The sequence below is a fragment of the Rhodopirellula baltica SH 1 genome (assembly GCF_000196115.1).
In the GTDB taxonomy this organism is placed as follows: Bacteria; Planctomycetota; Planctomycetia; order Pirellulales; family Pirellulaceae; genus Rhodopirellula; species Rhodopirellula baltica.
Genome location: NC_005027.1, coordinates 2,364,533 through 2,422,203, shown reverse-complemented (window position 1 = coordinate 2,422,203; position 57,671 = coordinate 2,364,533). Strand labels below are relative to the sequence as shown.

The following is a 57,671-nucleotide window of genomic DNA, read 5'->3' as shown; positions in this document are numbered from 1 at the left end:
AAGGCTTGAGGTTTCAGGCCGTCTTCGGTGGCGCACATGACTTCGGGCCATGAGCCTCTTTCTGCGGATTGGGCGATGAAGGGAGAGATCACTTTCCACAACATCTTCATCGGCAAACTGGCGGTATCGTTGAGCAAATTCGTTCGCGATGCACCGGGATGGCAAACCCGAACCTGAACGTGCTTGCTGGACGCTTCCACGCGTCGCTGAAGCTCGTAGGCGAACATCATTTGAGCCAACTTGCTCTGCGCGTACGCGTTCCACGCGGTGTAGTTTTTGTCGAAATTCAAGTCTTCGAATTGGATCTTCTTCAAGCCCATTTTGTAGGCGTTGCTGCCGACGACGACGATGCGTCCATGCGATTGTTCGATCCAATCGAACAGCAGTCCGCACAGCAAGAAGTGCCCGAAGTGGTTCACGCCAAGTTGGCTTTCAAAACCGTCCACGGTGATCTCTTGTTTGGCCACCTGGGCGATCGCGGCGTTGCAAATGAGTGCATCGATTTGAGGGACCGTATCGAGTAGTTCCGAAGCCGCTTCTCGGACCGAATCCAGCACTGCTAAATCCAAACGCACAAAGGTCACGTCGGCGTCCCTGCCAAATTCCCGTTTCAAGGTTTCGATGGCTGCGGCTGACTTGTCGGCGTTGCGGTTCATCATCACCACCTTCGCGCCTTTGGACAGCAATGCACGAGTCGCCTCGAATCCCGCACCAGCATTGGCACCGGTGATGACATAGGTTTTGCCTTGGAGTGATCCGATTCGGTCGGGCGTCCAGCCTTGCGGGCCAAAATGTTTTTCGGTGGGCATGTTTCCATCTCTGTTTTGATAGGCGTTATTGAAGAGGAGCTATTGAGGCTGAATCAACTGGCGAATCGTCGATTCGAATAAGCGATGAAAGTCGACCTGATGGCCTCGAAACTCTTCTTCTTGCATGAGCGTTGATACTTGCTCGGACGGGTGAGCAAGCGGCCAAAGTCCGGCGATCACGGCATGATGCTGAATGATGAATTCCTGCACGGCAGCAGCCGACATGTTTGGCTGAACCGATTGGATGGCCGCCACGCATCGTTCGAGCGAAGGAAGGAGGGATCGCTTGAATTCTCGAAGGAAGTCCGTTGTTAAATTGCGTTCCAGCACGGACGCCAGAACGACCGTCAAGCGACAGAAGCGGTCGCGACTTCGAATCGCCTCCGTCAGCGATTTCGCGATTCGTTTTGGCGTGGGGGAACGAAGTCGTTTCAGACGGCTTTCGACGTCGAGCAACCAATCGTTGAGTTCTTCGCGGTACAGGCTGATGAAAACCTCTTCCTTCGTGTTGAAGTAGTGGTAAAGGCTTGCCTTGCCCAGTCCCGCCGTGGCAGCCACATCACGCATCGAGATGTCAGCGAGCTCTTTCTCATCAAAGAGCGTGGCTGCGGCCTCCAGGATGGCCGCAACACGCTCCGCCTTTTGGCCCGGTTGTCGCGCCCTTTGCCAGTACATCGGCTGATTCTCCTGTTTTGTCTACTGAGTAACCGACCAGCAGTCGGCTGTTAGTCGACCGTCGGTCGGATGTGCGGTCATCCGACCAAAGAGGATATGCGGCGTCAAGGCTGTAGGTCGGTAAAAACAGAGAATGCCAACACATTCATCAGGCAATGTCACAATCAGAGGTGGCGTGCTGCTGACTATCCGCTTGCCATTGAAAGTTTCGGCCCATCTCAAACCGGCGAGCGTTGCACGTTCGGCCCGGTGCCTCCCGTTCCATTCGGTCCAAAAAACGCTAACCAGAGATGATGTTTCAGTCGTGAAACAGGTCACCTTTCGGAGCGAAGCGTCGGTGGTCCAGTAGCGATTAAAACAAGATTCGAAAGCAGCACTGGGTTTCCACACTTCGCTCAGTCCGTCAGTTTTCTGTCGCAGAAAACTGGATCACTCTCGACATCTTGCCAAAACGAACGGGAGACCGATGAAGGATGGAACTCTGATGAGCGACGATTCGTGTTCTTCAGCTGACCCTTGGGAGAACACTTATCCCCACGAATGGACGCTGATCAGAGAAGGGAAGTCAGTGGTGAGGGACAGTGCGTCAGAGAATGAAGGGATGCCGGTTCGGCTGTGTTTCGACACAACCTGCAATGCCAGTGTTGCAACTGGCGTCGCCTATCTTTTCAATCGGACTCGTACCGATCCTGGCCCGGCTTGCTGGGTCTTTTGAACTTCGAATAGATCGATTGCATCGAACATGTCACTGAGTTTGGGGAACCCATAGGTTCGATGACTGAAGGGACCTTGGTTCGAGATATGAGCTCCGACCGGTCCGAGTTCCGCCCAACCATCGTCATCGGCGGCTTCCTTCACCGCGGTTCGAAGCGTGTTCATGAGCTTCGTGTTCTTTTGCAGCGACGATACCGAACTTTCCCGCCTCTTTTTGGGCGGCGCTTTCTCGGTGGGTTCTTCGTCCAAGTAGATGAAGTGGCTGCAGGCCAAGACAAATGGTGCAGGCGAGTTCTGACGTCCAAATCCGATGACTTGCTTGCCATCTTCCCGCAAACGGCAGACCAGCGGCGTGAAGTCGCAATCCGATGAAACCAATCCGAAGGTGTTGACCTGTCTCGTGTAGAGAATGTCCATCGCGTCAATCAGCAAGGCCATGTCGGTTGCATTCTTGCCCTTGATCAAATCAAAGCACTGAGTCGGTGCGATCGCGTACTCGTGTAGCACATTGATCCAACCTTCCAAGCCTCGTTTGGTCCAGTTCCCGTATGCCTTTCGAATGTTGACGATACCGTAGGTGGCCAGTTCAGAAATGATGAATTCGATCTTGGAGGACGGTGCATTGTCAGCATCAATCAGCAACGCGATGCTACCTTCGGGATGGGCGTTGGGCATGAATGTTGGTCGCTCCAGCGGAACGGGGGAGTCGGGTAGCGACGCAAAAGGGCGATGCGTCTGAAAAGCAAGGCGTCGTCGAGATGCATCCCGCGAATGAAAACGGCATGCAAGCAGAAGAAAACCAATCGCCAAACGGATCAACGTAATTTCTCTGCCAATCCTCGCTTCATTGTAACGACCTCAATTGCGGTCAGGCATTTTGTTCGACTCTGCTGACTCAAGTGCACCACAATCCTCTTTCTTCCATCAAGGCTAGATAGAGGTTGAGACCGGCAACTCCAGTATCTGCCTCATTGGCGGGTATTCACTCAACCCAACCAGCGTCGCCATTGGTCGCGTTCGTAGTGGCTTCTGAATTCGCGGCAGTATTGGTCGATCACGGCAAGGATGAGGGGGCGACGGTGTTTTTCGGAAGCGTGATTGACGTTGCCACGCCGCGTGACGGCTGGGGATTCGGCGCATGCCATCGCCAAGTGGTTCAACAGACCCGCCGCTGTGCGTTGGCCTCTAGCGACCAGCCGTGCATGGTCCTGTCGGTGAGTGCGAGAACTGATGGATCCGACGGAACTTCGACCACCGATCACCATGGCTGCACAACGTTTTTCGAGGCCTGGAAACAATTCACTCTTCGAACTGCGTGTGTCGACGGCATTGCGAATTAATACGTTGTGTTCAGCTGGCGATGGTTGTTTTCGTTGTTGCTCGACGTCTTCGACATATCTTTGAGTGTTCTGAAAATGATGTCGTTGCAGTGCATCAAGTCCGAGATGACAGCGGCCCAACCAATGATCCGGAAAGGTCACTTCCTCGGACAACGCACGAAAGCTCAGGGCATCCATCCAGCCCGCTTGGTTCAACCGCAATCTCGCGAAGATCTCGATCGACAGTCCGGGGCACCTCGCCAACATTTGAAGGTTTTGCCGGTACATCACCGCCGCATTGTCCATCGCGATCCCGAGCGTCAGTGTGGCGTTGCAATCAACAGGTTGAAACAAGACACCCGCTCCCTTGGCAGCGACGATGGTGCCTTGGACGCAGACGAGGTTGCGATCGCGGGGCAGTGGCTGTTCAGGCGTAGCGGTTGCATCAAACACTCGCGAGATTTGTTCGCGAATGTCTTTCGTCCAATGGCAATGCAACGTTGAGAGATCCGCAGCGTGACTTTCTTGCACCGGCTGGATGGCCCAACGGGTTTTGCCGCCCTTTCCGAGTCGACCATCTGGTGAACTGGTCAGGTTTTGAACGTCGATCCGCGAGCGGCTGATGACTTGTGCCGAAGCCGTTGTCTCACCCAAATCAATCCCGCCTCGATAGGCTTGGTTGATCAGGTTCGCGTCTCCGGGCCGGGTCTCGACGACTTGGTAGATGTCCCCATCGTCGCCGATCAAGTGTGTGACCACGCCAGCGTAACCACTCAACGTCAAGATTGGTTCAGCCACCACGCCGGTCAACCGCTTCAGCGCATTGGGTGAGAACGGACGTCGAGCGTATCCGAGCTGAGACTTCGGGACTGAGTCGGCCCGAATCAAACCGTGAGCGGCTTCGATGGCGGTGGTTGTGTCTCGGCAAAGTTGATCGCAATCCGCGTGTTCGTCACCCGCGCGCAGTCGCTGGATTCCTTCGGCCATGCGAATCAGGCTGGCGGACAAGTTCACCAAGCCTTCGGCGCGGGATTGATGGGCGGCGCGAAGCAATGTGGACTGGATAATCAATCCGCTGGCCCGTGCGCCACTCACCAACAGGCTGTCGATTGCCTGCAAGCTTTGTTGGGCCGCACCTCGTATGCCGTCGGTGATTTCGACATCGTCGCCGTCGGACCCGGGTTGGCTCGGAGCATCATGGTCCGTTTTGAGATCGGTTTTCGGCTCCGCTTCATCGGCGATCGTCAGTGAGGTGACAACGGCGAGAAGATGAAAGCACTTGGGAGACAACAGGCAGGAGCAGGACACCATCTCACTGTTGAGCACGGTCTGCTGGTCGCCCAGATGCAACTGAACCGTCTCATCTCCAGCAGAAATGGTCCATCCGCCGTTGGCTTGTTCCCATTGCCAGTTGGATGCCGCTGCGGGATTGCGATCCAAACGTTTGCGAACCCGACCGGGCGCCGCTTCGATGATCTCGGCGAGCAATTCTGCAGCGATCGAAGGGAGTTCGGGATTCACTCGATTCCTCCCAGACCAGCGGACGGGTTGGTTGCTTGTTGGGTGCCGCGGATTTGGTCGCCGACCCAGCGGGCCAATTTTTCTGGACTGACGGCTGCAACCGGCATGCCCGCACCCGCCATCATCGCCGCGTAACCTTGATGGAATCGTGCCACTCCGGAGTCGTCGAGCGATGCCAAGCCAAGGCATTTGACTCCTGCGTCGACAAGCTCGCGAACTTCGGCGATCATCCGACCGACCGACACGCCTTCTTCAAAATCGGAAACAAGAATCACGATGCTTCGGGACGGGACGGTCACTCCCGCCCGTGCCGCTCGAAGCCCCAGCCCGATGTCCGTGCCTCCGCCGACCTGGACTTCCAACAACAGCGACAAGGGATCGGCGACTTGTTCGCTGAAGTCGAGCACTTCGGTACTGAAGGCCAAGAAGCGAACCGAAAGTGCGGGCAGAGCATCGAACACGGCTGCCACCAACGCGCTGTAGATGACCGACGCTGACATGGACGCTGAGACATCCACGACAAACGTCACGTGCCAATCCATCTGCCGTTTCGACGGCGAGTGAAACATCAGCTTTTCAGCGACAATGGTTGCCCGTCCATCGGCTCGTCGATGGCAATTGGCAAGGTTGTCGCGAAGGGTGCGGGGCAAGTTCAGCTTTCGAGCTCGTCGCCGTGTCGGTCGCGGGGAGGACAGACCGTTCATTGCAGGTTGCAGTCGCACCGCAAGCTCGGAAGCCAATTGTTCGGTCAAACGTCGGGCCAACCGTCTCAGGGTAGCGACCTTGGACTCGGGCATTGCGCCCGCTAACGAGAGGACTTGTTGCAAAAGTTCGAGAGATGGGGTGACGGTGTCGGGGTCAAGCAGTTCGATCGCGGTGGAGCGTCCGTTGCCCGCAGCGGTGCCCAAGACTTCTTGGCACAAATCGCTACCAAACAGAGCCTCGAGGTCTTCGGCCCACTGGGCTGTTGTTGGTTCCGGTGCCTCGGTGCCGCCACCCATTCCCGAAGGTGCGTTGGCTAGACCGCCACGAGAGCCTTCCCCATGCCCTCGTCCATAAAGCTGATCGAGTGACGACGCACATCGCATCGCCAGTGGTGTTCCCGATTCGGGCGGCAATCCAAAGATCAGCCGCCATCGATCGGCCAAATTCAGTTCGTCGTTGTGGCGATGTGCCTGGGAAGGTGAGCTCTCGGACGTCTTGGAACTGATCGAAGGGGGGGCCCCTTCGCCCGGCGATTGGTTGTCGAAGCGAAACGATTGCAACCAATCGCGGCACTCGGGGTAGGCCGCGTCGATCGCACTTTTTCCCGCCAAGTCGGCTTCTCGCAATCGTCCCAGTTCATCGGTGATCGCCGCGGAATCGCCTTCCTGGATGGAGGACAACGACGCGCCACTGCTATCCAGGTTTGACCCGCGTTCGTCCAGTTCCGACAAGCAGACTTGCAGCAAACGCTGCCGATCGGCTGGGGAAAACTCAGCGAACGCACCCCGCAAGGAAGGCAACCGCGACAAGAAAACGTCGTCGCCCATCTCGGCGATACCCGAATGAATTCCACTCAGCCAAAAGGCGTCGCTCTGCATCTGCGGCAGCAAGACTTGAGTCGCACCGGCGAGTGCGTATTGAAGACGCTGGCGACCTTCGCGGTTCCCGGTTGAATCCAACCAGCCTCTCGTCAGCGCGGTCCATTGGTCGCCAGTTTCGGTTGCACGGAAATCATCCGGGGATGTGTCCAAGCGAGACAAGGCTGCCGCCGCAGCACCTCGCATGCGATCACTCCCCGTGCGTTGGGTTCGTCGACACCAGTGTGCGATCTGCACTCGGCATGATTCCGAGGTGCTGGTTTGATCGCCGCTAAGGGTGACAGCCTGCAAGTCGCCGGTCAGCCAATCCAGCAGATCGACGATTGCCATCACATCGGCGGGATCATTGGATCCACCGATGCCAGAGAGTCGCTGCAGGCAGGTTTGCAAAAGTTCGTTGATTTGCGTTTCCGCATCCGGCAAGGCGAAGGTCTCGACCCATGGTGGGTAGGCGGCGTTCTTGTCCGACGGCAGGCCTGGCACCTGACCAGCGTGAATTTGTGTGATGACTGTGATTGCTTCCACTAACTGAGACAGACCCGCTGCCTGACGGAATGAACCGCTGAGCTGTTGCAATGCTTGGCGAGCCAGCGTGACCAGTCCGCACTGAGTCGCGATTTGCAGACGATGCAAAATGTTGGCGGGCAACGTCTCCGCCTCTGCTTCCGATTGGCCAGGAGTTTTGCCGACTGCCCTCACCATTCCTTCGACCACCTGCCGCAATGTCACTCCATATCGTGAGACCGATTCAATGGTCGCGGAGGTGCCCTGTTGCCATCCAATCTGCCATCGCTCGACTAAGTTTTCCCGGTGTCCCTGTTGGACTTCGTCGACACGGACCGCGTAGGGAATCCCCGCGGCATTGAAGCGACGCAGCACCACGGCACGCGCTCGGTCACGAGGGCTGCGGAGCACATCCAGTTTGATCTCTTTCGTTTCGCTGTCTCGCTGTGAACGTGATCCGCGTTGATAACGATTGGATGAGCGGGGGGATGTTGGGTGGGAGTCTTCTCCGAACGATTCACGGCCCGGCAGTTTCAACGCCGCGAGTTGGTCGTCGATTTCAACGGCGAGCCCACACCTGGGAGCCAAGGGAGTCACACAACCGGTTCGATGACCGATCAAGACGGATTCAGCAGCACTCGCAACGGCGCGACCGCGTCCCATCAAGTCACCTTGTACCAGGCAGCTTTGGATCGCTTCGACCATCTCGCCACGACCTGCAACGGGCAAACCACGAAGTCTCGCCAAATCCCGCATCATCCGTAGCGACTCGCAAGCGTCGGGCATTCCCGCGACGTGTCCTTGTTTTCGCAAATGCCGACAAATGGCGGTGACCAATTCCGCGGACGCTGCATCGGCCTGTTCCGCAGTGGATGATTCCAACATTCGCTGATGCCAGACGGGATCGCGAACTCCTGCCGGGTAACCGCTGCGTTCATCGAGTTGCTCGAAAGAGTAAGGCACGAGCGATACACCAACCGATGCGCTCGATTCAACCGAAACACCATCCAACAATTGTAGGTCCTGTTCTTCGGAAGATTCGATCACCGACGGAAGCAGAGCGGCGGCATGGAATGCACCCACGACGGCAGCGGAGTGAGCGGGCGCCTGGCGAATGGCGGTTCGCATCGCGGCCTCTCGGAGCAAATCACGATGCGAAACGACTGGCGAACTCTCACGCACTGCCCATCCGAACATCAGGCCGGCACGACGGATCGATTCGTGATCCGAACCAAAGCCAGGCGATTCAACCAATCGTTGCCAAAGGCCACCGGTATCGGTCTCTCCACAGCGACGGAGCAGTTCATCGAGTCCAGTCGTAACAACGTCGTGATGCCCGTGATTTTCGAACGGGCCGGGAACGTCATCTGTCGGTTCTTCGGAATCCGAGTGGGCAAGCTGTGATTTTGCAGCGACCGACAGATCACATGCGACGACGGGAATCCCGCGTTGTTTTGCCCAGCGGATTGCCACCCATTCTGGCGAGAAGTCAGCCAAGGGATAGAAAAACAGACCATGCTCCGGGTGCACGGCTGAGATTGCGACGGGGGCGATTGTTTGTGGATCGGCGAGGTGTTCGATCCAATCCTGCAGATCGCCTGGCAATTCGACCAACAAACATTCCGGTGCGAAGTCATTCAACATTGCGGGCATGGCACGGGCGAGTGCTGCCGAATGATGTCGGACGCCGATCAGCCAAGGTGTTCGGGATTGGAGAAGCGGTTGCATGAGCGTGAGACCTATTCTTCTTCCAGCACGCCGCGCAGTTCCACCAAACGTTTCCAAAGTGGGGACCCGTCTTCGGCGCGGCGACGAACGGGGCCGTCCCAGTACGCCAGCAATCGTTCGCGATCCTTTGCCTCGTCTTTCATCACCACCCCAAGCAAGTGTCCCGGCATGCGAGAGACGGGATCAAATCCACTCGGGAAGAAGACGCATTCGCGGGTGATCGCTGTCGCGACGGCCACCGCTTCGGCTGTGCTCATGACCGTGCTCGGACGCGAAATTTGCCAGCCCTCGTCGCTGCGTCCGTTCCGCAAATCACGAAAAACGGTGACCAGCAATTCGACGAGCGATTGGTCCACCGTTGCCTGCGCGCCGGTTTCCGCCAACAACGCTGCCGCCCGGGTGGAAACGAGTTCACGTTCGCGGACTTCATCAGCGATCGGGGCAATGGTTTCAAAATTGAATCGCCGCTTCAACGCGGCGGACATCTCTGACACGCCTCGGTCGCGGAGGTTCGCAGTCGCAATGATGGAAAAGCCAGGGCTCGCGAAAACACTGTTTGCGTTGTCGTCGCCGGCCTGGTCCATCTCGGGAATCATCATTCTGCGTTCACTCAGGATGGAGATCAGAGCATCTTGGACTTCCGGCAAGCAACGCGTGATTTCTTCAAAGCGAACGACTTTGCCGTCTCGCATGGCGGTCATGACTGGTGAAGGAACAAGTGCTTCGTGAACGGGGCCGCGATCAAGCAGCATCGCATAGTTCCAACCGTACTTGATTTGGTCTTCGGTGGTTCCGGCGGTCCCTTGGACGGCCAATGATCCGGTGCCACTGATCGCCACGGCAAGCAATTCACCCAGCATGGATTTCGCGGTGCCAGGTTCACCAACCATCATCAACCCGCGTTCGCCAGCGAGTGTGACAACGCATCGTTGCACGATGTCTCGCGAGCCCACAAATTTTTCGCTAATCACACACGACGTTGCCTTGGTTTTGCCAACCTTCACTCCGTCGCTGCCGCAGATGAAATCCACGACCGCTTGAGGAGACAGGGACCAACCCTCGGGACGCGGCAGGTTGTCCGATTCGCGAAGCGCTTTGAGTTCGTCTGCATATCGAACTTCAGCGGGAGGCAATTGAATGCGGCGATCGGACGTTGGACCATCAGGCGTTGAACGAGCGGAGGTCGTTGTCGTTCTGGACTTTTTCTTTGCCACTGGGTTCCATCTCGGTGAGTGTGTATCAAAATTGCGGATGCAATGGAGCGAGCCTTCTCGGGCGATCCTACGATGACCTGCGTCATGCGTCGTCACGCTGCACGACCGATTGGTAGTGCAGTGTCGATCAAGCGATCTCTAGCCCGGCATTGCTTCTTCGTACTTGGGCGTGTCACCATCCTCGATCCGTTGCCAAGCCTTTGCGAATTGATCGGGGAGTGTTCGCGGGCACACAATCAGGCTCGCGTATCCGCCTCGCAGGGGTTCTGAATTGGTGTACCCAAACAGCGGTAGCTTCCACGTTTCGATTGGCAAGTTGGGCAGTTTCAAGGCTTCCCATCCACCTGGCAGGAACACGTCGCGACCGGCGCGGCTGCGTTTGGCGGACACAACGTACTCGCCCGCAACCAATTCCTCGCTCGCTTTTTTGAATCTTGCTGTGGTCCAATCATTCCAAGATTTGATGTTGACGGCGGTGCAATCGGGAAGGGCCAGGAGTTGCAAATACAACGTCGCCGCATCCTCGCTCAACTTGCATTTCTTTGCTGCGACATTGACCGTTTCGGGAGACGAGACTCGAGGGTCCTGCTCCCATGCTCCAACCGTCAGAGTCGGTTGCCGGTTGTGGTCAGCGATTCGCGTCATCTCATCACTTCGCATGATCTGTGTGAAGTCGGCGAAGTGCAGATGTCGGGTTCCGTCGGTTTCCCAATCGAACGTCAAAGCAGCCGCTACGTGCAAGGCTCCTGCGTCCGATTCGTTCTGCAATTGAGCGGGCCGGAACCACATATCCACCGCCGGTGGCAAGATCGCACCCACGACCAGTCCGCTGTCAAAGGTGTGGAAACCACCCGGAGCAGGTTGGCATTTCGCAATCATGGTGGAAAACGTTTCGATGGTGCCCTCCACGTCCGTTTCTTGATCTGCACGGTAAGGCTGTGTCCTGCTGCACCCCATCGGCAAGGCTGTCTTTGGGTTGAGCAAGTGGTCTCGGACCGCATCGATCAGTGCAGGGATTTTCGTTCGTGCTGGATCGCCATGAGGCAGGCTGTAGTTCAGGTAGCGAATGGCAGCCGGCAAGATCGGCAACGCTTCTCCCAACGAGAACGTCAAAGGCGGATTCAGCGATCCTTCTAAAACTTCTCGATGTCGTTGTTCGTTGTACCCGAATTCAAGTTCACGTGTCATCAGGACAGGGGAACTCAACGGGGCAGCCAAAAATTCGCTGAACAACTTGATGTCGAAACGGAAGTAACCGCCACGCAAGTTTTGCAATTGACCGATCACTTTTGTCGGCAACTGGACACTGGCCTTTTGGGTTTCTTTCCAAGCTTCCACCATGAAATCAAAGCAGCGATCGATGTTTTTGCCGAGAGCTCCCGCGCAATCACGGCGACATCCATTTGCAAGAATGGACAGGGGGACAGGATCAGCGTCAGCGGCTGTCACGGCAGTCTTGATTTCGTTGACCTTCCAACCGTAGTGGGCTCGCAGTTCTTTGGTCAGCTTCTCTTGCCCGTAATGGACGGTTCGGAAATTGGCCATCCATCCCAGAGCAACTTCAATCGGCGAGACTCCCAAGGTTTCGGCAGCGTTCGCCAGCTTTTCTGTTGAAACGAGTGGCAAGGTTTCGACGTTCGAAACGGCTTCGAGAAAGTGCCGAACGGATTTTCCCGTCCATCGTTTTCGCAGCGGTGCGGAATCGATGATCGCATAGGACTTCGGCGGTTTGGGCTCACCCGACTCGCTATAAGAAAGCACCACGACTCGATCGGCCATGTAGCTATGGATTTTGTAAGCCAGATGACGAGTCTTGCCTTCGATGAACGCGACCGCGCGATCATCATCCAGGCCTTTTCCCGCTTTGGCGAGTCTCTTCGCGACCGCTTCATCGGGAACCTCGGCGACATGGACGACCATTTTTCCGGGGAGGTCCAAAATGCCGCAGTCCGCGACGAATCGCAGGGCGTCTTGATAGGGACCGGCAATTCGTTGCTTCGGTGGCACACCGTCGTCGGCGCCACGATGAGCGTTGTCCCAGAACGCCTTCCAAGCGGCGGAGGCGGCATCGTCGATCAGGCCGAAGAAAACGCCTTGTCCGCGAGGCTGCTTTTCCACTTCACCTCCCGCGAAAAATTTGGTCGCGGCGACCAATTGCTCAGGGGACAACGCATTCCGATGGGCACCATACGAACTGGTCGGGACCTGGATGGAATCGAGCGGGATTTGCAACTCCGTCAGCCCGTTTCTGACAGCTTGATCATTCAGCGGGTCGGCCGCCGTTTGAGTGCTGGCCAATTTCTTGGCTTGTTTGGCATCATCGGCCGTTCCATCCACCTTGCTGATGAGCTTGTCGAGTGAAAGTTTCTCAACCGCAGCAATGCGTGAGATGCGAGCAATCCCCTTCACCAAACGCGGTGGCGCTTTCGCGAGAAATTTCTGAACGGCTGCGGCACCAGCTTCGCGATTGGGATCGGGGCTTTTAGGGTCCACCTTGGTCTTCAAGGCTTCGTGTTCAATGGCACCTGCTTCGAAGAGTTGCTTGGCCTGTTTCAGACTGATCTTGCGAAGTTTGGCGGAGCTTCCGGCGCTGCGAACTTGATAATAGTGATAGAACAGCGTGGGCAGCTTCATCGGTTGCCCCTCGCAATACCGTGTGACGTTGCCGGAAAGGTTGGCGATCTTCATCCCGCTGTCGGCATCGACCAATTCTTCTCCATTGGAAACATACCAATGTGAGTCGGTCGCAGGCTTGTCAATGATCGCTGTTGCGAACGTGATGCCACCTCCTTGTGCCGGAGGGCTGGACAAGACAATTTCTCGTCCGTCGATGCCGCGACTTTCATAGCGATGATCGCGTCGCTGAACGACACGAAAGCCAAATTTTCCATCCGCCACTCCAAGAGGCGATTGTTTGATTTCCGGAGGAGCGGGCAGCCAATGTGACATTTGCCAATTCACCATGCCTCCATGAGGTGCCTGGTCTTCGAACCAGGGCGGAATGCTATCGCGAATTGGCTCGCCAGTGATCGGATCGATTTCTTGTAGGCTCGCCGTTGGCTTGTTTGGAGTGTCATCGGATGAGTCGAATTCGTTCCACACCTGATACCGATTCTTTAGCGTCCAAAATCGCTCACCATCCGAGAACCAATGTTGCGAGGAGGGAAGGGATTGATCACCGGGCCTCAAAACTCGGCTTCCGTAAAACACTCCACCATCGTGCGGCAGAAGCATCTCGATATCCAAACCATAGAAGTATTGGTCTGTCTTCTGCCCCTTTCCACCTTCACTCAACCATGCAATCTGGTTTTGGTAGCCTGCACTGGTGTCCTGCAAACCGATGACTGCGTCATCACCGACCGGAATGATTGTTTGAACGTATTGATCCTTGCCAAGTTGAAACTCACCCAGTGTCCGGTGGCCTGTGGGACCGATCGATTCGACCTTTCCATTGACCAGCAACGTGACGAAGGGAAAGCTTGTGTCGACAACAGCGTGGCGTCGCGAATTCACTGGGAGTGCTTGTTCGTCACCGAAGGCGTCCAACGCTGGCCACCCAAATTCATCGAGCACACCGGCGGCGAGAGTTCGTTGCAGAACTGCGACCATGTCAATCTTTTTGAGCCGCTTTTCTAGTTCAGGGAATTGTTCGCCCGTGGTGGATCCTGCGCACCTGACCAATGCGTTCAGGCTGGTCTCAGCGTCGTACAAACCGCCCTGTTCGAGTTTTTGCAGATGGTTGTCGAGGAACCGCCACCAAAGTTCTCGCACGGCGTCATGGTTCGCCGCCGCCTGTTCGAAACTGCGTTGGGCCGCGAGAGTGCGTCCATAACTACGCCGCTCACGAACGCTGCCGGTGAACGTGACCAGTTCAGGAAACGCGGAGTAGACCTTGGGCCCAAATCGTTCATCTGCAATCAGGTGCGACAGTTGCGAGTTCCGGCGTTCATGATCGACCTCGGCTCGCAACCATCCTTCGAAACTGATCGCTCGGTGCTCATGGAATTGGCCGATGGGAAGTTTCAGTTCCAGCATCCATTCCAATGCGTCTGCGTCAAGCACTCCACCGTAGTAACCTCTTCCATTGAGAGGGATCGGCACGGCCTCGTCTCGAATCGCATCTGCGGCGAGCGAGATCAAATCAAACAGTCGTGGTTGGGGAGATGTCTCAACGGATGCGAGTCGTCCAATCCAACCGGCTCGGCCGCCGGGAATCTCGACCCCGGCAGGCAATTCAGAAGCGGGCTTTCCGAGCAGAGGCAGCACGTTCCATTCGTCTAACAAATTCAACCATTCCCACACAGGACTGTCACCTTGGTAGGAAGCTTGCGGGTCGGTGTGCGCCAGCAACCAAACACCGAACGCATCATCCGCAGCGACCAGACGCGCAACGTTCTTTTTCACTGATTTCCAAAATTGCATGGAAGTCCGTGACATTGCCGGGGACGAAATCACGTTCTGCAGAAACGAGTCGACCTCCTCGTGGGGGTTTCTGCCCGCAGCCTTGGCGAATTTTGCCAGGTCCTTTGCCGCGGTTGCCATTGGTGGCATTCCGCCCATGGTCCGCCGAACCATCAGGTCCATCAACGTTTCGAAGGCTTCCGCGGGAGCGAACTGATTCGCGAGGTCGCGTGTGTATTCGGACAACGCTTTGCCGGAAAGACAACCGCTGAGCGTGAACTCCAGCACGGCATCTCGGCGTCGGTGTGGATCCACATCCAGCGCATGAACCCGCTCCGCTTCCAACGCTTTGCCGATCGCGCGGCCGGCGTAGGTTGTGTTGCCGAGGTCTTTGTAAATGCGAGCGGCCTCTTCCCAAAACGGGGGCAAAAAATGGCGGACAGAACGATTCAGTTCACCCGCCATTTCCACGAAGGAATCCATCGCATGTCCCGGCTTCGACTTCGCCTTTCTAGCCGCTGCTTTGATGCGTTTGACCAGATCCAAGGCATCCCTGGCGTTTTCCGGGTGAGTGATCAAGGCCCAACTTGCAAAGCCCATTGCCTGGCGACTTCGCAACGCAATCGGCTTGCTTTCACCGTCAGGTTTTAGCCCCAAGTATTCCATCGCCAGATCTTCTGCCGGACCCAGGCGATCAGCACTCAGTCGCACCACAACTTGGTCGCCCAGAGCTGCGCCAGTGTACCGTCGCGCCACAACCTTCTCGGTCGCATTCGTGTCGACTTTTGAATGGACGTGAACCATTCCGCCGGCAGCCAACTGCGCGTCCGTACGGATTTGCTCTGCGGAGCGTTTGGCAACGGGTTTCTTGGAGACAGGCTTCTTCCCTGCCTTGGACTGGGTGGTGCCTGGCGCCGGAGCGGTCTTCTTTTGAGTTGCTTTTTTGACTGCTTTGGGTTTCGTGGTTGCTTTGCTAGGCGAAGTTTTCGTGGCGGCTTTGGTGGATTGACCGGATTTCTTTTTTGCTGGGCTCATGCTGATTCCTCCGGTGAATCTTCCACTTTTCGCTTCGCGTAGATTGCTGCCGCCATTCGAACACCTTCGCTGAACGTGACTGCGCCGAGGTCGCCGATCTTGACTGCTTTTTCACCTTCGTCGACGAACACCAATTGGCCCGTATAGGTTTCGGATTCAGGGTATTCGTCCCCAACGAAATAGCGGGCTTCTGTCATGGTTTCGTTTTCCCAAACCCGGCACGTCGCGTAGCCGCCACGAACGGGGTACCCCAGTCGTCGACAGTGAGACAACGCATAGTTCAGTTGCTCAAACACTCCGTCGGCGTAGTCGCTGATCGATTTCAAACTCGCTTGTGTCGGTGTGGGTTGGTTAACGCTTCGATAGAGCTGATCAACGGTTTGGGAGATCGCCAGGTCACCGGCGAGTTCGCGAAGATCTGCGAGGTCAGCAATCAGAATGGGATGGGGAACCATCACGCCGGTTGATTTGTGCCACTGGGTCTCGCCATCCAGATCGATGACACCAAACCCGCGTTTTGAGTCGACGTCGCGTAGCAGACCAGTTTTTTCAAAGTTGGGTTCCCCATTGGCGTCGACCGGTGCCACCACAAGGTTTTCAAGGCTCTCCCGCCAGATCGCGTCCGCCCAAACTTCTTGCAGCACCTCGCAGGGGACCGGCAGCGACCGAAGCATCCAGCGTTCAACCGTGTGTACGCATTCGCTTCGATGTTCGTCCAACCATTCCGCGAGCGCCTTGAGAGATTCAGCCGCGTCGGACTCTTTCAACCATTTCGGCAGGGACGCAAGCGTTTTGCCTTTTGGGTTTTGGCAAACGAGTTTGCCGGAGCAAAGTCCGATTTTGTAATCACGTTCCCCCGGTACCCAAGCAATCTCCGATTGCGCAACCATTCGTGCGTTCTCCCCGCGATGAAGACATGTCCGTGCCAGAAATGATTCGCTCATTCTGCCACGGCATTGAGACCGCGTGTTGTAACGTCACGGAATGATTTCCTATTTTGACAATCGCATTTGTGCTCGCTAAGGAATCAATTGCTTTCGCGGATCATCGACAAAGCTGGATATGTCTCTGTAAGCCGCTTGCAGTGGGCCGGGCCGAGTTAACTTTTTCTCGGTTCGCTTTGTTTGGATAGTACTTGGTCGAGGGACCATTCGCCGGGGCCGGTGATGAAAATCACGGTGTAGACTGCGAGGTAGACCGCGGCGAGTTCTTTGGCCTTCCAAGGGTCGCTGCCGTGAACCAAGAACAAGGCGACGAACATCGTGAAAGCGAGCCCCGAAACGGCGACGCGTGTTCCGAGGCCGAGAATCAATAGGATCGAACAGCCGACTTCTGTGGCGATGGCACAAACGAGGCTCAATTGATGTCCCATGCCAAGCGGGTCGGGGAATCCTTCCGAGATCGTTGAGAACCCTATGACTTTTTGCAGGCCGTGAACCAACATGAAGCAGCCGAAAGCGACGCGAAGGGCGAGCAAACCATAGGAAACTTGCTTGGGTGAGCCGAGGAGGATTCGCTGTTTCATTGTCTTAGGTTGGATTGGTGGCAAGTTCTCGGTTGTTGAGCGATTGCAAATGAAATCGCTGTTCCAAGATGCATTCCGCCACTTGTTCCTGTTTTGGGGCGAGGTGAATTGGTGCGGTCTTTGTCCGCGCGACGTGACTTGGCGGGTGGACGCGTGTTTGGCAATGTCGGTGACGAGTTTGGCTTATGATTGCGTTCGTTCAGGTGGTGAGATATTTGGCGGCGAGTCGGGTTGTTTTCTTGCTTTTTCTCTCTCGTTTACTTTGCAAGATTGTGATGAAGCTTCTTTCTGATGCTTGTTTGGCCGGCGTAGTCGTGTTCTTTGGCTTCGCGGCATTTCTGGTTGGGACGGTTCATGGCGAAACCTTTCCATCGAGGTTGCTTGGTGATTGGTCGCTGGACCTGTCTACAGGTGAACCGGCTTGGATGAGAGTGGAAGAGCAATCTGGCAAACCAGTTGTGTCGCTTCGAATCTATGTTGGTTCGCTGGGCCCCTTCCATGATGTCGACGTCGTTGATGGACGTGTCAAATTCGACATGGCTAAAAAGTCGAAAGGCAAACGCGTGAGCACGACTAGCGTGAACGTCGGATTGGTGAACGGTGAGTTGGATGGTGTGATGGTGAGAACACATGCAGAACGGGAATCGGATCGCGTGACGTTCACGGGGACGAAGATCTCCGGGATGCCTGCGGATCGTCCGGACCTTTCCAAGGTTCAGTTCGGACACCCAATTGCCCTTTTCAATGGCAAGGACCTGACCGGTTGGGTCACTCATGAGCCGGATAAAACGAATGGCTGGTCTGTGGTCGATGGCGTGCTGCAGAACAACACGCCGAAGACCGATTTCAGTGCGACCGGTGACCACGCCAATTTGAAGACACTGGAATCGTTCGAGGACTTTTGGTTGCACCTTGAATTTCTCGTTGAGTCACAACGCAATAGCGGCGTTTACTTGCGAGGCATGTACGAGGCTCAAGTGGTGGACCGTGACAGCCGGATGCAAGGCATCCAAGGGGTGGGGGCGATCTTCGGCGAGATTGCCCCAGCGAAGAATGCGGGGCGAGCTGGAGGCGAGTGGCAAACGTACGATATCACTTTGGTGGACCGTCACGTGACCGTGGTGCTCAATGGCCAGAAGGTCATCGACAACGAACCGATTTCTCGACCGACCGCGGGGGCGATTCAAACCAACCCAGATGAGCCAGGACCGATTTACCTGCAAGGCGACCACACCAACGTCTCATATCGCAATTTGTATTTGGCCCCGGTGATCAGTAAGGAATGATGAATTCACTCGGACCATCCAAGCGATGAATCAGTGGAAGGCGTACCGCCGACTTGTACGTGAAAACAGTCTCAAAAGGATGCTTCACCGAGTTCGTCGATTGGCGGTCTTGGCACAATCGAGTTCGGGTGGGATTCGGGTGAATGGATGGGGCCCAAGCGCTGATGCAATCAAGTTACCTCGGGCGGCATCCTGACATGCGGCCGTTGGAAAGAATGAAGCGGGCCCGCCAGGAGAGTTCTTCTGGCGGGCCCGCGATTGTGATCATGGAAGCGATGTCAGCGATCAATTTCCACCGAGTGCACCGCCAATTGCTTCGCCTAGACTTTTTCCGCCTAGGTTGGCTCCGCCGGAATTCCCTCCGCCGCGGACGCCACCGCGAACGTTGGGCGTTTTGGGGGTACCGGGCAAGTTGCCGCCCGCCCGATTCAGTGCGTCACCGATTCCGGGGACGCCGCCACCTTGGCCAGGAGTTCCTCGACCAGCGTCACGATTGCCGCGTGTAGGGATTTCAGGAATGCCACCACCGCGGTTGGTGCGTGGTTGTCGAGTTGGCCAGTCGTCGGGACGTTGTGGTCGCGCTCGTCCTTCTTGCCGAAGTTGTTGCAGACGATCTCGCATCTGATCTTGCTGGCGGTTCAGTTCCTGGTTCAATCCATCAGGCACGCCATTTGTCGGCGAACCGTTCGCCGGCAAGTTATCGGTTGCGCGTGGTGACTGATTGTCTCGAGCGCCTTCCAGCCGTTCGCGGGCGTTTCGCGTTTGACCTTGGCCATCGTTGACTCGTTCACGAAGCTCTCCGATCGCATCGTCGGTTGCTTCTCGCGATTGTCGTTCGAGGCGTTCGATTGGATTGCCGTCTCGCTCATTCGTTCGCGCCCGTTGATTCGAGCGTGACCGTAGGTTCGTCTCTTCATTCGCATTTCGAAGCACTTCGGGCAATTGCAATCGTGCGTTTGTATCGACGTTCGCGTTGGCGGAGGCCTCGGAGTTATCCGTTTCCGCATCAACATCGGTTTCCGAACGCGAGCCGACTTCGAATTCTCGACGGCGATTGATCAGATCATTGGTCGTTTCGCGAATGTCTCGCCGGAAGTTGTCCAGTACGGAATCGTTGATACGTTGCAAATTCAAGCCAGAACGCTCGTCGTTGACCAGACTGTTCATGCTTTCAGCGATCGCTGCCACTCGTAAAATTCCTGAATCCAAGCCATCGGTGTTTTGAGCGTTGGTTTGAAGGAAGCGACGTTGGTCAGCTACTGTACGAGGCGGTCGGAATCCGTCATTCTTCGAGAAGTAGTCATAGCGACGGTTGATCCAATCCAGCGTTCTTGAGTTTTGACCGACACCGCGGGCGGAATAGTACGCGTACAGTGGGTCATAGGAATTTCGGCGTTGCGAATAGTTGATCCACGGGTAATACGAATTGGAGTAGTTGCTTCCGTAGTAGTCACCAAAGTAGTAGCGGTTGGTGTTTGAACGCAGGAATAGGTTCACCAGCAACGCCGACGTTGTATCCAGAGCGTACCGTGGTCGGTAGACATAGTTTGGTTGCGTGTAGGTGCGTTGCCGGTAGTAGACCGGTGTGAAGACGATGCCTCGGTCAGGCAAGTCGTAGTCCCAATATCCGTTTCGATAGACGCAGCCACGCGGTGTCCAGTAGTACTGCGACGGAACCCAAACCCAGTTGGGTTGAGCTTTGGCCCAGTACCCTGGTTGCCACTGGTAGTCGTTTGCTTGATAGGTCCAGTGGCCCGGGACATAGAAATGGTTTTCACTGGGGGCAGGAGCTGAAGGACCTTCCTCAACTGACTCCGATGGTGCTGGCAAATAGGCAACCTCGCGAGCGTTCGATTCAGTCCAGAAGCCATCAACCCAGCGGAAACCGTTGGAAGCTTCTTCCCAATAGCCAGCTACCCAGCGACGATTCGGAGGGGTGTCTCGCCACACTCCGCTGATCCACAAAAAGTCTTCTCGCTCGTCATCCCAAGCCCAGTATCCGGGGATCCAACGCACATTGTCTCCGTCCGGCCGATACTCCGGTGGCAGCTCGTCAATCGGCTCGGGCGGCTGCTCGCTGATGATAGGGTTGGGTTTGGGATCGCGTGCATAAGGATCCGCGAAGGCTTCGTGCAATGGGCCGCGGGTGAGGTAGTCAACTCCCTCTTCATCCGACGTGTTGGATGCTTGCATCTCGGACCGGGACGAGTCTTCATCGAAAGACTCAATACCAGCGGGGATGGGCGTGGGTGGCTGCGCCCAAGAAGTGATCGCTCCAAGGCCAAACAAGGCAGCGGTCCCGACGGCCAAGCAGTGGGTGGCACGGCGGTGTCGTTCGATTCGTCTCATTGAGTTCATCCAAGTTGTTTGTGGGGGGGAGAGCAGCGAATGCTTTCACGTTGTGCGTGATTGCGCTCACCACTCGTTGGGGAAGAGTAGGTGGCAGGCAGCCATGCAAAACCTGGGGTGCCAAATCAATGAGCGAACCGAGCAAAGGTTGTACCGAAGAGCGCTGGTGACGGAGACGATGAAGATGGGATGGATCGATCTCGCGGAGGACCTTCGACACTCGCACGCCGTATCGGGTAGAACTACGGAACTTCTATGTTCGACACATACACGGTTCCGTTTTTTTCTGCGAAACAAAATGATTCTTGCTCAATCCATTCTTCGAGCTGGTTGTTTTGCTGCCTGCTTCACCGGAGCGGTCGCTGCACAAACGCCCAAGGCGGTCGTTAATCCCGAGCCAACCGAAACCGGGATCTCGTACGGCGATCATCGCAAGCAACAATTGATGTATTGGAAGCCGACCAGTCGCTCGGATCAGCCCACACCGTGTGTCTTTTACATCCACGGCGGTGGATGGCGTGGTGGATCGCAGACCGATGCAAACTTGATGGGGATGTTGCCGCAGTTACTTGATTCGGGGATCACCGTGATTTCTGTTCAGTATCGATACATCCAAGATGCTTTGGCCGGGCATGTCACGCCGCCGGTGAAAGCACCCATGACGGATTGTGCTGCCGCGTTGCAGTTCGTGCGCTATCACAAAAAGCGGTTTGGCATTGATCCGGATCGAATGATCGCAGTGGGGGGATCCGCCGGTGCATGCACATCGTTGTGGTTGGCGTTGCACGATGACATGAAAGATCCATCCAGTGACAATCCAATCGCACGCCAGTCCACGCGTCTGATGGGGGCCGCTGTGATCCGTCCGCAAACAACGCTTGATCCAAAACAAATGCGAGAGTGGACCCCGAACAGTTGGTACGGAGGGCACGCGTTCGGTCAGTTCGCGGAAAAGGGTGACAAGAAACCGGTCCAGTTCGCGAGGTTCTTGGAAGCGAGAGAAAGGTTGCTGCCGTGGATCAAGGCCTATTCACCAATCGAGCACGTGTCATCGGATGACCCTCCGATCTACATGTTTTACAGCGATGAACCCAAGATCGGTCAGAAACAAGGTGATCCAACCCACACGTCTAATTTTGGCGTCAAGTTGCAGGAGAAGCTCCGGGAGTCAGGCGTTGAATGCGAGTTGCATTACAAGGGAGCTGATGTGGAGCACTCTACGGTACTGTCGTATTTGCTGGAGCATTTGGCGGTGAACCCGGATTGAATTTGCAAGAATGATTTGCGTCGACGATACAGGCGATCGCAACACCGTCAAGGTTTTCGGTAAAGGCCTCTCGAGTGCTGGCGGGTGTGGTGTGTTTTTTCTTGGCCGCGATTAACATCAGCACGGTGTGTTGACTGTCTCTGAATTGTCGCCCGAAGTGATTGCGTCTATGAATCCGCCCACCGCTCGTCATCAAGTTTTGCTCGTTGTTTCCATTTGGTGCGGGTTGTTGGTTGGTTGTGGTTTGATGGGCGGTCAAACGGGATCTGCTCAAGTGACCGGTGAACATGAAATCGACGAAACGCGTCCCTCGATTTCACTGGACAACCTCGTTGATTGGCCCGCGTTTCTCAAACAATGCGATTGGCATCGTGACACGATGTCGCGTTCATGGGACGAGGCACCGTTCACGGGAAATGGAGAACAGGGCACGCTGGTTTATCAAGTGGATGATCGGACGGTTCGGTTCGATGTTGGTTGTTCGGCTGCTCACGACCATCGACCATGGCAAGAAGACGATTTGTCTGAAAAGCATGTCGAAGTGCTCAACCGCGGACGGCACTTCATCGGACATCTTGAACTTCGATTGCCCGCGGACATTTCCGGTGGAGCGTCTCGCATCGGGTTGTGGAACGCCGAGGCCAGCGGGACGATCCAAGCCGCCGAAGGGGATGCGAAGTGGACTGCGATTGCCCACGCGACCGAACCGGTGATTCATTGCGAACTGCAAACGACTGGTGAGCTGAGCGATGCCAAGTTTGTTTATGTTCCGACGTTAGCGAAAAGCCCCAGGGCGGTTCGAGCGAAGGCGGAACGAAAGGCTTCGCATCCCACGCCAAAGATCATCGAAACAGACGACGGAATTCAATTGGTCGTCCAGGATTTGGTGGCCGGTGGCCAGACCGCGGTCGCATGGACGACGCAGCGTGACGCCGATCGGACACAGTTGTGGTTGAGTGTCCAGCACTCGTTTCCGGAGTCCGATGCATCCGATCGTGTTGTCGCGGCGGTTCGGTCGGCGATGAGTGCTGATCACGAGAGTTGGATCGGAAGCCATCGCGAATGGTGGCACAACTACTACTCGCAAAGCTTTCTTCAGACTGGGGATCCGTTTTGGGATTCTTTCTATTGGATCCAGCAATACAAGCTTGCGTGCGCCACTCGCGATCGAGGTTGGATCATTGATAACCAGGGGCCTTGGTTGCAGCCGACGGCTTGGAGTGCGACTTGGTGGAACCTCAACGTGCAGTTGTCTCACGCGGGCGGGTACACGGCGAATCGTCGCGGGACCGTTTCAGCGCTTCGTCAGAAGTTGCACGATAACCAAGAGCGTTTGATCGAAAATGTTGCGGAGCCATACCGCCATGATTCATCAGCGATTGGGCGATCGTCATCGGGATGGGATCTAATCGCCCATGCGGGGCAGCCTGGGGGGCGTCCCGAGATGGATCCAAAGATTGGTGCGGAATGCGCCAATTTGTTGTGGGCGTTGCACAACGTTGACCTGGAGTGTCGGTATTGGGCTGACGATTCGATCCGTGATGAAACCTTGTATCCCTTACTGACTCGGGCGGTTAATTATTACCGGCATTTCTTAGAACCCGACGTCGATGGAACGCTGCATCTTCCGCGGACCTTCAGTCCTGAATATCGATTGGCTGAGGATTGCACGTATGACTTGGATTTGTTGCGTTGGGGGATCGACCGATTGATCGAGCTTGCTGAAGAGAAGCAGTTGTCCGTGGAAGACGAACCGTTGTTGCCGACGTGGCGAGATCTATCGCAAAACTTGGTAGCGGTGCAAACAAACGAGACCGGCCGAGCGGTTGGCAGAGACGTTTGGTTGACCAATGGGCATCGACATTGGTCTCATTTGATGGCGATCTACCCGCTGCGAACAATCACTCCTCGCTCGGAAGAAAGCCGTGAATTGATCGAGCGGAGTCTCAATCATTGGCGTTCGTTTGGCCGAGGCATCGCTGGGTATTCCTACACCGCCAGTTCTTGCATGGCGTCACTGCTGGGCGATGGTGATTCCGCACTGGAGTACCTTGAGAAACTGCGACCGTACTTGCGTCCGAACACTTTCTATTCAGAGATTGGTTTGCCAGTGATGGAGACTCCGTTGCATGGTGCGACGGCGATGCAAGAGATGATGCTGCAAAGTCATGGTGGAAAGCTGGCAGTCTTTCCCGCCGTGCCAACTCGTTGGCCTGATGTGAAGATGGTGCGTTTTCGTGGTGAGGGTGGGTATCTTGTCAGTGGCCGCATGGAAGCTGGCCAATGTCGATGGGTATTGATCGAGTCCACTGTCGGCGGGGACGTCGATGTGTTGCTGCCACCGGGGACTTACAAATGGAGCAAGAACGGTTCGCTCGCGACCGTGCGGGATGCTTCAGGTGCCTTGCCACTTCATACAGTGAAAGGCGACCAATTGCTCGTGTGGCTGGCGGATAAACCAGTGCGCGTGAAGTGAATGGTGGGTAGCGTTTGGGCAAGACGCCCAGTCGACTGTTTCAGCAGAAGGTAGCTGACGGTCATTACCAACCGTTCCGCAGCCCGAAGCGGTGCGCCTCTCGCAATTGTCGTTGCGATCGTAAGGCTGGTGAAGTGTTTGGTGCGTTGTTGCTTTAGTGACTGGTTGTAAGATTGCGGCTGCTGGTTGCCATTCAATGCAAAACGCCGACCAAGGATGGCCGGCGTCTTGTCATTTCATTCGATCGTCTTCAGAAGACTACATTTGCGGATCTGGTGGTGGATCCATGTCCGCGTTTGCGGCTTCCGGATTGTTATCCAGGTATTCTTGGATTTGGTCCGGGTCGGACGATGGACCGGATTCTGATTCGCCGCAGCCGACTGCCGTTGCGATGAACGCAAGCAGTGCGAGAGCGAGAAGGTTGGAGGTGGCGATTCGCATTGGATCAAAATTCTCCCGAGAGGACTTCTTTGGCGCTTCGGGTGCCGAGTGCACCCCACAAGCCGTATGGACTTTCTGACCCTGGGGTCGATTCTGGGTCGTTGTGTTGAGCGTGAGCTCCGACTTGTCCGCGATCCGCGTTACCAGCATCGATCGAATCAGTGATGAATCTGACAGCACCGTCACCCATCAGAACGTGGCATCCACCTTGGTGGCGACTTCCCATTGGGCAGGTCGCGATGGAAACGATGTTGGTGTTGTTAATGCACAACGGAGAGTTCGGTGTCAGCATCGTGAAGACTTGTTGGCTGACGGGACTGCCGTAAGCCCACTTCATTCCTCGGGTTTGTTCGTCGCTGCCGACCTTGGGGGCGGAGCTAAGCCAAAACTGAGGACGCTCTGGATCGACGAAGCCTTCGCAGGAGGTGTTGCCGCCGATGTTCAGCAGGTTGACCGCCCCGTCGACTGGTTTGGTGCGAGTGTCGCTATCGCCCAAGTCGGTGACGATTTCGCCAAAAGCGATCGTGTTGGACAGACCGTCCAAGACGTCACGGAAGGCAGATTTTTGTTGGTTGCGGAAGAATCCTCGTTGTGAGGCTCGAACGCGAGATTGGTAGGACGAATTGCTTGTCACGACACCGTTGGCTCGGTTTCGATAGCCACCCCAAGTCGTGTCGGTTGAGTCGCCCAGGCATGGTCCGTAGTTCGTGCGTCCTTGACCGGGCAAGCCGAAGCCAGGGTCACTGGGGCAACGCAGCATCGGAAGGCTGGTCATCCAAGGAGCGTAGAAGCCGCCGGCCGCATTGGTCGCCGAGTTGAGTGGGCGGCCGGGCCAAGGGCCCATCGGAGCGTAGACGTTGCCAATGCCGGCGGATCCCTCGGTGACCTGGTAGGGATTGCTGATTTGTTCCCACAAGCCTTGTTGTTCGAAGAATGGGGTCAAGCCGACAAGGCACGAGAGGTCCAGACGGTTGTTGCCTGTTGCTGCGGACCAAGCGTTGGTGCCGGTTCCGTGCGTTCCGCCTTGCTGCTCAGGAACTTGGTTGTACGCCGAGTGGTAGTTGTGCAGCGCCAAACCAATTTGTTTGAAGTTGTTGCTGCAGCTCATTCGACGGGCCGCTTCACGAGCCGCTTGAACCGCGGGAAGAAGCAACCCAACTAGGACGCCAATGATGGCGATGACAACCAGCAGTTCCACCAAAGTAAAACCGTGCTGGTTCGCGCGAGATGTATTGCGCATGAGAACTCCATGAGATTGAAGAGAAGAAAAGAAACCGTCTCAGGGTAGGGGTGAAAGAGCCAAGTACACCGCGGGATTGCGGCCTGCGGGAATGAATTTGCGACATTCGCTGGAGTGGGCCTGTGATGGTTCGAGCGAGGTCGTCTTCTCACGCTACCCAACTGGCGGGGCATTGCGGAGAATCGCAGACAGCCAAATTGAGTTCGTTGCCGACGACCCTGGAAGTACGTCATAGACGTGTAAAGTGGTGGTCCGGCACTCTTAGCGGCCGCTAGAGGTCTGTGGAGTTCCATTATGCAAATTGAACAGGAAGATTGAACGATTGAAAATTCGCTGCGACGCGATCGCTTGGAGTCCGCGTGTCTCGGCGTATTGGGGGCTGTCGCTGGTATGGAATTGCGACACGCGGTGGAGGGGGCGGTGACGAAAAAAAAACTGTTGTTTTCTAGAGCCGTCCGGAGATCCGATGGTGACGTGTCTGCCCGTTAGGCTGTCCGTTTCGCTGCTGTCGGGCCGTTTGGTGAGGTTTGGGGGGATCTGAGAATCAGAGTTCTTTCGTGTTTTCACGCCGCAGTTGCGGTCAGGACTTGAGATTTGGTATCGCGAGAGGCTCCCTATTGAGGTGCCCAAGTGGCTGATCCTGACGAATCCAAGAACGACAACCCCGCACCGGCGAGCAAGCGGTCCAAGACCACTGTGCTTTCGCTCGCGTTCGTGACGATGTTTACGATGGTGGGATTTGCATACATGTTTTCGATCGTGGCTGGCGGTCGAGAGATCGATGCGGTGCAAGCCATGAATTTGGCGTCCGCCCAATACGTGGCGGGCAACATCGTGGTCGCTGGCGACCTCGCTGAGAGATCGGGGTTGGACCAGCTGAACGAAGATCACATGGAGCTGTACCCGATGCAGCAGTTCTTGATCGGTGCTGGCACACACGCGAGAGCGAACCAAGCCGTCGCACCGCGGGATCGACATGAGCAAATGGAAAAGGCGTTGCCTTATCTGCAACGAGCTCACGACCTTGGCTTTCCGGAAGGCCGCGATTCGGAGGGGCATCGGATGTTGGGTGCGACCTTGCATGCGATGGGACGGCACGCACAGGCAGCGAAGCATTTGAAGCAGGCTGTTGAGATCGACTTGACGTTGCGAGCTGAGTTGTTGCCATTGCTGGCTCGATCACTCGCGTCATCGATCACCGCTAAGCCGGACGAAGCGCTTCGGACGATTGTGGCTCACTTGGAAGAGTCGAGTTTGGACGCACGACGCCGAAGCGAAGCAGAGATCCTGCGAATCGAGTTGTTGAATCAGTTGAAGCGGTATGACGATTCGCTCCCCGTGATCGCTCGGGTCGAGGAAGACATCTCTAGCGAAGTGACGTCTCAAATGCCATGGGCATTGCAGCTTCGTGACCAGTTGAGTTTGCAACGTGGGTTGGCACGAGTTGGTCGCGTGATTGAAGCGTTGCCACCGTCGATTTCGGCACAGTTGATCGCCGGCGTTCCGATCGTCGCCGGACGTGAGCTGCCACCAGAAACGAAAGCCGAGCTGAATGACGTCATCAAGGTGCTGGACCAATTGCAACGCGAAGCGGATCCCAAGGTTGCGGGCAGTGCTCGTTTGTTGGTCGCTCAATCGTATTTGCTGCTTAACGATCCCGATCTGGCGTTGGCCCGCCTGACTCAAGCGAGGCAGCAGCGACCGTTTGATGATCGTGGTTTGGAAGGCGGTATATCAGAAATCGAGTTGCTGGCCAGTCGAGGTATGGGCGAAGACGTGGCCCAAACATCTCGTTATTTGGTGCGAGAAATTGGCCAGAGTCAGTTTTTGGATTTCCCCGAAATCGTTCGAGAGAACGTCAAGCAAAGAATCATTGACGCCATCGCGATGCTGCGTGGTGCTGGCCAATTTGCGCCCGCGGTCGAAACCGCCACGGTCACGTCTCCGGTGTTGGGTGTGGCGAGTTCACACAGCCAAGCCGGGATCGCTTACCGAGATTGGGGCGAAGCAACGTTGGCGGCTGGGTTGGGTCCAGGAGGCGAGTTGTCCAGAGATGCATCCGTCTTGGCGCGGGAGCAGTTCCGCGGTGCGGGAGACGCGTTTGCGGCGGCCGCGAAGGAACAATTTGACACTGAGGAATACGTGCCGACGCTTTGGCTGGCGATCGAGTCGTATCAGAAAGGCCGCCACTTTTCACGCAGTGCGATTTTGCTGGAGGATTACCTTCGATACGAAGAACGCGGTCGAATTCCGCGAGCTTTGGTGGCGCACGGGCGGGCTTTGCTTGCAGACGGAAATGCGAAAGGGGCGATCGATTCGTTGCAGACATGCATCATCGAATACGACCGCGATCCGATGCGTTATGACGCTCGACTGTTGGCTGCTCAAGCGGCGGCGGATCTGGGCGATCGCGAGCGAGCTCGCGAATGGTTGGAGGACAATCTCAGTGATGGTCAGTTGACTCCGCAAAGTCCGGCTTGGCGAGACTCGTTGCTGACGTTGGGCGAGATGTTGTTCGCGGAAAGTTTGTCACAGACACTGAAGTCACGCGAGTTGAAGTGGAACGAGCGTGTGGAAGCGTTGCGTTCGACTCGTCCGACATTGCAACTGGCGATGCGACGATTGGATGAAGCGGTGAAGCGATATTGGCCCATGCCCCGAACACAAACCGCCGCGTACTCATTGGCCCGTGGGCATTTGTTGACGGCGGAATTACCGGAGGTCGAGCTGGAGTCAACGGAGCTCCAGGACACGGCTCGTCGTGGGTTGAGCCAGAAAGCGAACGCGGGTCGGCAGGCGGCGTTGGATCAATTCGCGATGCTGTCCAATTTTTTGCAGAACCAACAACGTGACAGTGATTTGAGTGACAAGCAGCGCGCACTGCTTCGCAATTCGTTGATCGGTCAAGCGGACACGCTTCGTGACATGGGGCGGTTCGCAGAAGCGGCGGACGCTTATCGTGACATGGCATTGCGGTACATGAACGAGCCAGCCTCCTTGGAAGCTTTCTTGGGGCAGTCGCAGATGATGCGAAAGATCGGTCGAGTTCGCGAAGCGGATCTGTTGATCCGGCAGGCAAACGTGGTGCTCGGAAGAATCGGAGCCCAATGGGACGACGAATTTGACATGGTCACGCGGTATGATCGTGCTGGTTGGGAACGCTACTTGGCCTGGATGGTCGAAAGGCTCGACCAAGGGGCACAGCTGACCAATCAAACGGCGCCGTGACGAAGCGTCACGATTGTGTGATGGAAGGTTGCGTTGACGTGCGACAGTCGCCGGGTGGATACTGCGGGTCGCTCAAGCGTGTATGCCGGTGGTCCGTTCTGATTGGGGCCGCGACGCGAGCATCGATTCATCAATGGATGGGAACGAGAACATGGAAGCGATCATCGATCGTCGATTCGAATTGTTGCAGTTGCTGTTGGAATTAACGTTTCAACAGGAGGCCGCGATTTCGGACGGGCACATGAACGAGCTGATGCGAGTGCTGAGTCAGAAGCAGCGTGCGGTGGAGCAATTGGTGCAGGCGTCGGAGCAGCTAAAAACCGAGCGGGCCCGATTGGGCGAGACGCATCGTGTGTCGGAGGAACATCGGCAACGAAACGCGAAGTGCGATGAAATGCACCGCGAATTGATGGCTCGTGAGCAGGCGAGCGAAGAGATGCTGACCAGCAGCCGTGATGAAGTTGCGGCTCAGTTGCAGCAGAACGATGGTTCGCGACGAGCCGCTCAAGGTTACGGTCAGCAGGCGAATCGTGGCGAATCGTCTGGCGGTAGCAAATTGGATTTGTCGCAGTAGCGAAACGCCAATCTGTATTGGGCAGAGGCGAGTTGCGATTGGCTGGTTTGAGCAATGCTGGGTGAGAGTCTTGTTTGCTGGGCCACTTGTTTGCTGGGCCACTCGCGTTTGCGTCAGCGCATTAAAAAACCGCCATCAAGGGTCTCAATGGCGGTGTCAATTTTATCTTCGAGATCAAGCCGTTCAGGCAGGAGTCACGTTTTCGGCACAAGGTCCTTTGGGACCGCGACCTTCAGTGTAAGTGACTTTTTGACCTTCTTGCAGTTCGTCGTAACTCGCGCCTTCGACATTCGTGCAGTGGAAGAACAAGTCTTTCGGCCCTCCAGTGTCGATGAAACCGAAGCCTTTGTCGGTGAGCCGTTTGATTGTACCTTCTGCCATTCTTCTAATTCCTTCGTGTAAACCGTGATGTTTCCCGCGCCGAGTGCGTGAGCTATACCACCACGAGGGGGACTATAACAGATTCCCGTTGGTTGTGGTGGGGTTCTAGTCTTCAGTTTTCACAGAAAAATTGAAAAGAGCTATTTTTAGCGGGGTTTATGTCCATTCTGGCGGCGGGGTAGGCCGAATCCGCTAGCGAATGTGAATCTTCTGCGACTGGATAGTGATCAGATTCACGCCTTCGTCGTAGCTGACCGTTCCCGAAACGGTGACCACGTCCCCTTTGGAGAGACCGGCCAACTTGTCCGCTCGGGTTGCTCGAACGGTTCCAGATTCGTCGACCAATTTCACAACGGCTTTCGGCGCGTTGGCGAGTCGGCGTTTGCAGAACGGGCAGTTGTCCGCGTGATCAGGATCGCCGCCCGTGTGATCTTCGTCGGGCAGTTCGCTGAGCATGAACGTGGCTGAGTTCGGTTCAAAGGCTTCGAATTCACCCGCGTCGACTTTGCCGACTAAAGTGATTTCGTTGGGAGCTTCCGCTTCCTCGTCCGTGAACTGCTCTTTGACTTCGGTCAGCGACAACGGGTCGGACGGAGCTTCATTGAGGATCACCGTCGGATCGGCGTCCGTTGATGCGGTTTCGTTCGTGCCGGGTTCGCAGCCGACCGCGAATGCGAAGCAAGCGGTGCCGAGTGCGAGGCATTTCAGGCGAGATATCATTTCAGGCCTCCGAGCACTTTGATTGCGTCTTCGATGTCGCCACTTACTTCGCTGAAGTCGGCACCTTCGTCACCATGTAGTTTGGCATCGACCGAGCCGAATGCATCGAAAAGAGTGTCAATCGCGGCGAGTGCTTGTTTCTTTTTCTCGTCGCCCAGATCGCTCTCTTTTGCCAGCGTTTCGGTTTGTTCGAGCAGCGTTCCGATCTCGTGCAATTCGTTGTGGATCGAATCAACGTCGTCATCAGCAAAGCCGCCTGCAATGGTCGACTGCATGCTGGTCAGTTTCTTGATCGCGTCGGCGAGCGTTTTGGGCGCGTTGGCTTTTTCGAGATGAACCAATGCGTCGGTGCTCAGTCCAGCGGCGGCCGCGTCAATGGTCTCGTTGCCGTGAGCGGCGTGGTCATGGCCTTCGTGATCATGACCCTCATGATCGTGCCCGTCATGGTCGTGACCCTCGTGGCCGTCATGATCGTGATCGTCGTGGCTGTCGCTGGTTTCCGTGGTGGCAGCGTTGTCTGGGGCACTGGAGGGCTGGCAGCCTGTGAAGGCGAACAGTGCCAAGGACAACAGTGTGAGAAGCGAGATTTTGGACATGGTGCCGCTTTCCGAAGTGGGGCAAATGAGGTGGCCGGAGCCGTTGGATGCGTCAACGAAGGGAAATGCCTTCGAAGGAGTTTGCGTCACGAATGGCTTGAGAGTGCGATTGCTACGCATCTTGGCATCGTAGCGTTCGGCCTGATTTTGGGATCCAAAATTCGCGATGGAAAGTTTGGTCGCGGCGAATGGAAGAGGCGATGACCAAAGCTCCCTAGTTTGCCGTGTTTGCCGGGGTGTCCATTTGTCAGTGCAGAAATGGGGCTTGGCAGCGTTTGCTCGGCGAAAACGTTGGAGTTGCAGGGTTGCGAACGGTTTGGGACGGGTTTCAAAAGCGGGCTCGATCCAAGCCGGACTGATTCCCTATACTTCCTGGCTCACTCAATTCGCGAGGACGCCTCGCCTTCGCTCCATTCATATCGCACGCACGCTGATGAGCATGACCGCCGCCGACCCGACCGCATCGGTCGCCTCCCCTTCGTCCGCCCAGCCCGCTATTCGTGTTTACAACACGTTGAGCAAAACCAAAGAGCCGTTTTTGCCACTGCGTGCTCCTCGGGTGGGAATGTATTTGTGCGGGCCGACGGTTTATGCCGAGTCGCACATTGGACACATGGTTGGCCCGGTCATCTTCGACACCATCAAACGCTATCTGACGTACAGCGGGTACGAAGTGACTTGGGTGGTGAACATCACCGACGTTGACGACAAGCTGATCGGCAAATCGAAAGAACGCGGCATTCCGATGAGCCAGATCGCGGTTGAGATGACCGCGGACTATCTGGCCAACTTGCGTGAGTTGGGTGTCAATCAGATTGACCACCTGCCGCGTGCGACGGACCACATGCCGCAGATCATCGCGTTCATTGGGTCGCTGGAATCAAAGGGCTTTGCTTATGCGATCGATGGCGATGTGTTCTTCGATGTGACGAAGGATCCAGGATACGGCCAATTGTCGAATCGTTCGGTGGAAGATCAACAAGGCGAAGGCGGCGGTGCGGCAGCCAAGAAACGCAACCCCGGCGACTTTGCACTTTGGAAATCAGCTCGCCCCGGCGAACCTTTCTGGGACAGCCCATGGGGCGAAGGGCGACCCGGTTGGCACATCGAGTGTTCCGCGATGAGTCACGAGATTTTGGGCGAGACATTTGATATTCACGGTGGTGGATTGGATTTGATGTTCCCCCACCATGAAAACGAACGAGCGCAGAGCACGTGCTGCCACGGTGCACCGATGGTGAAGTATTGGATGCACAACGGACTGATGCGAGCCGGAGAGAAAGGCAAAGTCGGCGGCAAGAGCGATCGCGAAAACGCGGCGGCGGAAGCGGCTAGTGTGGAAGAGCAAGCGTCGGGCAAGATCAGTCGCAGCAAGGGTGCGGGTGGATTGGCGGATCTAATTCGCAGTCAGACCGGAGAACGCATTCGGTTCTTCCTTTTGCGGACGCAGTACCGAAGCACGATTGTTTACAACGAAGAAACCTTGGCTGAAGCGGGCACGTCGTTGGAAGCGTTCTATCGCTACTTCGACCGTTTTGCTGAGATCACCGGCGATTCGTTCTACGATTTGTCCGCGGCGACTCGGCGTGCAGATGGTGGGTTTGATCCAGCCGGCGACGCGTTGCTGACCGAGATCCACGCGATTCGAGAAAAGTTCCTGGCCGCGATGGATGACGATTTCAACACCGGTGCCGCGATCAGCGTGTTGTTTGATGCGTTGCGGACTCTCAATCGACACATCGATGCGAATCAGCTCGCCGCCGGTGCCGATGCAAAATCGCCCGCCGTGGAATCGCTGGTCAAAGCGACATCGGTCATCGCGGAGTTGTCTCGCGTGCTCGGGTTGTTTGCAAAGCCACCGGCCACATCCGGCGGTGATGAAGCGGATGCGGAGTTGCTTGATTCCGTCGTGCATTTGTTGATCAACCTTCGCAAGGAAGCTCGCGAGCGAAAGGATTACGCAACCGGCGATGCGATCCGAGATCGATTGGCTGATTTGGGTGTCGCGTTGCTCGATAAGAAGGAAGGCACCTCTTGGGAACGCAAGTCGTAACGGCTCGTCCTGGATCGGCTTCCTGCATTTTAGGAATCGACCCGGGGCTCAACACCACTGGTTATGCGGTGATCTCGCGAGAGGGACCGCGTTTGTGTCTGCGTGAAGCGGGTGTGATTAAATCACGTCGTTCCGACACGCTTCCCGAACGTCTGCGTGAAATCCATGTTGGGTTGTCAGAGGTTTTCGCGGTGCATGCCGTGGACCTGATGGCGTTGGAGCAATTGTTTTCGCATTACGATCGGCCTCGCACGGCGATCCTGATGGGGCACGCTCGTGGCGTGATTTGTTTGGCTGCCGCTTCGGCTGGTGTTCCCGTCGAGCATTACGAGCCAACTCGCGTCAAAAAGGTGATGACCGGAAACGGTCGTGCGCCGAAAAGTCAGATTCAGTTGGCGGTGAAGATGCAATTGAATCTGCAGTCGGTTCCCGAACCCGCCGACGTCGCCGACGCGATGGCAATTTCTTTGTGCGGGCACTACCTGGCCAACAACCCGATCGACCAAGCGTTGGCGTGACCCGTGGTCTGATCAGGGCGGGGTGACGAGAAGGTGCTAGACTTCTGCTGTGTGTGTTTTCTTCCAGCGGAAGTGTGGCTGATTCCTTGAGTGATCCGACAATTCGTGTGCCGTCGTCGCAGTCGGGGTTTTCCGGTCAAGTGGCGAGTCAGCTTGGGCGCACTCGCTATGGGTTGCTGTTGTTTGGAGTCGCCAGTCAATGCGTCACCATCGCGATCACTTGGCCGCTTTGGCAGGTGCGTCAGATGCCACCGCATTTGCCGACCTTTGATCTGCCGCAAATCTCGTTTGGCTGGATGCTGATCGCTTCGCTGGTCTGGGTGGTGATTCGTCCTCGATCGGGAATGGCGGTGCACTGGGGTGTGTTAATCGTCGCGGCGATTTTTGACCAGTTCCGTCTTCAGCCACAGTTCTTTTCGATTGCGTTGTTGATGACGGCGTGCGTTTGGGAGGCTGGCCACCGAATCGCTCGTTGGTTCTTAGTGTCGACTTGGGTTTGGGCGGGGATTCACAAGCTGTTGTCGCCGGACTGGTTCGGTTATGCGTCGCATTGGTTGGTTGAACGCAGCGGTCTGGACGCCGATGCAACTTACATGTCGTTCGCCTTGGTCGTCGCGTTGGTTGAGCTAGCGGTGGGCGTGCTCGCAATCTTTCGGCCTCGATGGGCGGCGCCCGCATGCGCGGCGATGCACGTTGGAATTGCGCTGACGATCTCGCCGCTTTTGGTGAATTGGAACGAAAGCGTGCTTCCGTGGAACTTGTCGGTCGCGGTGATTGGGTCTTGGGTGTTGTTGACCACGAAGACGTGGTATCCAACCTTCGGCTGGGAGAGGCTGGTTTGTGCCGCCGGTTTGATCGCGCCAGTTGGTTTCTATGGTGGATTGTTGGACCACGGATTTTCGGGCGTGCTTTATTCCGCTTCGATCCCGCAGGGTTTGATAACCACAAAAACTAGCACGCTGCCGATCGAAGGCTGGGGGGAATTGCACGTTCCTTTTCCGAAAGAGCGTCGAACGATTCGGATCTACTTCGAGCAGGTTGCGAAGCCGGGCGACAAGTTGCATCTCGCGGACCCGCGGCCTTGGTTGAGTGACGCTTTCTATGTGTTGGACTCGCGGCAACGAGCTAAAGAGATCGATCGAGATACGTTCTTTGATGGTTTGTCCGTTGGAAGTCTTGACTTGCTAGAAGTTGGCGAGTCAGCTGGTGTTCAGGGGCGAGAGCCACCCGCGGTCAGCGGCGTTGGGGTGGACAGTCGCCGGTCGCTCTTTGAATTGCAAAAGGCGGGGGTGCGGATGGTCCGTCGCGAAAAAGGGCAGCCCATTTTCGCGGTCGAGTTCACGCCTGAAAATTTCGATCCATCGCTGCTGGATCACGTGGCTCGGTTGCCGAATTTGATGCAAATTCAGCTCGCCGGGACCGGGGTGAAGGATAGTGATCTGTCGAAGCTGTCGCAGTTGCGTTTGCTCACCGGCATTGGGCTCGATCGGACCGCAATCACCGACGAAGGCATCGCTCATCTGAAAAGCCTGCCTTTCTTGCAGCACATTGAGTGCGAAGGAACCAAGGTCACCGCAGAGGCGATTGCTCGCGTAATCAAGGATCCTTACGACGGATTTGAGTGATCGTAAGTGCTTGGGGAAAGACGGCGTTGTGGGCCGCGTCTTTCAGGCTGAGTCGGTGCTGCGAAACGTTGCGCTGGGAAGGGTGCCGGAGGGCTGAGTTCCGGTTATGTTCGAGGGCACATGAATTTGATCCACGGCGAGAGATGGTATGTGCACGATGAATTGGTTGGTTGGCTCGTTTGCGTTTCTTGCAGTTGCATTGGGGGCGGCCGGTAGCGGTGTCGGCGACGACTTCACGCGATTTCGAGGTGCGGATGCGACCGGAGTCGCGGAGGATCATCCGGGGTTGCCGGCGACGTGGGATAAAGAAACCAATGTTGCTTGGGTGGTCGATATTCCGGGGCAGGGTTGGGGCAGTCCGATCGTGATTGGCGACCGGGTGTTTGTGTCTTCGGTTGTCGCGGACGAGGCCAATACGCCGCCACAGGGAGGTTTGTATTTGGGTGAGGGCGTTCGTGATCCAGCGAAGGGTGTGCATCACTGGATGGTCTGTTGCTTCGACTTGGGCAGCGGCAAGGAACTTTGGAAACGCGAAGCTCACGCCGGCCGGCCAGTTGTTCCGCGGCATCCCAAGAGTTCGTATGCCGCGGAGACTCCTGCGACCGATGGCGAGCGGCTGTATGTCTTGTTTGGCGATCTGGGACTGTATTGTTACGGGCTGGATGGCGAGTTGCTGTGGTCGCGGATGATTGATCCAAAGAAAACGAACATGGATTACGGCGCGGCGGCATCCCCGGTTGTTCATGCGGGCCAGGTGTTCGTTGTCTATGACAACAAGGAGGAGTCTTGGATCGCCTCATTCGATACGCGAACGGGTGATCAGCTTTGGCGGACGCCACGTGACGAGGTGATGTCCTGGGCGACCCCGTTTGTCTGGGAGAACGAGCTTCGTACCGAGATCGTTGTGCCCGGCCAGCGAGTCAATCGGAGTTATTCGCTTGATGGGAAGGAGCTGTGGAGTTTTGAAGGTGACATGTCCATCTTGGTCATTCCGTCACCCTTTGCCGCCCATGGGTTTTGCTACTTATCGTCGGGCTATGTTGGTGACGCGCACCGGCCGACGTTTGCGATTCGCCCAGGTGCATCAGGCAGGATCGATACCGAAGACGGGTTCGCGAACAGCGAATTCATCGAGTGGTATCAGCCGCGGGCTTCACCGTACAACACGACGCAGATTGTCTACGGCGATTATCTGTACACGGTGTATGACCAAGGCTTCATGACTTGCCACGACGCGAAGACTGGCGAAGAGGTCTACGGAAAGAAGCGGTTTTCACCGAAGGGTTCGTTTACATCTTCGCCGTGGGCCTACGACGGCAAGGTGTTCTGCCTGAGCGAGCAGGGGCTGACCTATGTCGTTCAGGCTGGGCCCGAGTTTGAGATCCTGCAAACCAATCCGCTGGATGAGCTTTGCATCGCGACGCCGAGCGTTGTTGAAGGCAAGCTTCTGATCCGAACGCTGACGAAGGTTTACTGCATCAGCGAGCAGCACGGGCAAGATTGAAAGGGCGAGCAAGCTGGAAGGCGGCCCTTGGTGTTGTTCACGCTCGCTAATTTTTGGCCGGCGGTGATGGGCTCACGCGATTGAATGCGTGGGCCAGCGACCGTTCAGCAAATCGTCGATGTCAGCGAATCATCGATGAGCTGGGGTAAGCCTGCGAGGCACCGGTGCTGCCGGGAGTGTAGCCGGCTGGTTTGACCGTGTTGGATGAGCTGGCCCCGGTTGCGGTTTGGTAGCTCGGCGACTCGGTCACGGTCGAAGCTGCTTTGGCGGCTGCATCAGCAGTTGCTTTGGTCGCCGTGCTTGCGGCGGAAGCGACTTTGTCAGATGCATCCGAAATCGTGTTGCTCAGGTCGTCAGGCAATTCGATGGCCGAAATGGCAGGTGACGTGCTTGCTTGGCTGGATGCACTTGGGCCGGCGGTCAGGTCGCTTGGCAGCGAGAACGCGGACCCCGGTGTCGATTTGCTGGACGGTTGTTGAGCGACGATTGCGTCGAGGTCAGCTCCGGGCAAAGTGAATCCGTTGCTTTTGCTGGCGGATGTCTTGGAGCTGGATGCGATTGCATCCGCACCTGCTGGTGGCGAAGTCGACGGCACCGTGATCGGAGGCATCGCGGTTGGACGAGGCGTTGTGTTTTGAGCCGAAGCTGTCGGTGTGGTTGCGGATGGTTGGGTTCCCATCGCGTATCCGTTCGCTGACGCGGCAGCGTAGCTGGCCGGTTGCGACGGTGTTTGGTTGCCGGGCAAAGCATACGAGGCTGGCGGCAGCGATCCGTTGGATTGCGACGCGACTGAACCGTAGGGGTTGCTGACGGGCGATGTCGGTGTGCTCGGAACGCCGGGTGTGCTTTCGACGGTTGGCATGCCAGCGGTGCTGGACGCGTACATATTGGGCGACGTTCCGCCTGGCGTGGTCGCGGGTGCTGTTCCACCGGCGATCGATGCGATCGCGTTTGGGGTGGCTTTGGAGGACGGTGGTTGCGGGTAGGTTTGCGTGGGGCCGGTGCCAGCGAGCGTTTCAGCGGAGGGTTCACCTCGCATGCTGAACATGTTCAAGCTGGGGCGTCCGCTGCGGCAACCGGTGGAAACGATGCTCGCCGTCACGCAAAAACCGATGGCGGCGTGGGCGATTAGAGTTCGCGCGGCTTTTCGAGTTTGAGCTGATCGAGTTGTCATCGTCGCGTCCTTCCGTCGGAGGCGGAATGGTGTTGTCGAAATGGTTCCAGCTGTTGGATCGACTGATTCAATCGTCCAGTGAAGCCAAATCGGCAAATTCAATCCAATTGATACAGGCGGTCGAATGTCTGGTGACCGTCATACAGGCGGCCCATGCGACGAACGCACGGGGCGAAACCACAGGGCGACTCGTTAACTAGGAACTCAGCGGGGGTGGTGTCAAGAGATCCGTGAAGTCGAAATGAGTTGGATTGAACGCGAAGATCACAAATACATGGCTTGGAAGCCGTCGCCTTCTTCGATTTGTCGTTGGATTTTTTCCAAGCGTTTCTCGGTCTGAGTCAGATCGCCGGCCTGGATGTAACGGTCGAACTCCACAGCGATGGAATGCTTGACCGATTCGGCCAAAAACTCGACGGCGGGTTCGTTGAGCCAATCGCAGGTTTCTTCGCCGAGAGTGACTGTCAGGTCGACCGCCTTCGTCTTCAGATCTTTTTCGCCGGTCATCACGACGCCTTCGACATGAAACTCAACCCGTCCACGATCGGGATCGTTGGTCAGGTGAAAGACGCAACGGGCACGATGCAGGTAGTACGTGTTGTAGGTGCCGTGTTTGGCGAGTGCTGCTTTGACTCGCAGGACAAAGGCCTCGTAATTCGGTGAAGCATCGAGCGGGACATCCAACCGCGTGATGGTTCGAAGCGGCAAGCAATCAAATTCGAATTCGACCCAACGACCCAACATTCCACTCTCCTGGTGCACTGCGTGACAAGTTTCACAACCCCAACTTTTCATCTCGCAGTTGGGGTTTGTTAAATGCCTTTGTGACGCATTTTACCGTGTATTGCGACCCCAACGGACTGCTTCAGTGGCAAGTGGGATCCTCGGGAACGTTGTGAACGAGCGGCGGTTGCGATTTGCGCGATGGAATTTTCTTGACCGAGTCTTAGCCGACGCCTCAAAGTGATCTCAGGTGAAGACCTTTTCGATCGACCTTGCCCCTTTTCAGATGAGGACCTCGTCATGACAAAAACAATTGGAACTGCCACGCTTCCCACACCGAGCCCCGGAACCATGCCACACGTCACGGCTCGAGAGATGATGGTTCGGAATCTCATCACATTGTCGCCGACGATGGATGCGTTGGAGGCTCTCGATGTGTTGCTGCGACAACGTATCTCGGGTGCACCCGTGGTGGATGGAGACGGTCACTTTGTCGGTGTCTTTTCCGAGAAGTCGTGCATGAAGTTTGTCGTCGGCATGGCTTACGAAAATCTTCCAAGCATTCCGGTCGGCGACCTGACGGACAAGAATCCACCAACGATCAGTGAAGAGACTGATTTGCTGACGATTGCGCAGACGTTTCTTGATGCTGCTTGTCGTCGATTGCCGGTCTTGGACAGCGAAGGACGATTGAGAGGGCAGATCTCAAGGCGAGACGTGATGCGTGCGGTTCGAAGTCACATGGAAACGCCGGTGAAGTCCAACACGCCAACCGGGTTGTATCTCAGTGCGATTTTCTCGTCCGATGACCGGCGTGTCTGACGCGGTCGATCACGTTTTGCCGCAGTCGTGATTCGCCACCGAGAGTGGTGCCGTGGTGCGAATGCTGGACGGCTGTGAGTGAGACGGGCGTGTTCCGGACGAATGTGGTCGGGCAGAAGTGCCGGGCGGATGTGGTTGTGAAAGAGTGGAGAAGTGGTTGTGAAAGAATGGATTGGAGAGTCGACTGGGAGTTGGATTCATTGGATGCAGGGGAATTGCCCGGGGAACAGTGTTCGGCGATAATGCCGCCGCGTCGCCCCGAGGGCGTCGATTCCTGTGTTGTGATCCGTTTGATGGATCCGATTCCCCATTTTCCTGGAGACCTCCATGCCACGTCCCGTTACGATTTTCACTGGTCAATGGGCGGATTTGCCGATCGAAGAGATGGCAGCCATGACCGCCGATTTCGGATACGATGGGATCGAATTGGCTTGCTGGGGCGATCACTTTGAAGTCGACAAAGCACTCGCCGAAGATGACTACTGCGAAAAGAAGCACGCTCTTCTCGCCAAGCACAATCTGCAGTGCCACGCCATTAGCGCTCACTTGGTCGGGCAGGCCGTCCTGGACAACATCGATGAGCGACACAAGTCCATCCTGCCTGATTACGTTTGGGGCGATGGCAAACCAGAAGGCGTCAACGATCGTGCGATCGAGGAACTGAAGAATACCGCTCGTGCGGCGCAAAAGTTTGGTGTCGATGTGGTCAACGGCTTCACCGGCAGCAGCATTTGGCACTTGCTGTATTCGTTCCCACCGGTTCCGCCAAAGATGATCGATGCTGGATTCGAATTGTTGGCAGAACGCTTCAATCCAATTCTGGATGTGTTCGGCGAATGCGGCGTGCGTTTCGCGTTGGAAGTTCACCCCACTGAAATCGCGTTTGACATCTACACCGCTCAACGTGCTTTGGAAGCGTTGGACAATCGTCCCGAGTTTGGTTTCAACTTTGACCCCAGCCACCTGATCTGGCAGGGCATCGATCCGGTTCAGTTCATTCGCATGTTCCCCGATCGTATCTACCACGTGCACATCAAAGACGCGATTGTGACGTTGGACGGACGAACAGGCATCAACGCCAGCCATTTGAACTTTGGTGATTCGCGACGCGGTTGGGATTTCCGTAGCCCCGGTCGGGGTGGCGTGAACTTCGAAGAGATCATCCGCGCACTCAACGAGATCGACTACCAAGGACCTCTGTCTATCGAGTGGGAAGATAGCGGAATGGAACGAACCTTCGGTGCCCGCGAGGCTTGCGAGTTCACCAAGAAATTGGATTTCTCGCCGAGTAATCGTGCGTTCGACGCAGCCTTCGACGAAGAGAACGATTGAGTCGCATGATTGACATTACAGTCAACGGACGTCCCACACAGATCGATCGGCCGATGCCGATCGACGAACTGCTGGTGACGGTCGAGGTCCCAAAGAATTACTTGGCCGTTGAGGTCAACGAGGACGTCGTGCCGCGAGAGGAATACGGCGCCACAATCGTTGCCGAGGGTGACCGTGTCGAAGTGGTGACGTTGGTCGGAGGCGGTTGAATCCATCAGCTCGTCGGTCGACGATTCAAAGCCGATCGACCGGTTGAAATTGTCTGGCGGATTGAGGGGCGGATGGGTGATTGGGGATTGTTGTTGCGAGCGATCGGTTGTCTGATCAGGACGGTGTCACCAGACCCGATGCACGTCAATTGATTCGCTGTCACGCTTCTTTGCCTTTTCGCACCATCTTTTTTCTATGTCCACCGACGCTCTCTCCGATTCACCGCTGAAGATTGGATCGCACACGCTGACCAGCCGCTTGTTGGTCGGCACGGGGCGTTACGACACGATGGAGCAGATGCGTGATTCGTTGGACGCATCCGGCACCGAGTGTGTGACCGTCGCAGTTCGTCGCGAACGTCTGTACGAACGGACGGGCCAGAACATTCTGGATTTCATTGATTCCGATCGCTACATCCTGCTGCCGAACACGGCGGGGTGTTACACCGCGGCAGATGCCGTGCGTGCGGCAAATTTGGGACGAGAGATCCTGCGGACGCTTGGCAACCCTGGTTCAGACTGGGTGAAACTGGAAGTGCTCGGTGATTCCAAGACGTTGCTGCCCGATCCGGTGGAAACTGTGGCGGCGTGCGAGCAGTTGGCGGCGGATGGTTTTTCGGTGTTGTGCTACACCAGCGATTGTCCGGTCACGGCTCAGCGTCTGAAGAAAGTTGGTGCGGCGGCGGTCATGCCAGCGGGCAGTCCGATCGGTAGCGGCGCGGGAATTTTGAATCCCGCCAATTTGCAGATCATTTTGGAATATCTGAAAGAAGATGACGAAGACTATCCCGTCATCATCGATGCGGGAGTTGGAACGGCCAGCGATGTGTCCGTGGCGATGGAATTGGGAGCCGACGGCGTGTTGTTGAACACCGCGATCGCTCACGCTCGTGAACCCGTTCGGATGGCACACGCGATGAGGATGGCGGTCGATGCCGGACGGCACGCTGCATTGGCCGGACGCATCCCGAAACGTTTGTACGGAACCGCGAGTAGTCCACAGGAAGGCGTGATCAGCACGCGACCGTACGGCTCGCAAGCCGATGAAATTGGATCTTGATCATGTCGATGGAAGATCGAATCACCGAACTGGAAATCGCACTCGTTCACACGCAGCGTGTTTGTGAGCAGCTCAATGAAATTGTGACCGAATTGTCGCTCGACGCTCAGCGGCGCGATCGCGAGATGAAGCGAATGGTCGATCAATTGAAAGAGCTCAAGGGCAAGGTCAGCGAACGGGGTGGCGAATTGGAAGACGAAAAGCCGCCGCACTATTGAGTTCGCCGAAAGATGCATTGAATCGTCGCTGAGGAAGTTTGTTCCGATTAGGCAGAGTTTTCGGTTCAGGCGGGCTGTTGCGATTGCCGATGGCAGAGATGACCGTGTCTCGTTTCCTCCCATCGCTTTTGGCTGCCACACATGTCATCCGATTCAAACCAGCGTCCACCCGCCAACGAACTGACCGCCGAAGAATTGATTCTGCAGATGGAGGTCGAGGAGGTCCAGGAATTGTTGGGAGACATGGGATTCGACCCACGTCCAGAATTTGCTCGTGGGATTCAGCAATTGGTCGCTTCGTTGGGATCACTCGATGCGGCCATCGTCGCATTGCAGGACGATTTGGTGCAGCGACGGGCTGCCTGAATCGGGCCGCATCAAGACGCCCGATCAAGCACGGGGCGACTGTGGGAATTTGGCGAAGCGGTTAAACTTGGCAGTTCGCATCGGTTCAATGAACCGACGCTTCAGTTTTCCCCTGCCAGTTGAAATCGCTCATGCCCGTCAGTGTTCTTCCGACCGACCGACGCTATCGACAAGGTGGTTGGCTGTTCCTCGGAACGCTGCTGGTGTTCTTTTTCAGCAGTTTGCTGCTGTACGGTATCTATGCGAGCAGTCGTCTTGGTGACGTTCAGTCATCCGTTCCGTTGCCAAATTCATTTCTGACTAGCACCGTGTTGCTGCTTTGTATCAGTGGCTTGGTTCACTGGTCGACGCGTTCGGTTCGGCGATCAAAGCGTGTTCTGACGGCTTCGCTGCTCGCCCTCAGTGCGATCGCTGCGGTCGCATTCATGGCGATTCAATATGTTGCGATGCTGGGGTTGCTCGGTGGTCCTGCCATGCAGGGCGGAACCGGCAAAGGTGTTGCGGGCATGGTGGTTGTCCTGGCCTTCTTGCATGCACTTCATGTGGCCGGCGGAGTGATCGCGTTGGGCATCGTGTCGGTGCGATCAATGCTCGGCAAATACGATCACGAGCGACATTGGCCAGTCGACTTCGCTGCCCAGTACTGGCATTTTTTGGACCTGGTTTGGTTGTGCATGCTGGCCACGTTCGTGGCCACCACCGGCGGTTTCTCAGGCATCACGCTGTAGGCCGCGTGAACGGATCACAATGCTGAGACGCGTTTTCAGCACCCCTGCTCATTCACTGTCGTGGCGAAAGTCAGTTGGGTGGTATTCGCAACACGAGCAACCACGTAACCGACAGAGGCCCTCTGTCGGCAAAACAGATCCGCATGTGGCAGACATGCGTTTGTTCGTGTTCTCGTGCCTGCTGGGGAGGTCAATCGCTTGCAGCGTTTGGTGCGCTCAGGCCGACTGAGGGCCTCAGTCGGCTACAGGCTGGAAAAGGTTTGCGAAAGCTTTTTCTTTTCTGGAGAAACTGATTTCGTTGAGCGTGTCTTACCGTGGCAGTCTTGGCTTCGCGATAAAGGGCAGTGGGGGCCTGGCGTCTTTCCATGACGTCGGGCGTCCAGCGTGCTGGTTGGTGTGAAAGGGACGCGTGTGAGCGACCCCTATCCCGATTTGGAACTTCATCTGCGGTTTTGCAGGCCACGTTCATTCTCACCGCTGGTGAAGAGTCCAACCACCACCACATCAGACGCGTCAATCCGGAAGTATAGAACCGCGGTAAAGCGTTTCAGTCGACAAGGACGGTATCCCGTGTGATCCGGTGCGAATGATTCTGGATTCACCTTGACCCTTTCGAGGGCCAGGTAGAATTCAGCCTCGAACTTGTCGCCCAGGCCCAACGAGAGACGATCGAACCAATCAATCGCGCGCAATAGATCAGATTCGGTGTGCGCGGTGAGTCGTGCCTTCATCGGCTGCGAGCAATCCTGATACGCTCTCGAAACTCTTCTTCACTGAGTGCGGTCGTAGGGTCCGCCTTGTATTCCGCCCAGCGTCGGTCTAGTTCAGCACGTTGGGACTCGGTCAAATCGGTACCAACGCCGTCCGGTAACCGATCCCAAATCGCTTGCACGATACGAAGCTGATCATTCGGTGGCAGGGCAGAAATCTCGCTAATCGCTTGTTCAACGGTCATATTTGGCTCTCCATGTTCATATTCTACCATCGACGAAAGACCGTGCAATTGAGATCGTTTCTGCGACGGCAAACGACAGAGGCCCACTGTCGGCAAAACAGATCTGCATGTGGCAGGCATGCGTTTGTTTGTGCCGTCGCGTCCGCAGTGGAGTTCAATCGCTTGCAGCGATTGGGGGGCTCAGGCCGACTGAGGGCCTCAGTCGGCTACAGGTTGCTGGTCGAGGGGTGCTGCGAGTTTGTTGATGGTTGCAGCGGGGATGGTGGGCATCGCAAAACGTCGACTTGATTGGTGACGGTCCTGAACTGCCAGTCGGTGTGGCTTGTCGATTCATGCTGGTCTTCGCTTTACAAACAACCACGTAGCCGACAGAGGCCCTCTGTCGGCATTAGCGGGCCAGCCATGTCGCAGACATGCGCGAAGTAACCATCGATTCAACCCAAGGCAGTAGGGGCGTATTTGGGAAATCGCGTGATACGGCGTCACTGAGTTGGGCGGCATGGCCGATCAGTCTTTTTCGGTGGGTGGGAACCGTTTGCGTTGTTCGCTGGGGACTGGTTTGCCGCTTTTGAGGTTCCACCATTCGTGAGCACGCTCGGGATCGTAACTCGGGTTCGGAATTGGAGTTCGTGCGAGCACGCTGCTACGCCAGGTTGTCAGCTTGCGTTTCAGATCGCCGGCCCGGCCTTGCTTTTCGGAGGCCAGGTTCTTCGTTTCGCCCAGGTCATCTGCCAAATTGTAGAGTTCAACGTCGCCGGTTCCGTCCAAGTACTCGATCAGCTTCCAATCTCGTTCCCGAATGGCACTGGCGGGACGGTCGTGGTGATAGTGGGGGTAGTGCCAGTGCAACGCGTCGCGGTCGAGCGTTTGGGTTGGGGCCGTCATCAGTGGCAGTAGGCTGTGACCGTCGATGGTTTGATTGATCGGCAATTCGCCTCCGGCCATCTCGACGAACGTTGGGTAGAAGTCATGGCTGATCGTTGGCTCGTCACACACGCCCGCTGATTTCACGGTCGCTGGATGGCGGATGATCAATGGAACGCGAATGCCTCCTTCGTGAAGCGAACCTTTTTCACCTTTGAGTGGTGCTTGGCTGCTGACCAAGTCGTCGGCTGATTCGCGGTAGTCGTATCGTTTGTAGAGACCGCCATTGTCGGATGTGAAGACGATCATCGTGTCGTCGGCAATGTCGAGTTGTTCCAGTGAATCAACCAATCGACCGACCATGTCATCGCAATGTTCGATCATGGCCGCGTAGACCGGATGAGGCAGCGAGTTGCCGGTTTGCTTTGCCATCGCCTCGTACTTTTGAACCTTCTCTGACATCGCGGCCAACGGAATGTGAACCGCAAAGGGGGACAGCATCAAGAAGAACGGTTGGTCTTTGTTTTGACGCATGAAGTCGATGCACAGATCGGCTTCGAAATCCGTTCGATACTGGTTCGGTTTGGGCTTCAGGTCCGATCGCCCTTGGACCCGATAACGACCCGGAAGGTGTGGGCCGCCAATGACGGCGCTGAAGTCGTAGCCTTGCCGATCGGGTTGAAATTCGGGGCCATTGCCGAGGTGCCACTTGCCGACGTAGCCGGTCGTGTAACCAGATGCTTTCAATGATTCGGCTATGGTGACCGTGTCCAGAGGCAAGGCCATGGTGGTTTGCGGCGTGATGACTCGTTCAAACGGGCGCCAGTGACCGGGGATGTGTGCGGTGATGCCGATACGAGCTTGGTTCTGGCCCGATTGCAGGGCGCATCGAGTGGGTGAGCACACAGCGCCCGATGCGTAGAAGTTGGTGAACCGCAATCCTTCGGCGGCGAGTTGATCGATGCGTGGCGTCTCAACAAAGTCGTTGCCGTAGCAGCCGATATCCTTCCAGCCAAGATCGTCGATGAAGATCAAAAGGATGTTGGGTTGGCCGGCCCGCGATTGAGCCGGGGAGCAGCAGAAGATCATCGCGATTGCAATCGCGATTGGACTGACTCGATTTATCACGGCAATTTCCATGAGGTGGGGATGGAAGGTGGGACGTCGGATGATAGTCGATTGAGTTCGGCCGATTGCGGTACAGACACGAAAAAACTCCCTTCCGATGAATCGAAAGGGAGTTCGTGTGAGCTAACTGATCGTCGCGGATGGTCCGCGGCGGTTGATCAAGCGTTGGCTGCTTTTTTCTCGGCTCGTTCCACCAACCACAAAAGCACGGGGCTGGCGACGAACACGCTACTGTAGGTACCGACGATGACGCCGATCACCAAAGCAAACGCAAAGGCGTGAATGCCTTCGCCGCCGAAGGCGTACAACAGCACGACCACGATCAACGTCGTCAACGATGTCAGCAACGTTCGGCTGAGCGTTTGGTTGATGCTGGTGTTAATCATTTCGCCGGTCAAGCGTGGGGCTTTGCCCTTCGTTTCACGAATACGGTCAAAGACCACGATCGTGTCGTTGAGCGAGTAACCGATGATTGTCAGCAATGCGGCGACAACCGTCAGCGAGATCTTGAACGGGTCGATCAGCAAGAAGCCAAGTGCATCGGCAACCCAGTAGCTGATCGCGATCGCACCGAGCGTGATGGCGACGTCGTGAAGCAAGGCGACGACAGCGGCGAAGCCGTAGATGACGCGTTGGAATCGGAACCAGATGTAACCGATGATGCAAAGCAGCGAAGCGAACAGAGCTCCGAATGCACGGCTGATCATATCGCCAGCGACGCGAGCACCAACGGCACTGCTGCTGATCCAAACTGGATCGCTGTCGAGTTGTTTTTCCATTTCAGCCATGACCTTGATCGCGTTGTCACCGCCGAGAGGCAATTGGACACGCCATTTCGGGAACGCCAAAGTCGAACCCGGTGACCAGGCTTCGATGTCTTCACCGAGAGGTTTGACAACAATGCCGTCCTTGTTGATTGGCACGCCAGCGGATTCGGCAGCGGCCACGATCGAGTCGACCAAGCCTTCTTCGTTTTTGACTGCGACTCCATCGGCCCCCTTGATGCCGAGCGAGATGTCGGAGGTGCTGAAAGCGAGGCCGGGAAATTCACGGGCTTCCATTTTGGGCCCGTCTGATTCCGCAGCGTCTGCTTCGGTTTCCGGAGCTTCTTCGGCATTGGTTTCTTCAGCAGCAGCTTCTTCGTCGTCGTCTGCTTGAGCCACGACCAGCATCACACCGTTGTCCACCGATTGCCATTGGCTGGTCGAGGTTTCGGATGGTTCAGCAGGATCGGACGAGCTTGTTTCTTCCGCTTCAGGAGCGGCGTCTTCCGGCGTTGCACCTGGCAGGTCTGCGGGGGTGATGTCGACGCTGTAGGTGACCAAGCCAACCGATTCGGAGGCAGCGAAGCCTTCTTGGATGACTCGTTTGAGGTCTTCAACTCGTTCAACCGAGGAGTCGATTTTGAAGACGGTGCCTTCTTCGGTTCCCTCCATTGAAACTCCGTTGACCGTGAATTGAACCGAGCTGTTGTCGGAGGCGGCGACGGCTTTGTTCATGATCTCGCGAATTTCATCAGCCTTGGTCGGCTCGTCGACTCGGAATTGAACCGAGGAACCACCAGCGAAGTCGATGTCCAGGATGCTTTGTCCGCGAGCGAACAAGGCGGCGAGACCGCAAACGACCAAGATGGCCGACATGGTCAGGGTGACCTTGCCTTTGCTGATGAAGTTGAACTGGCCACCACCGGCGAAAGCCGAGCGAATGCTGTTCACACCATCGGACATTCCGAGCGACAAGAATCCGCGGCGTTCGGCCAAGTCGAAGATCGTTCGCGAAACGTAAATGGCGGTGAACATCGAGTACAGGATGCCCAAGATCAACGTGACGGCAAAGCCACGGATTTGGTCGGTACCGATCGCATAGAGAACGATGGCGGTGATCAGTGTGGTCAGGTTGGCATCGATGATCGTCGTGGTCGCTCGAGCGAAACCGTTGCGAATCGCCATGCGAGCCTTCGCGCCCTTGCTCAGTTCTTCTCGGATGCGTTCGAAGATCAGAACGTTCGCGTCGACCGACATACCGACCGTCAAAACCAAACCGGCCAAACCGGGCAGGGTCAACGGTTGGTTGATAAAGACCATCGTGGCCAAGATCATCGCCATGTTCATGATCAATGCGATGCAGGCGACGACGCCGGCGAATCGGTAGTAGACCAAGATAAAGACGAGCACCAAGCCAAGCGAAATTGCGATCGAGTACAGACCCTTTGTCCGGGTGTCCGCACCCAAGGTTGCACCCACTTCGTTTTCAGCGATGGGTTGCTTGGTCACGGTGGCTGGCAACTGGCCAGCCTTCAGGATTTGAACCAACGAGTCGACTTGATCGCGGGTAAAGTTACCCGTAATGCGACCGTTCTTGTTCATGGGCTCTTGGATCGATGGAGCCGAAAGCAGCTCATCATCGAGCACGATGCCCAATTGGCGAGTGCGGGAACCATCGGGAGCGTTGTTGGTTGTCAGGGCGCGGAAACGTCCGGAACCCATGTCGGTCAACGTAAAGGCAACCGCAGGGGCTCCCTTCTCATCGAAGGTGCTGGCGGCGTAAGCAAGGTCTTCACCCAGGATGTCCAGCTTGGGGTTGATCACCATCAGGACTTCGATGTTGTCGAAGTCTTGGGTCTGCAACCATCTCGCGACTGAAACGGTTTCATCGCCCACTCGGGCTTCGGCTGGAACGTTCAGGATCGCACCGGTGCGTGGGTTGCGAGCCAAGGCACCGCTGATTGGAACCAGCATCGGACGAATGCCATCAGTTTCTTTTTCTTCGAATCCGATGCGAGCCCAGATGCCGTAGAGCGAGTCTTCTGGTGAACCAACCATGTCCTTGGTCGCGACGCCGGGCTGAGTCGACTCAGCTTGTTCGATCGCTTCGTTGATCAGCGTTTGGTGATCAAACTGGTTAGCCAAAATTGCGAAACGGAGTTGTCCGGCTTCTTCGACTAGGCCTTTGATGCGTTCAACCGCGTCGGGATCTTTCTCGGGAATGATGATTTCGATTTGTTGTTCGCCATAGGGGCGAATGACGATTTCTTGCGTGCCCGCGGGGTTGATTCGGCGGGTAAGGGGACCGACCAAATCTTCACTGGTAATCCGTTGTCCTCCGCTTTCGATGACAGCCGCTTGCTTTTCCGGATCCAGTTCGTAAACCAAGATCGTACCGCCCGACAGGTCGATACCGAGGCTGGGGAGCTTGTTTGCAAGGGTCACGCCGCTGGCGGTGATCGCGAGCAAGATGAAACCGAAGCGAGTGCCATAAGTTGGCATCTTCAAGGATTTCGCCAAGAAGTTGCCAACAATGAACGGCAGAATCAGGACGGCTGCGGCGCTGAGCAGCGTCAAGAACTGTTCGATGCTGATGCCCTTGGAGACTTCGTTGGCAACGGCAGCGTCGGTTTGAGCGAGCCACTGTGCCGAAATCGATTGGCAAAAATCGGGGAGAGTCGAAAGATCCATCGTGGTTTCTAAGTACGGGTGCGATGTGTCCGCTGCGACCAAAACCAGTCGCTGTGGGAAGGATGGTTTGGGAAGAGGTCAGTCCGACGAATCGTTGTCGGGTTTGTTTTTCGGTTCGCCGACGATTTTGACGATGGCTGACCGATTGACTTTGATGCGTGTCGAACCGTTTTCGTCGATCTTCAACGTCACCGTTTCACTGTCTGGTGCTGCTGAAACGATCGTTCCGTGGATGCCGCCGATTGTGACCACGCGATCGTTCTTGGCCATCGAAGACATCATCTTTGCTTCCTCGGCACGACGTCGTCGTTCCGGGCCGAAGTACGTGACGTAGAAGATCGCCACGACGCCGACAGGCAAAATCAGAGGGTTTTCGAGAATTCGCTGTAGAATCGACGACTCTCCAGCGGGCGCTGCGTCCTGTGCCAGCAACTGAAAGGCGAGCAAGTTTGCCTGCCGCGGTAGATCGGTTAAGAACAGATCGGAAGAGGGCAACAAGACAGAGGTTCCGGGGATGATGACACTAGCTTGACGCGGCCCCAGCCGTCCTGGCTGGTGGTTGCCTGCGTCTTTCGCAATGCGGCATGATATGGAAGCAAAAAAATCGCCACAAGCCCAGCCCTAACTTGCCTCGCCATCCTCCTTTGCGTAGCACTGAGAATCCCTTGGATCTTCCCGCTGAAGAATCGTTCGACGTTGCCTCCGATGGGTGGCCGGCATGGCCGCCAAAACACGCGAAACTGACCATCCAGATCGAAAAATCGGTCTCAGAAGTCTTAGGTGATGGTCAGTGGGGCACGTATCCCGAGACCACCGCTGCCAAAAGTGAACAAGCCGGTGTCTACGAGCGTTGCCGGAACTCGGTGGGTCTGGCCGCGGGGGAATGGTCTGCGCCAGACGGAATCACGGCATTCGGGGGCCCCGCCAAAGTCCGGTTGTGTCCGTCAGGATCGTCCGCGATCGAGTTGGCTCTACGAGCATTGGGAGTTGGACCGGCCGGTACAAAGCGGATCGAGGCGATTCAGGTGATTTTGTCCGCCTACGATTACCCCGGCAATTTTCGAACTGTCGAATTGCTGGGCGGACGCCCGGTGCTGTGCGACACGCAGCCCACTTCGGGGACGCGGAACGGCCGAACTTCAACGGGAATCTCGCCGTCGCTCGAGTCGATTGAGCAGATTCAGGCACCGCCGGAGTCAATTTTGCTGGTTTCGCATTTGCACGGTCAGCTCATCCAATCAGAAAAACTCGCCGATCTGTGCCGGCAACGCAAATGGTTTTTGGTCGAGGACGCTTGTCAGGCGATGAGCGCGGGACGGATCAAACCAAACGCGGATGGCTCAACGGCTTTTGTGCCGGTCGGTTCTTTCGCGGATTGGACCACGTACAGCTTTGGCGGCAGCAAGCCTCTGACATGCGGCAACGGTGGTGCATTGGCGACCGAACACGAGGGCAAGTATCAAAAATTGAAGGGCATCGTCGATCGCCCGAGCGACACGTTTCCCATGTCACCACTGCAGTGTGCCGCGTTGTTACCGCAACTGGAATGGTTGGCCCAGTCCAATCGAATTCGATGTCACAACGCCCAGCGATTGAGCGAACTGGATTGGGCGTCGGTCGGATGTGCAGCGGTTTGGGACGAGGACCCGAATTTGATACGGGCTCCATACAAGTTTCCGGTGCTCGCGAAAAACGCTGAGATCCGAGCGAAGGTGATTCAGCAATTGCGAACAATTCAGCTGCCCTGCGGTGAAGGATTTCGGGCGATGCATCGAACGAGTGATCGCCGAAGCAGCAAACCGGTTTCGCTTGCCAATGCAGCCAACCTAAGCGAATCGCTGCTGGTCATCGACCATCGAGCCTTGCTGACGCCGGACGTTGCCGAACGTGTGGCGGGTTGTCTTTCCAAAATGGTGTGAGCAAATCCGATCAGGAATGTGGCTCGCGAAGATGTGAGGGTTGAATTATCTTCCTCGCCGTTCCTGTCCCAAGTTCCCTTTCGCGGAGATCTCATCATGCAAGTCAACGAATACTTCGACGGCAACGTCACTTCCATCGCCTTCGAAAATGGCGAAGGCCGTGCGACGTCCGGCGTGATGCTGGTGGGCGACTACGAATTTGGAACCAGCGAAAAAGAGCTGATGAAAATCGTCTCGGGCAAACTGGAAGCCAAACTTCCCGGCGAACCTGGGTTTCGAGCTTACCCAGCCGGATCCGAGTTCCGAATCGATGCCAATCAAAAGTTCCAGGTTCGAGTGATCGAGCCCACCGCGTACCTCTGCTTTTACAGCTGAGCAGAGCCGTTCTGGCTCGGCGATTCTGGATCTCAGCAGAGATCGAGTCGCCGCGTCCATGCTAGGGAACCAGCGTGTCGAAACCGCTGCAGCGGGCAGCTCGAAACATCGGTTTGGTTTTGGTTCCGGAGTCGATTTCCGGTCTTCCGGATTGCGGAGGCCGTGATCGGTTTCATTTGGTTACCCGAATGCGAATCGATCGCAACTCCATGGACTTCTTGTTGGGTTACAATCAGATTCCCTGTTAGTGAGTGACAACGGGTCTCAGAGCTTTCTTGTTCTCGGCGAAGGGTGATGCGATCATCCTTGCCCCGGGATCGGGATCTCCAGTTCGACGCCTACATCGAGTTTCGCGTCGGCTGCCGTTGTCGTTTCACCCCGCCGGAATCCTCCCACCTGGAACCTTGGTTCTCCCGCTTCCATGAAAAATGATGTCTTGCCGACCACCTCGTGGTCCTGGGTCGCCGCATTCGCGTGTACCGTTCTCTCTTGGAACATGTTGGCCACCGAGGCCCAGTCCGCCGATGGATCTGAAAAATCGATCCTGCTGATCGCGGGAAAACCTAGTCACGGTTACGGGGCTCATGAACACTACGCCGGCTTGAAGGTTCTCGAGCAATCTTTATTGGAAGCGAACCCGAATCTCAAAACCGAAGTCGTGCGTGGTTGGCCAAGCGATGCTTCCAAGGTGGAGTCGGCCGACAGCATTGTTCTCTACAGCGACGGGCAAGGCCGACATGTCGCGTTTGATCATCGCGATGAATTGCGAGCGTTGTTGAAACGCGGCGGAGGCCTGGTTTGTTTGCACTACGCAACTGAGATGTCGCCCGGTGAATCCGGCGATGACATGGTCGAGTTGTTGGGCGGGCACTTTGAAATTCACTACAGCGTCAATCCGCACTGGATCGCGAAATTTGATTCGTTGCCTGAGCATCCGATCACGCACGGTGTGGATTCGTTCTCGACCAATGACGAGTGGTACTTCCACTTGCGTTTTTCGGACAAAGGCAAGCTGACTCCGATCCTGCAGGCGGTTGCTCCCGAGTCAACGATGCGGCGTCCGGATAGTGCCCACACCGGCAACCCGCACGCTCGCAAGTCGGTTGCGGCGGGTGAACTGCAGACGGTCGCTTGGGCTTATGAACCCGAGATCGGCGGTCGCAGTTTTGGGTTCACCGGCGGACACCATCATTGGAATTGGTCGCACGTTCCCGTACGTCGATTGGTGACCAATGCGATTCGCTGGACGGCTGGTGATGATCCGACAACCGAGGCCGGTTCGTTGCAGCCAATCCCGGCGGAACAGTTGATGGCTGATCAAGACTTCGAACCACCGAAGAAGTTTGATCTGAAAGCAGTCGCGAAGGAATTCGACATCCCGTTGAATACTCAGACCAAATCAAAAGACGGATCGAAGAAGAAGCAACCGTCAAAGCAGTCCACTTCGGCGGTCACGCCACAACTGCTTTACGTTAGCCCGCTGGTGACAACGGCAACGCCGGACCATCGCGTTTCGATCGAGGTGGACTTGAGCGGAGTTGATGAAGTCGCCAGACGCAAATTGTTTTTGGTGGTCAGCGAAGGAGGCAACGACTATTCCTGCGATCATGTGGCTTGGTTGGATCCAACGTTGCATGGTGCAAAGGGAACGTCGGACTTGGTTGAACAAGGCTGGGTGACCGCGCGAGCGGGATGGGGCGAAGTTCGCAAGAATGCCAACTGTTCCGGTGGCCCGGTGCTGGTCCAAAACCAGCCCGCAGGCAAGGCATCGATTGGGACGCATGCTCCCAGCGTGATCGAATTCGATGTGCCGCCAGGCTTTGACAAATTGACCGTGACCGGGGCTTTGGAAAGTGGCGGCACCAACCAGCAGAACGGGAACAACACCAGCGTTCGTTTTGCCGTCTATGCCAGTGCCGCCCCCAACGATCTGAACGAGGTCGATGCGAAAGCGGTCGATCAACAGCGCTTGCCCGAACAGGCCGTCGCGGGTTTGGAGGTGGCCGAAGGTTTGGAGGTGACGTTGATGGGAAGCGAGCCGGATTTGTCCAGCCTGACCAATCTCGACATCGATCATCGCGGTCGCGTTTGGGTTTGCGATGTCATGAACTATCGCCGCAACCAAGGGGCTCGTCCTGAAGGCGATCGGATTCTGATTTTGGAAGACACCACGGGCGACGGCAATCTCGATCACATCCACACCTATTACCAAGGCCGCGACATTGATTCGGCAATGGGGATTTGTGTGCTCGGAAATGAAGTCATCGTTTCCGCCTCGCCAACGATTTGGAAATTCACGGACACCGACGGCGACGATGTTCCAGATTCGAAGGTTGCCTTGTTCACTGAAACGGGACAACCTCAGCACGATCACTCGGCTCACTCATTCTTGTTCGGTGATGACGGCAAGCTTTATTGGAACTTCGGCAACACTGGGATGCAGGTCAAGGATGCTAACGGCGAAACGGTCGTCGACATTCATGGTCGAGCCGTCGTCGACGATGGAAAGCCGTTGTTCGGCGGGATGCCATTTCGATGCGACTTGGATGGTTCAAACTTCGAAGTCCTCGCTCACAACTTTCGCAACAATTGGGAAACCACCGTCGACTCTTTCGGCGCGTTGTGGCAAAGCGACAACGATGATGATGGCAACCGCGGGACTCGTATCAACTTTGTGATGGAACAAGGCAACTACGGCTACCGAGACGAACGAACCGGTGCATCTTGGCGGGCCGATCGAATCAATCTGGAGGATGAGATTCCGCTGCAACACTGGCACTTGAACGACCCAGGCGTCGTTCCCAATGTTCTGCAAACCGGCGCTGGATCTCCGAGTGGAATTTGCATGTACGAAGGCCGCTTGTTGCCGAAGCGATTTTGGGACGAAGTGATCCACTGCGATCCGGGACCCAACGTTGTGAGGGCCTATCCAATGAAAACGGATGGTGCCGGGTATTCGGCGACCATCGAACCGTTGATTACTGGAACGACGGACAATTGGTTTCGTCCCGCGGATGTGTGCGTGGCTCCCGATGGATCGTTGTTCGTGACCGATTGGTACGATCCCGGCGTTGGTGGTCACCATCAAAAAGACAGTGATCGCGGACGACTTTTTCGGGTGGCTCCGCCGGGCGTGAAGTACTCAGTGCCGAAGTTTGATTTGTCGTCGGTCGATGGAGCCATCGCGGCGATGAAAAATCCGAACCGTTCAGTTCGCTATCTTGCTTGGCAAAAGCTGCACGCGATGGGTGCGGAAGCCGAAGATGCGTTGCTTTCGCTTTACCAAGACGAAAACCCTCGCTTTCGGGCACGGGCGTTGTGGTCGCTTGGCAGGATTGTAGGCCAAGGCCGGAAGTATGTGGAAAAGGCTCTCGGCGATGAAGACGTCAACATTCGTTGCACCGCGATTCGGTTGTGCAAACAACTTGGTCTCTCCGTTGCGAATGTTTGCGGCGATGCGGCTGGTGATTCTTCCGCTGCGGTCCGGCGTGAGCTGGCGGTCGCATTGCGGTTTGATGAATCCGATGCGATGCCGAACGTTTGGGCAAAGCTTGCTCAGCATTACGACGGAAAGGATCGCTGGATGTTGGAAGCTCTTGGCATCGGAAGTGATTTGCGAGCGGAGGAGTGCTTTGCCTCATGGATGAAGGCCAACGGAGGCGAATGGAACACGCCTGCGGGTCGAGATTTGGTTTGGCGTCTGCGAACCGACGATGCGGCCGCCAAGATGGTTGAGTTGTTGGCTGGTGGAATGTCCGGTGACGAAACCAAACGTTATTTCCGATCGCTGGAGTACCATCCCGATGCCGTTCGCGGATTGGTTCTTCGTCATTTGTTGCCTGATGAGAACAACGGGGAAGAAGTCGATCCGCAGGTTCTGGTTCGCACCGTGAAGCGGATGCCCGATTTCGATCCGGTGAAATTCCCGAAGACGCAATTGGCGATCACGGATTACATCCGAAGTCGCGCGGATGATCCGGACTTTGTCGAGCTGGTAGATCAGTTTGAAATTCGCGACATGGATGATCAGCTCATCGCAACGATGCTTCGTCAGGGAGACGACAATCTGTCGCTATCGGCATTGCGTTTGTTGTTGAAGCGAAAGGACGGATGGAACCGGTTCGTTAGCATTTTGGACAAAGACTCGAAGTACGATCATGGCCAACTCGGACGCGTGGTGTCGTTGCTTGGGTCGCTTGGCAACGGACGGGCGATCGGGTTGTTGGCGAAGACCGCAGGCGATGCGGAGATGGACTACGGACTGCGTAGTGCTTCCGTGCGTGCCATGGCCAAATCCAACGGTGGTGCGGAAGAATTGCTGAAGATGACGGAAGAGAAGAAGCTGCCCGCTGACACTCATTTGTTGGCAGGTGGTTTGCTTGGACGCAGTGCCAACGATGAGATCGCCAAACGTGCCAAGGAGTTGTTGCCGCAACCCGCGGCGGCGGACAGCAAGCCTCTGCCACCGCTGGACGAGCTGGTGCGTTTGAGTGGCGACTCTAAGAAGGGCATGGCAATCTTTCGTGGCGTCGCAACGTGTGCGAGCTGCCACATCGTGGATGGATTCGGAAAGCAAGTCGGCCCGGACTTGTCCGAGATCGGTTCGAAGCTTTCTCGCGAAGCGATGTTCACGTCGATTTTGGCACCCAGTGCCGGCATCAGTCACAACTACGAAAACATGATCGCGCTGACCGAAGATGGCCGCGTGGTCAACGGTGTTCTGGTTTCCGAGACGGATGAGAAGCTCGTGCTGCGAACGGCGGAAGCGATTGATTTGGAGTTCGATCAGGATGAGATCGTCGACGTTAAAAAGAGCGAGAAGTCGATCATGCCTGAGAACTTGCATCACACGACCGACCAACAAGGTTTGGTGGACGTTGTGGAGTATCTGATGGGGCTGAAGAAAAAGTCATGACATGAGTTCTGCCACGTCGACGCCAAACCTGTAGCTCGGTGGTCCCCCACCGAGACGCGTCTTAAGTTCACGGTGGGGGACCACCGTGATACAGGTTGGCGGATGCGGGCAAGACGTCGTTTTGACCCGGGCTCGAAGTCAT

Annotated in this window: 42 protein-coding genes (1 of these 42 cut by a window edge); 20 read left to right on the top strand and 22 right to left on the bottom strand. The window is 56.3% G+C overall.

From position 1 onward, the window contains the following. The 9 genes from RB_RS09405 to RB_RS09365 all read right to left on the bottom strand — a co-directional run. Window positions 1-809: the 5' portion of an SDR family oxidoreductase gene (locus RB_RS09405; RefSeq protein ID WP_011120056.1), read on the bottom strand. Its footprint begins 139 nt before the window's first position; 809 of the gene's 948 nt are visible here — the first part of the coding sequence; it begins with the start codon at window positions 807-809; its stop codon lies off the left edge, out of view. A gap of 39 nt (window positions 810-848) precedes the next feature. Next, the gene (locus RB_RS09400) at window positions 849-1,484 is read right to left on the bottom strand and encodes a TetR/AcrR family transcriptional regulator (protein WP_011120055.1); all 636 of its coding nucleotides are present in this window, start codon (window positions 1,482-1,484) and stop codon (window positions 849-851) included. A gap of 660 nt (window positions 1,485-2,144) precedes the next feature. Then, complete coding sequence (locus RB_RS09395; RefSeq protein WP_011120052.1) at window positions 2,145-2,873, bottom strand: NYN domain-containing protein; 729 nt, start codon at window positions 2,871-2,873, stop codon at window positions 2,145-2,147. Between the two features lie 311 nt (window positions 2,874-3,184). Beyond that, the gene (locus tag RB_RS09390) at window positions 3,185-5,038 is read right to left on the bottom strand and encodes a hypothetical protein (protein WP_164921778.1); all 1,854 of its coding nucleotides are present in this window, start codon (window positions 5,036-5,038) and stop codon (window positions 3,185-3,187) included. Continuing rightward, on the bottom strand, window positions 5,035-8,853 hold the full coding sequence (locus RB_RS09385; RefSeq protein ID WP_164921777.1) for a DUF5682 family protein: 3,819 nt from the start codon (window positions 8,851-8,853) through the stop codon (window positions 5,035-5,037). Before RB_RS09385 ends, RB_RS09390 begins: the two co-directional genes overlap by 4 nt. Window positions 8,854-8,864: 11 nt before the next feature. Continuing rightward, entirely contained in the window at window positions 8,865-10,067 is a 1,203-nt protein-coding gene (locus RB_RS09380; protein ID WP_164921776.1) for an ATP-binding protein, read from the bottom strand. Between the two features lie 138 nt (window positions 10,068-10,205). Next, window positions 10,206-15,503, bottom strand: a complete 5,298-nt coding sequence (locus RB_RS09375) for a hypothetical protein (protein WP_011120047.1) — start codon at window positions 15,501-15,503, stop codon at window positions 10,206-10,208. Further along, on the bottom strand, window positions 15,500-16,393 hold the full coding sequence (locus RB_RS09370; RefSeq protein WP_164921775.1) for a DUF4132 domain-containing protein: 894 nt from the start codon (window positions 16,391-16,393) through the stop codon (window positions 15,500-15,502). The genes RB_RS09375 and RB_RS09370 overlap by 4 nt, the downstream gene beginning before the upstream one ends. A 209-nt stretch (window positions 16,394-16,602) precedes the next feature. Beyond that, window positions 16,603-17,028, bottom strand: coding sequence for a DoxX family protein (locus RB_RS09365; RefSeq protein WP_164921774.1), 426 nt, complete (start codon window positions 17,026-17,028; stop codon window positions 16,603-16,605). Between the two features lie 49 nt (window positions 17,029-17,077). Here RB_RS09365 and RB_RS09360 point away from each other — a divergent pair, with 49 nt between their 5' ends. Together RB_RS09360 and RB_RS09355 are read left to right on the top strand one after the other, a co-directional pair. Then, window positions 17,078-17,320: a hypothetical protein gene (locus RB_RS09360; protein ID WP_164921773.1), complete on the top strand. Its 243-nt coding sequence runs from the start codon at window positions 17,078-17,080 to the stop codon at window positions 17,318-17,320. Further along, on the top strand, window positions 17,304-18,314 hold the full coding sequence (locus tag RB_RS09355) for a 3-keto-disaccharide hydrolase (protein ID WP_164921772.1): 1,011 nt from the start codon (window positions 17,304-17,306) through the stop codon (window positions 18,312-18,314). Before RB_RS09360 ends, RB_RS09355 begins: the two co-directional genes overlap by 17 nt. Window positions 18,315-18,599: 285 nt before the next feature. Here RB_RS09355 and RB_RS09350 read toward each other — a convergent pair whose 3' ends face one another. Further along, window positions 18,600-20,663, bottom strand: a complete 2,064-nt coding sequence (locus RB_RS09350; RefSeq protein ID WP_231846351.1) for a hypothetical protein — start codon at window positions 20,661-20,663, stop codon at window positions 18,600-18,602. Between the two features lie 298 nt (window positions 20,664-20,961). On the opposite strand from RB_RS09350, the gene RB_RS09345 reads away from it, so the two are divergent. Together RB_RS09345 and RB_RS09340 are read left to right on the top strand one after the other, a co-directional pair. Further along, window positions 20,962-21,930: an alpha/beta hydrolase gene (locus RB_RS09345; RefSeq protein WP_164921771.1), complete on the top strand. Its 969-nt coding sequence runs from the start codon at window positions 20,962-20,964 to the stop codon at window positions 21,928-21,930. 127 nt (window positions 21,931-22,057) lie between these two features. Beyond that, a complete protein-coding gene (locus RB_RS09340; protein WP_011120038.1) occupies window positions 22,058-24,406 on the top strand; it encodes a glycosyl hydrolase family 95 catalytic domain-containing protein in 2,349 nt (782 codons plus the stop codon). 258 nt (window positions 24,407-24,664) lie between these two features. On the opposite strand, the gene RB_RS09335 is transcribed toward RB_RS09340, so the two are convergent. Beyond that, window positions 24,665-24,847, bottom strand: coding sequence for a hypothetical protein (locus RB_RS09335; RefSeq protein ID WP_007326927.1), 183 nt, complete (start codon window positions 24,845-24,847; stop codon window positions 24,665-24,667). Window positions 24,848-24,851: 4 nt separating this feature from the next. Continuing rightward, window positions 24,852-26,087 carry a DUF1559 domain-containing protein gene (locus RB_RS09330; protein WP_007326928.1) on the bottom strand — a complete coding sequence of 412 codons (1,236 nt, stop codon included), beginning with the start codon at window positions 26,085-26,087 and terminating at the stop codon, window positions 24,852-24,854. A 630-nt stretch (window positions 26,088-26,717) separates the two neighbouring features. On the opposite strand from RB_RS09330, the gene RB_RS09325 reads away from it, so the two are divergent. Further along, entirely contained in the window at window positions 26,718-29,315 is a 2,598-nt protein-coding gene (locus tag RB_RS09325) for a tetratricopeptide repeat protein (protein WP_011120034.1), read from the top strand. A gap of 133 nt (window positions 29,316-29,448) precedes the next feature. Beyond that, a complete protein-coding gene (locus RB_RS09320; RefSeq protein WP_231846350.1) occupies window positions 29,449-29,889 on the top strand; it encodes a hypothetical protein in 441 nt (146 codons plus the stop codon). Window positions 29,890-30,072: 183 nt separating this feature from the next. Here RB_RS09320 and RB_RS09315 read toward each other — a convergent pair whose 3' ends face one another. The 3 genes from RB_RS09315 to RB_RS09305 all read right to left on the bottom strand — a co-directional run bounded on the left by RB_RS09315 (window position 30,073) and on the right by RB_RS09305 (window position 31,586). Further along, window positions 30,073-30,270: a cold-shock protein gene (locus RB_RS09315; protein ID WP_007326931.1), complete on the bottom strand. Its 198-nt coding sequence runs from the start codon at window positions 30,268-30,270 to the stop codon at window positions 30,073-30,075. A gap of 192 nt (window positions 30,271-30,462) precedes the next feature. Continuing rightward, complete coding sequence (locus tag RB_RS09310; RefSeq protein ID WP_007333887.1) at window positions 30,463-30,990, bottom strand: OB-fold nucleic acid binding domain-containing protein; 528 nt, start codon at window positions 30,988-30,990, stop codon at window positions 30,463-30,465. Further along, complete coding sequence (locus RB_RS09305) at window positions 30,987-31,586, bottom strand: hypothetical protein (RefSeq protein ID WP_011120032.1); 600 nt, start codon at window positions 31,584-31,586, stop codon at window positions 30,987-30,989. The genes RB_RS09310 and RB_RS09305 overlap by 4 nt, the downstream gene beginning before the upstream one ends. A gap of 433 nt (window positions 31,587-32,019) precedes the next feature. On the opposite strand from RB_RS09305, the gene cysS reads away from it, so the two are divergent. The 4 genes from cysS (at window position 32,020) to RB_RS09285 (ending at window position 37,286) form a co-directional block, all read left to right on the top strand. Then, window positions 32,020-33,639 carry a cysteine--tRNA ligase gene (cysS, locus tag RB_RS09300; RefSeq protein WP_164921769.1) on the top strand — a complete coding sequence of 540 codons (1,620 nt, stop codon included), beginning with the start codon at window positions 32,020-32,022 and terminating at the stop codon, window positions 33,637-33,639. Next, window positions 33,621-34,157, top strand: a complete 537-nt coding sequence (gene ruvC, locus RB_RS09295; RefSeq protein ID WP_011120029.1) for a crossover junction endodeoxyribonuclease RuvC — start codon at window positions 33,621-33,623, stop codon at window positions 34,155-34,157. Before cysS ends, ruvC begins: the two co-directional genes overlap by 19 nt. Window positions 34,158-34,210: 53 nt before the next feature. Continuing rightward, window positions 34,211-35,782, top strand: coding sequence for a hypothetical protein (locus RB_RS09290; protein WP_011120028.1), 1,572 nt, complete (start codon window positions 34,211-34,213; stop codon window positions 35,780-35,782). Window positions 35,783-35,930: 148 nt separating this feature from the next. Next, complete coding sequence (locus tag RB_RS09285; protein ID WP_011120027.1) at window positions 35,931-37,286, top strand: outer membrane protein assembly factor BamB family protein; 1,356 nt, start codon at window positions 35,931-35,933, stop codon at window positions 37,284-37,286. Between the two features lie 121 nt (window positions 37,287-37,407). Here RB_RS09285 and RB_RS09280 read toward each other — a convergent pair whose 3' ends face one another. Both RB_RS09280 and RB_RS09275 read right to left on the bottom strand, forming a co-directional pair. Further along, entirely contained in the window at window positions 37,408-38,460 is a 1,053-nt protein-coding gene (locus tag RB_RS09280; protein WP_231846347.1) for a hypothetical protein, read from the bottom strand. A 264-nt stretch (window positions 38,461-38,724) separates the two neighbouring features. Next, window positions 38,725-39,204 carry a hypothetical protein gene (locus RB_RS09275; RefSeq protein ID WP_007326944.1) on the bottom strand — a complete coding sequence of 160 codons (480 nt, stop codon included), beginning with the start codon at window positions 39,202-39,204 and terminating at the stop codon, window positions 38,725-38,727. A 219-nt stretch (window positions 39,205-39,423) separates the two neighbouring features. On the opposite strand from RB_RS09275, the gene RB_RS09270 reads away from it, so the two are divergent. The 7 genes from RB_RS09270 to RB_RS09240 all read left to right on the top strand — a co-directional run bounded on the left by RB_RS09270 (window position 39,424) and on the right by RB_RS09240 (window position 43,918). Then, window positions 39,424-40,005 carry a CBS domain-containing protein gene (locus RB_RS09270; protein WP_007326945.1) on the top strand — a complete coding sequence of 194 codons (582 nt, stop codon included), beginning with the start codon at window positions 39,424-39,426 and terminating at the stop codon, window positions 40,003-40,005. Window positions 40,006-40,332: 327 nt separating this feature from the next. Beyond that, on the top strand, window positions 40,333-41,337 hold the full coding sequence (locus RB_RS09265; RefSeq protein WP_007333876.1) for a sugar phosphate isomerase/epimerase family protein: 1,005 nt from the start codon (window positions 40,333-40,335) through the stop codon (window positions 41,335-41,337). Window positions 41,338-41,342: 5 nt separating this feature from the next. After that, entirely contained in the window at window positions 41,343-41,546 is a 204-nt protein-coding gene (gene thiS, locus RB_RS09260) for a sulfur carrier protein ThiS (RefSeq protein ID WP_007326948.1), read from the top strand. A gap of 196 nt (window positions 41,547-41,742) precedes the next feature. Further along, complete coding sequence (locus RB_RS09255) at window positions 41,743-42,606, top strand: thiazole synthase (protein ID WP_011120018.1); 864 nt, start codon at window positions 41,743-41,745, stop codon at window positions 42,604-42,606. Between the two features lie 2 nt (window positions 42,607-42,608). Beyond that, window positions 42,609-42,824 carry a SlyX family protein gene (locus RB_RS09250; RefSeq protein ID WP_164921768.1) on the top strand — a complete coding sequence of 72 codons (216 nt, stop codon included), beginning with the start codon at window positions 42,609-42,611 and terminating at the stop codon, window positions 42,822-42,824. Between the two features lie 141 nt (window positions 42,825-42,965). Beyond that, the gene (locus RB_RS09245) at window positions 42,966-43,190 is read left to right on the top strand and encodes a hypothetical protein (protein ID WP_007333872.1); all 225 of its coding nucleotides are present in this window, start codon (window positions 42,966-42,968) and stop codon (window positions 43,188-43,190) included. Between the two features lie 131 nt (window positions 43,191-43,321). Beyond that, window positions 43,322-43,918: a cytochrome c oxidase subunit 3 gene (locus RB_RS09240; RefSeq protein ID WP_007335775.1), complete on the top strand. Its 597-nt coding sequence runs from the start codon at window positions 43,322-43,324 to the stop codon at window positions 43,916-43,918. Window positions 43,919-44,358: 440 nt separating this feature from the next. Here RB_RS09240 and RB_RS09235 read toward each other — a convergent pair whose 3' ends face one another. The 5 genes from RB_RS09235 to yajC form a co-directional block, all read right to left on the bottom strand. Continuing rightward, the gene (locus RB_RS09235; RefSeq protein ID WP_011120012.1) at window positions 44,359-44,649 is read right to left on the bottom strand and encodes a type II toxin-antitoxin system RelE/ParE family toxin; all 291 of its coding nucleotides are present in this window, start codon (window positions 44,647-44,649) and stop codon (window positions 44,359-44,361) included. After that, on the bottom strand, window positions 44,646-44,873 hold the full coding sequence (locus tag RB_RS09230; RefSeq protein ID WP_007326953.1) for an addiction module protein: 228 nt from the start codon (window positions 44,871-44,873) through the stop codon (window positions 44,646-44,648). Before RB_RS09230 ends, RB_RS09235 begins: the two co-directional genes overlap by 4 nt. Before the next feature lie 507 nt (window positions 44,874-45,380). After that, a complete protein-coding gene (locus RB_RS09225; RefSeq protein WP_231846345.1) occupies window positions 45,381-46,865 on the bottom strand; it encodes a sulfatase in 1,485 nt (494 codons plus the stop codon). A gap of 158 nt (window positions 46,866-47,023) precedes the next feature. Continuing rightward, the gene (secD, locus tag RB_RS09220) at window positions 47,024-50,320 is read right to left on the bottom strand and encodes a protein translocase subunit SecD (protein WP_164921767.1); all 3,297 of its coding nucleotides are present in this window, start codon (window positions 50,318-50,320) and stop codon (window positions 47,024-47,026) included. Between the two features lie 78 nt (window positions 50,321-50,398). Beyond that, the gene (yajC, locus tag RB_RS09215) at window positions 50,399-50,818 is read right to left on the bottom strand and encodes a preprotein translocase subunit YajC (RefSeq protein WP_007330921.1); all 420 of its coding nucleotides are present in this window, start codon (window positions 50,816-50,818) and stop codon (window positions 50,399-50,401) included. Between the two features lie 167 nt (window positions 50,819-50,985). Here yajC and RB_RS09210 point away from each other — a divergent pair, with 167 nt between their 5' ends. The 3 genes from RB_RS09210 to RB_RS09200 all read left to right on the top strand — a co-directional run bounded on the left by RB_RS09210 (window position 50,986) and on the right by RB_RS09200 (window position 57,529). Beyond that, window positions 50,986-52,239, top strand: a complete 1,254-nt coding sequence (locus RB_RS09210; RefSeq protein ID WP_164921766.1) for a DegT/DnrJ/EryC1/StrS family aminotransferase — start codon at window positions 50,986-50,988, stop codon at window positions 52,237-52,239. 96 nt (window positions 52,240-52,335) lie between these two features. After that, on the top strand, window positions 52,336-52,614 hold the full coding sequence (gene ppnP, locus RB_RS09205; RefSeq protein ID WP_011120003.1) for a pyrimidine/purine nucleoside phosphorylase: 279 nt from the start codon (window positions 52,336-52,338) through the stop codon (window positions 52,612-52,614). A 421-nt stretch (window positions 52,615-53,035) separates the two neighbouring features. Further along, window positions 53,036-57,529: a PVC-type heme-binding CxxCH protein gene (locus RB_RS09200; RefSeq protein WP_011120000.1), complete on the top strand. Its 4,494-nt coding sequence runs from the start codon at window positions 53,036-53,038 to the stop codon at window positions 57,527-57,529. Window positions 57,530-57,671 lie beyond the last annotated feature (142 nt).

What these genes read in the sequence shown, in the direction of transcription:
- RB_RS09230 (WP_007326953.1), bottom strand. Translation starts at nt 44,873, where the DNA reads ATGACCGTTGAACAAGCGATTAGCGAGATTTCTGCCCTGCCACCGAAT.
- RB_RS09310 (WP_007333887.1), bottom strand. Translation starts at nt 30,990, where the DNA reads ATGATATCTCGCCTGAAATGCCTCGCACTCGGCACCGCTTGCTTCGCA.
- RB_RS09285 (WP_011120027.1), top strand. Translation starts at nt 35,931, where the DNA reads ATGTGCACGATGAATTGGTTGGTTGGCTCGTTTGCGTTTCTTGCAGTT.
- RB_RS09335 (WP_007326927.1), bottom strand. Translation starts at nt 24,847, where the DNA reads ATGCGAATCGCCACCTCCAACCTTCTCGCTCTCGCACTGCTTGCGTTC.
- RB_RS09235 (WP_011120012.1), bottom strand. Translation starts at nt 44,649, where the DNA reads ATGAAGGCACGACTCACCGCGCACACCGAATCTGATCTATTGCGCGCG.
- secD (WP_164921767.1), bottom strand. Translation starts at nt 50,320, where the DNA reads ATGGATCTTTCGACTCTCCCCGATTTTTGCCAATCGATTTCGGCACAG.
- RB_RS09245 (WP_007333872.1), top strand. Translation starts at nt 42,966, where the DNA reads ATGTCATCCGATTCAAACCAGCGTCCACCCGCCAACGAACTGACCGCC.
- RB_RS09375 (WP_011120047.1), bottom strand. Translation starts at nt 15,503, where the DNA reads ATGAGCCCAGCAAAAAAGAAATCCGGTCAATCCACCAAAGCCGCCACG.
- RB_RS09350 (WP_231846351.1), bottom strand. Translation starts at nt 20,663, where the DNA reads ATGAGACGAATCGAACGACACCGCCGTGCCACCCACTGCTTGGCCGTC.
- thiS (WP_007326948.1), top strand. Translation starts at nt 41,343, where the DNA reads ATGATTGACATTACAGTCAACGGACGTCCCACACAGATCGATCGGCCG.
- RB_RS09315 (WP_007326931.1), bottom strand. Translation starts at nt 30,270, where the DNA reads ATGGCAGAAGGTACAATCAAACGGCTCACCGACAAAGGCTTCGGTTTC.
- RB_RS09280 (WP_231846347.1), bottom strand. Translation starts at nt 38,460, where the DNA reads ATGACAACTCGATCAGCTCAAACTCGAAAAGCCGCGCGAACTCTAATC.
- RB_RS09320 (WP_231846350.1), top strand. Translation starts at nt 29,449, where the DNA reads ATGGATGGGAACGAGAACATGGAAGCGATCATCGATCGTCGATTCGAA.
- RB_RS09305 (WP_011120032.1), bottom strand. Translation starts at nt 31,586, where the DNA reads ATGTCCAAAATCTCGCTTCTCACACTGTTGTCCTTGGCACTGTTCGCC.
- RB_RS09240 (WP_007335775.1), top strand. Translation starts at nt 43,322, where the DNA reads ATGCCCGTCAGTGTTCTTCCGACCGACCGACGCTATCGACAAGGTGGT.
- RB_RS09400 (WP_011120055.1), bottom strand. Translation starts at nt 1,484, where the DNA reads ATGTACTGGCAAAGGGCGCGACAACCGGGCCAAAAGGCGGAGCGTGTT.
- RB_RS09200 (WP_011120000.1), top strand. Translation starts at nt 53,036, where the DNA reads ATGAAAAATGATGTCTTGCCGACCACCTCGTGGTCCTGGGTCGCCGCA.
- RB_RS09255 (WP_011120018.1), top strand. Translation starts at nt 41,743, where the DNA reads ATGTCCACCGACGCTCTCTCCGATTCACCGCTGAAGATTGGATCGCAC.
- RB_RS09355 (WP_164921772.1), top strand. Translation starts at nt 17,304, where the DNA reads ATGAAGCTTCTTTCTGATGCTTGTTTGGCCGGCGTAGTCGTGTTCTTT.
- RB_RS09275 (WP_007326944.1), bottom strand. Translation starts at nt 39,204, where the DNA reads ATGTTGGGTCGTTGGGTCGAATTCGAATTTGATTGCTTGCCGCTTCGA.
- RB_RS09265 (WP_007333876.1), top strand. Translation starts at nt 40,333, where the DNA reads ATGCCACGTCCCGTTACGATTTTCACTGGTCAATGGGCGGATTTGCCG.
- RB_RS09385 (WP_164921777.1), bottom strand. Translation starts at nt 8,853, where the DNA reads ATGCAACCGCTTCTCCAATCCCGAACACCTTGGCTGATCGGCGTCCGA.
- RB_RS09345 (WP_164921771.1), top strand. Translation starts at nt 20,962, where the DNA reads ATGATTCTTGCTCAATCCATTCTTCGAGCTGGTTGTTTTGCTGCCTGC.
- RB_RS09395 (WP_011120052.1), bottom strand. Translation starts at nt 2,873, where the DNA reads ATGCCCAACGCCCATCCCGAAGGTAGCATCGCGTTGCTGATTGATGCT.
- RB_RS09250 (WP_164921768.1), top strand. Translation starts at nt 42,609, where the DNA reads ATGTCGATGGAAGATCGAATCACCGAACTGGAAATCGCACTCGTTCAC.
- cysS (WP_164921769.1), top strand. Translation starts at nt 32,020, where the DNA reads ATGAGCATGACCGCCGCCGACCCGACCGCATCGGTCGCCTCCCCTTCG.
- RB_RS09330 (WP_007326928.1), bottom strand. Translation starts at nt 26,087, where the DNA reads ATGCGCAATACATCTCGCGCGAACCAGCACGGTTTTACTTTGGTGGAA.
- RB_RS09360 (WP_164921773.1), top strand. Translation starts at nt 17,078, where the DNA reads ATGAAATCGCTGTTCCAAGATGCATTCCGCCACTTGTTCCTGTTTTGG.
- RB_RS09365 (WP_164921774.1), bottom strand. Translation starts at nt 17,028, where the DNA reads ATGAAACAGCGAATCCTCCTCGGCTCACCCAAGCAAGTTTCCTATGGT.
- ppnP (WP_011120003.1), top strand. Translation starts at nt 52,336, where the DNA reads ATGCAAGTCAACGAATACTTCGACGGCAACGTCACTTCCATCGCCTTC.
- RB_RS09370 (WP_164921775.1), bottom strand. Translation starts at nt 16,393, where the DNA reads ATGGTTGCGCAATCGGAGATTGCTTGGGTACCGGGGGAACGTGATTAC.